The 56,174-nt window shown below is 71.0% G+C and carries 54 protein-coding genes and 1 riboswitch (2 of these 55 only partly in view); of the genes, 30 read left to right on the forward strand and 24 right to left on the reverse strand.

What is annotated here, in order from left to right:
- Positions 1–548, forward strand: the 3' portion of a protein-coding gene (gene pruA / locus ABEA33_RS06160; protein WP_345525819.1) for an L-glutamate gamma-semialdehyde dehydrogenase. It extends 1,096 nt beyond the left edge of the window; the window shows 548 of its 1,644 coding nt (coding positions 1,097–1,644); its start codon lies off the left edge, out of view; its stop codon occupies positions 546–548.
- 78 nt (positions 549–626) lie between these two features.
- On the opposite strand, the gene ABEA33_RS06165 is transcribed toward pruA, so the two are convergent.
- Both ABEA33_RS06165 and ABEA33_RS06170 read right to left on the reverse strand, forming a co-directional pair.
- Positions 627–2,801 carry a PQQ-binding-like beta-propeller repeat protein gene (locus ABEA33_RS06165; RefSeq protein ID WP_345525820.1) on the reverse strand — a complete coding sequence of 725 codons (2,175 nt, stop codon included), beginning with the start codon at positions 2,799–2,801 and terminating at the stop codon, positions 627–629.
- Positions 2,802–2,883: 82 nt separating this feature from the next.
- Complete coding sequence (locus tag ABEA33_RS06170; RefSeq protein ID WP_345525821.1) at positions 2,884–3,360, reverse strand: DUF2505 domain-containing protein; 477 nt, start codon at positions 3,358–3,360, stop codon at positions 2,884–2,886.
- A 19-nt stretch (positions 3,361–3,379) separates the two neighbouring features.
- Here ABEA33_RS06170 and ABEA33_RS06175 point away from each other — a divergent pair, with 19 nt between their 5' ends.
- Positions 3,380–4,198: a tryptophan 2,3-dioxygenase gene (locus ABEA33_RS06175; RefSeq protein WP_345525822.1), complete on the forward strand. Its 819-nt coding sequence runs from the start codon at positions 3,380–3,382 to the stop codon at positions 4,196–4,198.
- Positions 4,199–4,246: 48 nt separating this feature from the next.
- The gene (locus ABEA33_RS06180; protein WP_345525823.1) at positions 4,247–9,112 is read left to right on the forward strand and encodes an NAD-glutamate dehydrogenase; all 4,866 of its coding nucleotides are present in this window, start codon (positions 4,247–4,249) and stop codon (positions 9,110–9,112) included.
- A gap of 18 nt (positions 9,113–9,130) precedes the next feature.
- On the opposite strand, the gene ABEA33_RS06185 is transcribed toward ABEA33_RS06180, so the two are convergent.
- Entirely contained in the window at positions 9,131–9,943 is an 813-nt protein-coding gene (locus ABEA33_RS06185) for a sigma-70 family RNA polymerase sigma factor (protein ID WP_345525824.1), read from the reverse strand.
- A 242-nt stretch (positions 9,944–10,185) separates the two neighbouring features.
- On the opposite strand from ABEA33_RS06185, the gene ABEA33_RS06190 reads away from it, so the two are divergent.
- Positions 10,186–10,761, forward strand: a complete 576-nt coding sequence (locus tag ABEA33_RS06190) for a hypothetical protein (RefSeq protein ID WP_345525825.1) — start codon at positions 10,186–10,188, stop codon at positions 10,759–10,761.
- Positions 10,762–10,764: 3 nt separating this feature from the next.
- Entirely contained in the window at positions 10,765–11,403 is a 639-nt protein-coding gene (locus tag ABEA33_RS06195; RefSeq protein ID WP_345525826.1) for a hypothetical protein, read from the forward strand.
- Between the two features lie 227 nt (positions 11,404–11,630).
- On the opposite strand, the gene ABEA33_RS06200 is transcribed toward ABEA33_RS06195, so the two are convergent.
- A complete protein-coding gene (locus ABEA33_RS06200) occupies positions 11,631–12,974 on the reverse strand; it encodes a hypothetical protein (RefSeq protein ID WP_345525827.1) in 1,344 nt (447 codons plus the stop codon).
- Between the two features lie 96 nt (positions 12,975–13,070).
- On the opposite strand from ABEA33_RS06200, the gene ABEA33_RS06205 reads away from it, so the two are divergent.
- Genes ABEA33_RS06205 through ABEA33_RS06215 form a run of 3 tightly spaced genes read left to right on the forward strand, consistent with a single transcriptional unit; the run spans position 13,071 to position 16,924 of the window.
- On the forward strand, positions 13,071–14,486 hold the full coding sequence (locus ABEA33_RS06205) for an amidase (protein WP_345525828.1): 1,416 nt from the start codon (positions 13,071–13,073) through the stop codon (positions 14,484–14,486).
- A 6-nt stretch (positions 14,487–14,492) separates the two neighbouring features.
- Positions 14,493–16,523, forward strand: a complete 2,031-nt coding sequence (locus ABEA33_RS06210; protein ID WP_345525829.1) for a DUF7507 domain-containing protein — start codon at positions 14,493–14,495, stop codon at positions 16,521–16,523.
- Positions 16,520–16,924 (forward strand): VOC family protein, encoded by a 405-nt coding sequence (locus ABEA33_RS06215; RefSeq protein ID WP_345525830.1) that lies wholly within the window; start codon positions 16,520–16,522, stop codon positions 16,922–16,924. The genes ABEA33_RS06210 and ABEA33_RS06215 overlap by 4 nt, the downstream gene beginning before the upstream one ends.
- On the opposite strand, the gene ABEA33_RS06220 is transcribed toward ABEA33_RS06215, so the two are convergent.
- Positions 16,896–17,657 carry a sulfite exporter TauE/SafE family protein gene (locus ABEA33_RS06220; RefSeq protein WP_345525831.1) on the reverse strand — a complete coding sequence of 254 codons (762 nt, stop codon included), beginning with the start codon at positions 17,655–17,657 and terminating at the stop codon, positions 16,896–16,898. The genes ABEA33_RS06215 and ABEA33_RS06220 overlap by 29 nt on opposite strands.
- Before the next feature lie 79 nt (positions 17,658–17,736).
- On the opposite strand from ABEA33_RS06220, the gene ABEA33_RS06225 reads away from it, so the two are divergent.
- Entirely contained in the window at positions 17,737–19,017 is a 1,281-nt protein-coding gene (locus ABEA33_RS06225; RefSeq protein WP_345525832.1) for an SLC13 family permease, read from the forward strand.
- On the opposite strand, the gene ABEA33_RS06230 is transcribed toward ABEA33_RS06225, so the two are convergent.
- The 8 genes from ABEA33_RS06230 to ABEA33_RS06265 all read right to left on the reverse strand — a co-directional run bounded on the left by ABEA33_RS06230 (position 19,018) and on the right by ABEA33_RS06265 (position 26,093).
- Positions 19,018–19,761: a VOC family protein gene (locus ABEA33_RS06230; protein WP_345525833.1), complete on the reverse strand. Its 744-nt coding sequence runs from the start codon at positions 19,759–19,761 to the stop codon at positions 19,018–19,020.
- Positions 19,762–19,781: 20 nt separating this feature from the next.
- Positions 19,782–21,068: an RNA polymerase sigma factor gene (locus tag ABEA33_RS06235; protein WP_345525834.1), complete on the reverse strand. Its 1,287-nt coding sequence runs from the start codon at positions 21,066–21,068 to the stop codon at positions 19,782–19,784.
- A 3-nt stretch (positions 21,069–21,071) separates the two neighbouring features.
- Positions 21,072–21,431, reverse strand: a complete 360-nt coding sequence (locus tag ABEA33_RS06240; RefSeq protein ID WP_345525835.1) for a YciI family protein — start codon at positions 21,429–21,431, stop codon at positions 21,072–21,074.
- 105 nt (positions 21,432–21,536) lie between these two features.
- Positions 21,537–21,887, reverse strand: coding sequence for a hypothetical protein (locus ABEA33_RS06245; RefSeq protein WP_345525836.1), 351 nt, complete (start codon positions 21,885–21,887; stop codon positions 21,537–21,539).
- A 5-nt stretch (positions 21,888–21,892) separates the two neighbouring features.
- Entirely contained in the window at positions 21,893–22,831 is a 939-nt protein-coding gene (gene ku, locus ABEA33_RS06250; RefSeq protein ID WP_345525837.1) for a non-homologous end joining protein Ku, read from the reverse strand.
- A gap of 4 nt (positions 22,832–22,835) precedes the next feature.
- Positions 22,836–23,753, reverse strand: a complete 918-nt coding sequence (locus ABEA33_RS06255; protein ID WP_345525838.1) for an SDR family oxidoreductase — start codon at positions 23,751–23,753, stop codon at positions 22,836–22,838.
- Positions 23,754–23,829: 76 nt separating this feature from the next.
- Positions 23,830–24,777, reverse strand: a complete 948-nt coding sequence (locus ABEA33_RS06260) for a bile acid:sodium symporter family protein (protein WP_345525839.1) — start codon at positions 24,775–24,777, stop codon at positions 23,830–23,832.
- Positions 24,777–26,093, reverse strand: coding sequence for a flavin-containing monooxygenase (locus tag ABEA33_RS06265; protein WP_345525840.1), 1,317 nt, complete (start codon positions 26,091–26,093; stop codon positions 24,777–24,779). The genes ABEA33_RS06260 and ABEA33_RS06265 overlap by 1 nt, the downstream gene beginning before the upstream one ends.
- Before the next feature lie 18 nt (positions 26,094–26,111).
- On the opposite strand from ABEA33_RS06265, the gene ligD (ABEA33_RS06270) reads away from it, so the two are divergent.
- The 12 genes from ligD (ABEA33_RS06270) (at position 26,112) to ABEA33_RS06325 (ending at position 38,200) form a co-directional block, all read left to right on the forward strand.
- Positions 26,112–27,029 carry a non-homologous end-joining DNA ligase gene (gene ligD, locus ABEA33_RS06270; protein WP_345525841.1) on the forward strand — a complete coding sequence of 306 codons (918 nt, stop codon included), beginning with the start codon at positions 26,112–26,114 and terminating at the stop codon, positions 27,027–27,029.
- Positions 27,026–27,739 (forward strand): L,D-transpeptidase family protein, encoded by a 714-nt coding sequence (locus ABEA33_RS06275; RefSeq protein ID WP_345525842.1) that lies wholly within the window; start codon positions 27,026–27,028, stop codon positions 27,737–27,739. The genes ligD (ABEA33_RS06270) and ABEA33_RS06275 overlap by 4 nt, the downstream gene beginning before the upstream one ends.
- Positions 27,739–28,659 carry a non-homologous end-joining DNA ligase gene (gene ligD, locus ABEA33_RS06280; RefSeq protein WP_345525843.1) on the forward strand — a complete coding sequence of 307 codons (921 nt, stop codon included), beginning with the start codon at positions 27,739–27,741 and terminating at the stop codon, positions 28,657–28,659. Before ABEA33_RS06275 ends, ligD (ABEA33_RS06280) begins: the two co-directional genes overlap by 1 nt.
- Positions 28,660–28,745: 86 nt before the next feature.
- Positions 28,746–29,276, forward strand: a complete 531-nt coding sequence (locus ABEA33_RS06285) for a hypothetical protein (RefSeq protein ID WP_345525844.1) — start codon at positions 28,746–28,748, stop codon at positions 29,274–29,276.
- Between the two features lie 251 nt (positions 29,277–29,527).
- Complete coding sequence (locus ABEA33_RS06290) at positions 29,528–30,151, forward strand: signal peptidase I (protein WP_345525845.1); 624 nt, start codon at positions 29,528–29,530, stop codon at positions 30,149–30,151.
- Between the two features lie 44 nt (positions 30,152–30,195).
- Positions 30,196–30,894, forward strand: coding sequence for a response regulator transcription factor (locus tag ABEA33_RS06295; protein WP_345525847.1), 699 nt, complete (start codon positions 30,196–30,198; stop codon positions 30,892–30,894).
- Complete coding sequence (locus ABEA33_RS06300; RefSeq protein ID WP_345525848.1) at positions 30,887–32,104, forward strand: histidine kinase dimerization/phospho-acceptor domain-containing protein; 1,218 nt, start codon at positions 30,887–30,889, stop codon at positions 32,102–32,104. The genes ABEA33_RS06295 and ABEA33_RS06300 overlap by 8 nt, the downstream gene beginning before the upstream one ends.
- Positions 32,105–32,130: 26 nt before the next feature.
- Positions 32,131–32,955 (forward strand): HAD-IIA family hydrolase, encoded by an 825-nt coding sequence (locus ABEA33_RS06305; RefSeq protein ID WP_345525850.1) that lies wholly within the window; start codon positions 32,131–32,133, stop codon positions 32,953–32,955.
- A gap of 69 nt (positions 32,956–33,024) precedes the next feature.
- Positions 33,025–35,793 carry a hypothetical protein gene (locus ABEA33_RS06310; RefSeq protein ID WP_345525852.1) on the forward strand — a complete coding sequence of 923 codons (2,769 nt, stop codon included), beginning with the start codon at positions 33,025–33,027 and terminating at the stop codon, positions 35,791–35,793.
- A 4-nt stretch (positions 35,794–35,797) separates the two neighbouring features.
- Positions 35,798–36,616 (forward strand): ABC transporter ATP-binding protein, encoded by an 819-nt coding sequence (locus ABEA33_RS06315; RefSeq protein ID WP_345525854.1) that lies wholly within the window; start codon positions 35,798–35,800, stop codon positions 36,614–36,616.
- On the forward strand, positions 36,613–37,251 hold the full coding sequence (locus tag ABEA33_RS06320; RefSeq protein ID WP_345525856.1) for an ABC transporter ATP-binding protein: 639 nt from the start codon (positions 36,613–36,615) through the stop codon (positions 37,249–37,251). Before ABEA33_RS06315 ends, ABEA33_RS06320 begins: the two co-directional genes overlap by 4 nt.
- A 215-nt stretch (positions 37,252–37,466) precedes the next feature.
- A riboswitch (cyclic di-AMP (ydaO/yuaA leader) is annotated at positions 37,467–37,624 on the forward strand.
- 3 nt (positions 37,625–37,627) lie between these two features.
- The gene (locus tag ABEA33_RS06325; RefSeq protein ID WP_345525857.1) at positions 37,628–38,200 is read left to right on the forward strand and encodes a C40 family peptidase; all 573 of its coding nucleotides are present in this window, start codon (positions 37,628–37,630) and stop codon (positions 38,198–38,200) included.
- Between the two features lie 15 nt (positions 38,201–38,215).
- Here ABEA33_RS06325 and ABEA33_RS06330 read toward each other — a convergent pair whose 3' ends face one another.
- Complete coding sequence (locus ABEA33_RS06330; protein ID WP_345525858.1) at positions 38,216–38,830, reverse strand: hypothetical protein; 615 nt, start codon at positions 38,828–38,830, stop codon at positions 38,216–38,218.
- Between the two features lie 178 nt (positions 38,831–39,008).
- Between ABEA33_RS06330 and ABEA33_RS06335 the strand changes: the two genes are divergently transcribed.
- The 3 genes from ABEA33_RS06335 to ABEA33_RS06345 are packed head-to-tail and all read left to right on the forward strand — an operon-like array spanning position 39,009 to position 41,894.
- Positions 39,009–39,410, forward strand: coding sequence for a hypothetical protein (locus ABEA33_RS06335; protein ID WP_345525859.1), 402 nt, complete (start codon positions 39,009–39,011; stop codon positions 39,408–39,410).
- The gene (locus ABEA33_RS06340) at positions 39,410–40,729 is read left to right on the forward strand and encodes a hypothetical protein (RefSeq protein WP_345525860.1); all 1,320 of its coding nucleotides are present in this window, start codon (positions 39,410–39,412) and stop codon (positions 40,727–40,729) included. Before ABEA33_RS06335 ends, ABEA33_RS06340 begins: the two co-directional genes overlap by 1 nt.
- Before the next feature lie 46 nt (positions 40,730–40,775).
- Positions 40,776–41,894, forward strand: coding sequence for a matrixin family metalloprotease (locus ABEA33_RS06345; protein WP_345525862.1), 1,119 nt, complete (start codon positions 40,776–40,778; stop codon positions 41,892–41,894).
- Positions 41,895–41,930: 36 nt separating this feature from the next.
- Here ABEA33_RS06345 and ABEA33_RS06350 read toward each other — a convergent pair whose 3' ends face one another.
- Positions 41,931–42,728: a collagen-like triple helix repeat-containing protein gene (locus ABEA33_RS06350; RefSeq protein ID WP_345525863.1), complete on the reverse strand. Its 798-nt coding sequence runs from the start codon at positions 42,726–42,728 to the stop codon at positions 41,931–41,933.
- A gap of 58 nt (positions 42,729–42,786) precedes the next feature.
- Between ABEA33_RS06350 and ABEA33_RS06355 the strand changes: the two genes are divergently transcribed.
- From ABEA33_RS06355 to ABEA33_RS06380, 6 genes are all read left to right on the forward strand, one after another.
- On the forward strand, positions 42,787–43,914 hold the full coding sequence (locus tag ABEA33_RS06355; protein ID WP_345525864.1) for an MFS transporter: 1,128 nt from the start codon (positions 42,787–42,789) through the stop codon (positions 43,912–43,914).
- The gene (locus ABEA33_RS06360; RefSeq protein WP_345525865.1) at positions 43,914–44,864 is read left to right on the forward strand and encodes a PDR/VanB family oxidoreductase; all 951 of its coding nucleotides are present in this window, start codon (positions 43,914–43,916) and stop codon (positions 44,862–44,864) included. The genes ABEA33_RS06355 and ABEA33_RS06360 overlap by 1 nt, the downstream gene beginning before the upstream one ends.
- Positions 44,865–44,878: 14 nt before the next feature.
- Positions 44,879–46,075, forward strand: a complete 1,197-nt coding sequence (locus tag ABEA33_RS06365) for a Rieske 2Fe-2S domain-containing protein (RefSeq protein WP_345525866.1) — start codon at positions 44,879–44,881, stop codon at positions 46,073–46,075.
- Between the two features lie 67 nt (positions 46,076–46,142).
- On the forward strand, positions 46,143–46,895 hold the full coding sequence (locus ABEA33_RS06370) for an alpha/beta fold hydrolase (protein WP_345525867.1): 753 nt from the start codon (positions 46,143–46,145) through the stop codon (positions 46,893–46,895).
- Positions 46,892–47,020 (forward strand): hypothetical protein, encoded by a 129-nt coding sequence (locus tag ABEA33_RS06375; protein WP_345525868.1) that lies wholly within the window; start codon positions 46,892–46,894, stop codon positions 47,018–47,020. Before ABEA33_RS06370 ends, ABEA33_RS06375 begins: the two co-directional genes overlap by 4 nt.
- Positions 47,017–48,315 carry a M20 family metallopeptidase gene (locus ABEA33_RS06380; RefSeq protein ID WP_345525869.1) on the forward strand — a complete coding sequence of 433 codons (1,299 nt, stop codon included), beginning with the start codon at positions 47,017–47,019 and terminating at the stop codon, positions 48,313–48,315. Before ABEA33_RS06375 ends, ABEA33_RS06380 begins: the two co-directional genes overlap by 4 nt.
- Before the next feature lie 49 nt (positions 48,316–48,364).
- Here the strand turns inward: ABEA33_RS06380 and ABEA33_RS06385 are convergent, their stop codons facing one another.
- The 9 genes in view from ABEA33_RS06385 to ABEA33_RS06425 are tightly spaced (at most 32 nt apart) and all read right to left on the reverse strand, a layout consistent with a single transcriptional unit that may run on beyond the window.
- Positions 48,365–49,135 (reverse strand): TetR/AcrR family transcriptional regulator, encoded by a 771-nt coding sequence (locus tag ABEA33_RS06385; RefSeq protein WP_345525870.1) that lies wholly within the window; start codon positions 49,133–49,135, stop codon positions 48,365–48,367.
- Complete coding sequence (locus ABEA33_RS06390; protein WP_345525871.1) at positions 49,128–50,444, reverse strand: MmgE/PrpD family protein; 1,317 nt, start codon at positions 50,442–50,444, stop codon at positions 49,128–49,130. Before ABEA33_RS06390 ends, ABEA33_RS06385 begins: the two co-directional genes overlap by 8 nt.
- On the reverse strand, positions 50,434–51,465 hold the full coding sequence (locus ABEA33_RS06395; RefSeq protein WP_345525872.1) for an LLM class flavin-dependent oxidoreductase: 1,032 nt from the start codon (positions 51,463–51,465) through the stop codon (positions 50,434–50,436). The genes ABEA33_RS06390 and ABEA33_RS06395 overlap by 11 nt, the downstream gene beginning before the upstream one ends.
- Positions 51,462–52,310 carry an alpha/beta fold hydrolase gene (locus ABEA33_RS06400; protein ID WP_345525873.1) on the reverse strand — a complete coding sequence of 283 codons (849 nt, stop codon included), beginning with the start codon at positions 52,308–52,310 and terminating at the stop codon, positions 51,462–51,464. Before ABEA33_RS06400 ends, ABEA33_RS06395 begins: the two co-directional genes overlap by 4 nt.
- 32 nt (positions 52,311–52,342) lie before the next feature.
- On the reverse strand, positions 52,343–53,272 hold the full coding sequence (locus ABEA33_RS06405; RefSeq protein ID WP_345525875.1) for a DODA-type extradiol aromatic ring-opening family dioxygenase: 930 nt from the start codon (positions 53,270–53,272) through the stop codon (positions 52,343–52,345).
- Positions 53,269–54,324 (reverse strand): 4-hydroxy-2-oxovalerate aldolase, encoded by a 1,056-nt coding sequence (gene dmpG, locus ABEA33_RS06410; RefSeq protein WP_345525877.1) that lies wholly within the window; start codon positions 54,322–54,324, stop codon positions 53,269–53,271. The genes ABEA33_RS06405 and dmpG overlap by 4 nt, the downstream gene beginning before the upstream one ends.
- A complete protein-coding gene (locus ABEA33_RS06415) occupies positions 54,321–55,265 on the reverse strand; it encodes an acetaldehyde dehydrogenase (acetylating) (protein ID WP_345525879.1) in 945 nt (314 codons plus the stop codon). The genes dmpG and ABEA33_RS06415 overlap by 4 nt, the downstream gene beginning before the upstream one ends.
- Positions 55,262–56,074 (reverse strand): 2-keto-4-pentenoate hydratase, encoded by an 813-nt coding sequence (locus ABEA33_RS06420; protein WP_345525881.1) that lies wholly within the window; start codon positions 56,072–56,074, stop codon positions 55,262–55,264. Before ABEA33_RS06420 ends, ABEA33_RS06415 begins: the two co-directional genes overlap by 4 nt.
- Positions 56,071–56,174 carry the 3' portion of an IclR family transcriptional regulator gene (locus ABEA33_RS06425; protein WP_345525882.1) on the reverse strand. It continues 739 nt past the right edge of the window, so only the last 104 of its 843 coding nucleotides appear in the window; its start codon lies beyond the right edge, outside the window; it ends in the stop codon at positions 56,071–56,073. Before ABEA33_RS06425 ends, ABEA33_RS06420 begins: the two co-directional genes overlap by 4 nt.

The raw sequence follows: 56,174 nt of genomic DNA on the forward strand, positions 1-56,174 counted from the left end.
AATCTGGTGCGGTCTTCATGGGCGCCGTCATCGACGACCGGGCGTTCGCCAAGCACAAGGCCGCGATCGCCCGGGCGAAGCGTCAGAACAAGCTCGACGTCATCGTCGGCGGCAAGCTGGACGACTCGGTCGGCTACTTCGTGAACCCGACCGTGGTGGAGTCCGCCGACCCGACCGACGCGATGTTCACGACCGAGTACTTCGGCCCGATCCTGGCCGTCCACGTCTACGAGGACGCCGACTTCGAGAAGGTCGTGCGCGGCATGGAGTCGATCGCGCCGTACGCCCTGACCGGCTCGATCATCGCCCAGGACCGGCGCGCGATCGCCTGGGCGCAGGCCGAGCTGCGCTTCGCGGCCGGCAACTTCTACATCAACGACAAGCCCACCGGCGCGGTCGTCGGACAGCAGCCCTTCGGTGGCGGCCGGGCCAGCGGCACCAACGACAAGGCCGGCGCCGCGGTCAACCTGCTCAGGTGGACCAGCCCGCGGTCGATCAAGGAGACGTTCGTCCCGCCGACCGACTACCGCTACCCCTACCTGGGCTGACCGTTGATCCCGATGCACATGGGTGCCCTGCACCCCTTCGAGCAGGCGCTGACGCTGATCCTGGCGTTCGGCCCGTTCCTAGTCCTCGGCGCGGTCATCGTGCACCGCCGTCGCCAGGATTCCGGTCGGGGGGTAGGTGCTGCCGCCGATGTTGGGGCTCCGACTGGTGACGTAGGTGTAGCCGCCACCGGGCGCGGTGACGACGCTGGTGAGGTACGCCGACCCGGACGGTGACGGCACCTTCTTGCCGGTGGTGATGTCGAGGAAGCGGGCCGACGACCCGTCGACGTACAGGACGTCGTCCAACGCCGTGAGCCTGAGCTCGGAGCGGTTGCCCCGAAAGCGCGCGGGGCGGAAGCGGGCGTCGAACCCCGACGTCGCCGAGAGCTTCACCAGTCCGGGGCGCGCGCCCTGGCCCCTCTGGAAGACCTGCTTGAAGATGCCCGAGGCATAGAGCGAGCCGTGATGTGCGACGACGTCGTAGACCGGCCCGTTGATCTTGGGATCGAAGCCGGGGCGCCGGTGGCCGGTGCGGGCGTCGATCCGGATCATGGCGGTGTCGGCCGGTCCGCCGTTGCTCGTGGTCCGCTTGAAGCTGCCGGCGACGACCAGGTCGCCGCGGACGCTGGTCATGGCCGTGACGTAGCCGCGCAGCGGGATCGGGTACGACGCGACCTTGCCGCCCTTCGGTCCGTAGACGTCGACCTGGTTGCGCGGGAAGTTCACGTCGCTATCGAGTCGCCGCGCGAGGTAGAGCCGGTTGCCGATCGTCGTGACCGCGCTGAGATTGCGGACGCGTCGGGTCAGGCGGGGGAGCAGGTCGCCGCGCCTCGGGTCGAAGGCGTGGATCCGTGTGGTGTCGGTCCAGTACGGCGGTCGCTCGCGGTCGTAGCCGGACCCGTGCGTCGTGGTGACGTAGAGCGCGGCCCGGGTGGGCAGCAGGTCGGCGTAGGTCTCGACGCTGTTGCGGAACCCCGGGTCGGGCTCGAGGGAGGATGCGTCGACGGCGGCGATGCCGTTGCTGCGGACCCAGTCGGTCATGAAGAACTTGCCGCCGACGAAGACGTCACCGCCGGAGAGCTCGACCGCGTTGACCGCACGGTTGTACCTCGGCAGTCCGGTGTCCTCGCGGGCGCCGGATGCCGCGTCGACGAACGCGAGCCCGTGGGCGGCCGTGCCTCCCACCGAGGTGAAGCTGCCGCCGATCCAGAGGCGATCGCCGTCCAGGGCGAGGTCGTAGACGCCGCGGGGCGTGGCGAACCGGTCGGTCTTGCCGCCCACGACAGGCGCGAAGCCGGGCACTGCCGCTCCGGTGGTGCTGTCGAGCGCCTGCAAGCGGGTGGTGCGGTCGGAGCCGGCGTACAGGACCGAGCCGGCTCGAAGGAGCGAGTGGTAGGACCGCTCCTTCTGCGCGCCGCCCGCCGGCGCGAAGGCGGGGACGCGGGCGCCGGTCGTGGGGTTGAGGGCAACCAGGGTGTCGGAGCCGACGTACAGCAGGCCGCCGCCGAGGGTCAGTGCGTGCACCGGGCTGCGGACCGGGGCGTTGAACCCGCCCAGAGTCGCGCCGGTGACGGGGTCGACGGCGGTGACCCGGTCGGTGCCGATGTACACGGCCGTGGCGGAGGCAGCGAGCTCGGTCACCCAGGTGCTCTGGGACGTCGCGAACGGGAGGACGCCACCGTTGGTGGTCGAGATCGCGGCCACGCGCTTGCGGCTCGTGCCGTTCACGCGGCGGAAGTCGCCACCGACGTAGAGGGTCGTGCCCTGCAGGGCGAACGCACTCACGAGTCCGTCGGCCACCGGGAGGAACGACGGGTCGAGTGACCCGTCGGCGAGCACGTGCGCCAGGCCGCCGGCGGCATGGCCGCCGATCCGGGTGAAGTCGCCGCCGAGGTACCAGCCGCCCGCGCCGTCGGAGACGACGACCGAGACCTGACCGTCACTGATCTCGGGGATCGGCTCGGACCGACCGGTGCTGCCGAGGCGATCGCCCGGCCCGGCGTACCGGCCGATCTGCTTGAAGCTGCCCTGGACGAAGAGTCGGTCGCCCTCGCGGGCCAGGTCATAGATGCTGCCGTCGGTGATGACGGCGCCGGCCGGCAGGCCGGCCAGCGTGTCCGGTGCGGCCGCCCGCGCCGTCTCGGGCGCTGCCCGCTGGGCGGCGGCGCCGTTGGTGCCCAGGGTGCCGGCCGCGAGGGCGAGCACGATCGAGGCACCGACGAGGCCGAGGACGGGAGCACTACCGGTACGCATGGTCGGACCTTAGGGGTGGCTGGACGACGGCGAGCCGATACCGCAGGACCGTGCGAGACGGTCCAGACCATGCGGTCAGCTGTCAGCCGGCAAGGTAGGCGCGGGCGACCTGCTCCTCGGCGCACAGCGCCTTGCGCAGCATCTCGGCGATCAGCTTCTCGATCTTGCCGCCGACCAGGGGGATGTTGACGGTGATCTCGACCGCGACGGTCTCGGTCGTGGTGCCGCCGTCCTCGGCGAGGCTGATCGAGCCGACCATCCTGCCGGGCTTGCCGGGGATGGTGACGTGGAGGTCGGCGTACTCCGCGGACGACCACTCCTCCCGCTGCACGATGTTGATCTCGGAGCCCACGAACTTGGTCGCGTACGACGGCAGGCCCGCCGCGGGCCGCACCTGGTCGACGACCGCCGTGGTGATGTCACCCTCGGTCCCGATCTCGAAGGTGCCCCGCACACCGCCCTGAGCGTGCATCACCCGGTCGCGGTACGCCGGGTCGTCGAGCATCGTGCTCACGTCGGCAAGGGCGGCGTCGTACGTCATCTCGTGTCGGAACTCCATCCGGTCATAGTGTCAGCCCATGACCGACGAGACCTTCGTGTCCTTTGGCGAGCAGGGCGCTCAGCTGACCTACGGCAGCTACCTCCGCCTGCCGCAGCTGCTCGACTCGCAGCACCTCGAGTCGGACCCGCCGGCGCACGACGAGCTGCTGTTCATCACGATCCACCAGGTCTACGAGCTGTGGTTCAAGCAGCTGCTGCACGAGGTGACCGCGGTGCGCGACGCGATGCTCGGTGGTGGCCCGGGATCAGCGCAGCGCGCCCGGCTGTGGTGGGCGCAGCACCTGCTCGCCCGGGTGCACGTGATCGAGCGGGTCCTGATCCAGCAGGTCGACGTGCTCGAGACGATGACGCCGCAGGACTTCCTGGAGTTCCGGCAGCAGCTGGCGCCGGCGAGCGGGTTCCAGTCCGTGCAGTTCCGGGAGCTGGAGTTCCTCTCGGGGGCGAAGGACGCGTCGTACGTCAAGCGGTTCAAGGGCCTGACCGCCGTCGAGCAGCAGCACCTCGACGCCCGGCTCGCCGAGCCGACGCTCTGGGACGCCTTCCTGGCGGTGGTCGGCTCCCTCGGGCTGGCAGTCGGCACCGATGAGGAGATCACGGCGTCGCTGCGCACGGTCGCCCACGACCGCGACCAGTACGCCGTCGCCTGGGCTCTGGCCGAAGCGCTGCTGCAGCACGACGAGCTGGCCGCGAGCTGGCGCGCCCGCCACGTCGTGATGGTCGAGCGGATGATCGGCGCCAAGTCCGGCACCGGCGGGTCGAGCGGCGCGACGTACCTCCGCTCGCGGCTGCCGGTGCAGTACTACCCGCTGCTGTGGGAGCTGCGCAGCGAGCTGTAACGGTGGGCCGTGTTGGCTCCGCGTGCACCGGCGTCCTAGTGTCGGATCGTGTCAACGACGACGCATGAGTCAGACAAGTCCGCCTTGCTCTCCCAAGCCATCGAGGTCGCCCACGGGGGAAGGGGGAGCGGGGGGCCACCCCACGACCTCGTCGACGCCCTCCTGCGGGCCTACTACCGCCGGATCGCGGTCGAGGACATCGACGGCAGGTCCGACGTCGACGTGTACGGCGCCTTCGCGTCGCACTACAAGCTCGCCGGCACCCGGCCGCAGGGCACCGCCCGGGTGCGGGTGTTCACGCCGGGCCCGAGCGACCAGGGGTGGTCGGCCGCCGGGCACTCGGTCGTCGAGGTCGTCGTGGACGACATGCCCTTCCTCGTCGACTCGCTGACGATGGAGCTCTCCCGTCAGCTGCACGACGTGCACCTGGTCATCCACCCGCTCTTCGACGTCGTCCGCGACATCACCGGCACCCTCCACGAGGTGCGGCCGGTCGAGCTCGGTGACGCCGAGGTCGACGAGGGTGAGGGCGTCCGCGAGTCGTGGATGCACGTCGAGATCGACCGCATCCCCGAGGGCGAGGACGTCAGTGCGCTCGAGGAGTCGATCCAGCGCGTGCTCCGCGACGTCCGGGAGGCCGTCGAGGACTGGGGCAAGATGCACGCCCAGGTCGCCGAGATCGTCCGGGAGCTCGGCTCGGAGCCGCCCGCCGGAGTCGGCTCCGACGAGGTCCGACAGACCGCCGACCTGCTGCAGTGGCTCGCCGACGAGCACTTCACGTTCCTCGGCTACCGCGAGTACCGCCTCGAGCATCACGGCGACGACGAGTACCTCCGCGGCGTCGCCGGCACCGGCCTCGGCATCCTGCGCGCCGACCAGGACATGACTGCCACCTCCGGGCGACTGCCCGCCGAGGCCGCCGCGAAGGCGCGCGAGAAGACGCTGCTCGTGCTCACCAAGGCCAACTCGCGCTCGACGGTGCACCGCCCGGCGTACCTCGACTACGTCGGCGTCAAGAAGTTCGAGAACGGCGAGGTGGTCGGCGAGCGCCGGTTCCTCGGGCTCTACTCGAGCGCGGCGTACACCGAGTCGCTCACCCGGATCCCGCTGCTGCGTGAGCGCGCCGACGCGGTGCTGAAGCGCATCGGGTTCGAGCCGATGAGCCACGACGGCAAGGCGTTGATGGACACGCTCGAGACCTACCCGCGCGACGAGCTCTTCCACACGACCGTCGACGAGCTCGCGCCGATGGCCGAGCAGGCCATGCACGCCCGCGAGCGTCGCCAGCTGCGGCTCTTCATCCGGCGCGACACCTACGGGCGCTACGTGTCGGTCCTCGTCTACCTGCCCCGGGACCGCTACAACACCACCGTCCGTGAGAGGTTCTCCGAGATCCTGCGCGACCGACTCGGCGGCGACTCCGTGGAGTTCACGGTCCGGTTGACCGAGTCGACGACCGCGCGGGTCCACTTCGTGGTGCACCCGCCGAAGGGCGCGGCCATCCTCGAGGTCGACACCGCCGACCTCGAGCGCCGGATGGCCGACGCCTCCCGCTCGTGGCGTGACGACTTCATCTCCGCGGTGATCTCCGGGTACGGCGAGGAGGTCGGAGCGGTGCTGGCCCGGCGCTACCACGACTCGTTCCCGGAGGCCTACAAGGAGGACTTCGCTCCTCGGATCGCCGCCGCCGACCTCGGTCGCCTCGAGGCCATCCAGGTCGGCGACGACGGCGCCGGCATCGACCTGTCGCTCTACGAGGACCTCGACGCCGGTCGCGGTGAGGCCCGGCTCAAGGTCTTCCGGATCGGGTCGCCGCTCTCGCTGTCCCAGATCCTGCCGATGCTCTCGTCGATGGGCGTCGAGGTGGTGGACGAGCGGCCCTACGAGCTCGATGAGCTGGACCGCCCGACCTACCTCTACGAGTTCGGGCTGCGCTACGGCGCCGGCATCCCCGACAACGCCCGCGAGCTCTTCCAGGACGCGATCCGCGCGGTGTGGGAGGGCTTCAACGAGATCGACGGCTTCAACGCGCTGGTGCTGGCCGCCGGGCTGAGCTGGCGACAGGCGACCCTGCTGCGCGCGTACGCGAAGTACATGCGGCAGGGCGGCTCGCCGTTCGCCCTCGACTACATCGAGGGGGCGCTGCGCAGCAACGTCGACATCACCCGGCTGCTGGTCCGTCTCTTCGAGGCGCGGTTCGACCCGGGCGTCGACCACTCGACGGCGGATGCCGAGACGGCCGTCGAGGAGCGCATCGTCCGGGCGCTGGACGACGTCGCGAGCCTCGACCACGACCGCATCCTGCGTTCGTACCTGACCCACATCCGGGCGACGCTGCGCACCAACTACTTCCAGCCCGCCCCCGGGGGCGACGGGCCGCGGCGCTACATCTCGCTCAAGCTCGAGCCGGATGCGATCCCGGACCTGCCGGCGCCGCGGCCGAAGTACGAGATCTTCGTGTACTCGCCGCGGGTCGAGGGGTCCCACCTGCGCTTCGGCGCCGTCGCGCGCGGCGGCCTGCGCTGGTCCGATCGCCGCGACGACTTCCGCACCGAGGTGCTGGGTCTGGTGAAGGCGCAGATGGTGAAGAACACCGTGATCGTGCCGGTCGGCGCGAAGGGCGCGTTCTTCTGCAAGCAGCTGCCCGACCCGTCGGACCGGGACGCCTGGCTGGCCGAGGGTGTCGCTTGCTACACGACCTTCATCTCCGGTCTGCTCGACATCACCGACAACCTGGTCGACGGCAGCGTCGCACCGCCGGCCGACGTGGTCCGGCACGACGGCGACGACACCTACCTGGTCGTCGCGGCCGACAAGGGCACGGCGACGTTCTCCGACATCGCCAACGGGGTCGCCAAGGACTACGGGTTCTGGCTGGGCGACGCGTTCGCCAGCGGCGGCTCGGTCGGCTACGACCACAAGGCGATGGGCATCACCGCTCGCGGCGCCTGGGTCTCGGTGCAGCGGCACTTCCGTGAGCGCGGCATCGACTGCCAGACCGAGGAGTTCACCTGCGTCGGCATCGGCGACATGTCCGGTGACGTCTTCGGCAACGGGCTGCTCTGCTCCGAGCGCACGCTGCTGGTCGCGGCCTTCGACCACCGCGACATCTTCCTGGACCCGGCGCCGGATGCTGCGACGTCGTACGCCGAGCGCAAGCGGCTCTTCGAGCTGCCGCGATCGAGCTGGCAGGACTACGACAAGTCTCTGATCTCCGAGGGCGGCGGCGTCTTCCCGCGCTCGCTCAAGCGGATCCCGCTCAACGACGCGGTCCGTACGGCGCTCGGCATCGACGGTGGCGTCGAGGCGATGACGCCTGCTCAGCTGATGAGCGCGATCCTGAAGGCGCCGGTGGACCTGCTGTGGAACGGCGGCATCGGCACCTACGTGAAGGGCTCGTCCGAGACCCACGCCGACGCGGGCGACAAGGCCAACGACGGGATCCGGGTCGATGGCGGCGACGTGCGTGCGAAGTCGATAGGTGAGGGCGGCAACCTCGGCCTCACCCAGCTCGGCCGGATCGAGTACGCCATCACCGGTGGCCGGATGAACACCGACTTCATCGACAACTCCGCCGGTGTCGACACCTCCGACCACGAGGTCAACCTCAAGATCCTGCTCGACCGGGTGGTCAAGGACGGCGACCTCACCGAGAAGCAGCGCAACCACCTGCTCGTGGAGATGACCGACGAGGTCGCAGAGCTGGTGCTGCGCGACAACTACGAGCAGAACATCGCGCTGGCCAACGCTCTCGACCATGCGTCGTCGATGCTGCACGTCCACGAGGAGTGGATCCGGCGGCTCGAGCGCGACGGGTTCCTGGACCGTGAGCTCGAGGGCCTGCCCCCGGCGAAGGAGGTCAAGCGCCGCGCCGACAACGGCGACGGACTGACCGCTCCTGAGCTGTCGGTGCTGCTCGCCTGGACCAAGATCGTGCTCGAGCAGGAGCTGCTCGAGTCCGACCTGCCCGACGACCCCTACCTCGACCTCGACCTGCGGGCGTACTTCCCGACCCAGGTCCGCGAGGGCTTCGGACAACAGGTGGAGCAGCACCCGCTGCGCCGCGAGATCATCGTGACGCAGGTCGTCAACGACCTGGTCAACGGTGCGGGCATGACGTACTGGCCGCGGCTGGCGGGGGAGACCGGGGCGACCGCCGCAGAGCTGACCCGGGCCAACTTCGTGGCGCGCGAGATCTTCGGCTCGCTCGACCTGCGCCGTGAGCTGGAGACCTTCGACAACCAGCTCGACGCGGCGGTCCAGACCCGGATGCGCCTGGAGATGCGCACCCTCGTGGAGCGCGCTTCGCGCTGGCTGATCAACAACCGCCGCCCACCGCTGGACAGCTCGGGGACCGTCGAGCTGTTCTCGGGCCCCGTCCAGCGCACCATGGCCGAGCTGCCCGACCTGATGAGCGGACGCGAGCTCACGGCGTACGACGAGCGCAAGGCGGCGCTCGAGGCCTCCGGCGTGCCGCAGGCGCTGGCATCTCGGATCGCCGGGCTCCCGCCGGCGTACATGCTGCTGGGCGTCATCGAGATCGCGCACCGTGAGGACCTGGACCCCGGCGTGGTGGCCCGGCTGCACTTCGCCCTCGGCGAGCGGCTCGGACTGCCGGCTCTGGTGCAGCGGATCCTGGCGCTCCCGCGCGCGGACCGCTGGCAGACGATGGCCCGGGCGGCGCTGCGCGACGACCTGCACGCCGTGCACGCCCAGCTGACCGCTCAGGTGCTGGCGCAGACGTCGGACGACGACAGTGCGGACGACCGCATCGCCGCTTGGGAGGAGGCCGAGACGGTCGTCGTGTCCCGGGCCACGGCGACGCTGGAGGAGATCTGCGCCGAGGAGCAGGCGGACCTGGCCCGGCTCTCGGTCGGGCTCCGGGTGGTGAGGGGCTTGCTCGCGTCCGGCTGACAGGGCTCCTGTGTCGGGTCAGACCGTGGTGAATTCGCGGTCTCGTACGGCGCGCAGCTCCACGACGGCGTCACTGCACGGCGTGCAGCCGCGGAGGTGGTCTTCCACTGCGGCGCTCCGACCCGCAGTCAGCCGAGACCGCAGCAGGGCCGGGAGGCTCAGTCGCAGCTCGGTGCACTGTTCATCTGGGCTGGTCGGCAGGTGGAGCGCGAGGTAGGCGTCTCGCAGCCCACCACGGGCTCGAAAGGCGAGCGCGGCGGCGGCGTTGGCGTTGATGCCGAGAGCATCGCCCACCTCGGCCAGTGAGCGTCGCTCCACGACCGTCCACCAGATCACCAGCTGCCACCGCGACGGCAGGCTGGACACTGCTTGGACCAGTACCGTCGACTCGGCGAGGATGTCGCCTCCCGGCGGCTCCTGGGGACTGGACCGGTCGCCGGAGGTGGCCTGCTCGATGTCGATCGACCAGTCGAGTCGCGCGCTGCGGCGTCCGACGTCGGCGGCTGCGCTGCGCACTGCGGTGATCAGGTATGCACGGAAGGAGACCTGGGGTCCGGCGCCGCGGTCGATCTGGTCGAGCACCTTCGTGAATGCCTCGGCCACGACGTCCTCGACGTCAGCGGGGCGGCACAGCCCGTGCGCGATCCGCATCGCCAGTGGCCGGTGCTCCCGGTATAGGGTGGCAACCGCGTCGTGGTCACCGGAGCGAGCTCGCGCGATCAGCTCCTGTTCGGCTGTCAGACCGTGGTCACCGGCGGCAGCGGTGATGTCTGCCCGAGACGGCGCCCCACCGGTGTTGCGGCTCTTCGCTCGTGTGTCGAACAGCTTCACGCGAATAGCATACGCATGTGCCTGCGGCACTGGTTCAATGGATGGCAGCGTTGTAGTAGTCGATCGTCACGCCTGAGCGCAGTCGTCAAGGCGCGGAACTGAGGCGGTGACCTGTGAGTATCAAGTGGCACTGGAGGCGCGGATCGCGGGCGTCACCTGCCTCGTCGGCCGTCAGTGTGTCCCCCGAGCTGCGGACCCATCTCCCGTTGTTGTGGCCCGACGGTCCCAGCGGCCGCGTCGACGTGACTGCGTTGCAGGCGCTCTCTCAGGAGTACGCACGGTCAGGTCGCGACATCGAGGATCTCCTCGCCGATCTCGACGATCTGTGCGCCGTCATCGGGATCGGCACTCCGAGCAGTGTCATCGAGGCCTCGTCGAGCGCATGGGCCGACGCTTTCCTCGGGACCGTCGCCGTCTCTGACGGGACCCGCGACGAGGTCGCTGCCATGGCAGAGGTCGAGCGGCGGATCGTACGACGGGACGCGCCGTCACACTGGGGAGACCTGGCACTGGACGACCGCTTGCTGATCGTCGCCTGGGACCCTCCGACGACCGCTCCGGACGACGTGCTCACCCGGGACCTCGACCAGGTCGTCGGGCTGGTCCGGTCCTTCTTCCGCGGGGCAGCCGTGGCGGCCCAGCCGTCGCTGGGTCGGGTGGTCGCGGCAGTGAGCGACGCACCGGATCTGGTGAAGCGGACCGCTGCCCTGGAAGCTGCCTGCTCGGAGTTCGCCTTCTCGATCCAGCCGGCTGTCACGCTGAGGGCCGCACCGCCGGACGCGGCGGCCGCGGCAGATCTCCTGAGACGGGCGAGTTGAGCGATGGCGGCCTCCAGAGACCCGTTCGTGGACGACATCGTCGCGATGACCCGACAAGCGGCACGAGATGGACTCCCGCTGACGACGGTGTTCGCCGACCTGCGCCTCGTCCTGGATCTGGCGCCGTCCGACGACATCCCAGCGCCGTTGCTGCGCGCCTGCGCGAGCAGCTGGGCGCGGACGCAGCAGGAGCTGTCGGCTGGCCCGCGCAGCGGCCTGGGCGGCGTACGCACGTGCTCTCGTGGCGACCTGGAGAGCCTTCTGTGGGGAGCCCCCGGAAGCCCTGCCGACGAGCTGCCGAGCTCGCTCGTCGTCGTGGAGCTGAGGAGCTCTCGGCTGGCCGCATCGACGGCACTGCTCGGCCCCGAGGATCTCCTCCACGCGACCGCACAGCTGCTGTCAGCGCTTCTCGACTGTTCGAGCGAGCGCGTCATGCTCGTTCGTGAGGACGGCGAGCCAGAGCGCCCGTGGTGGGTGGCGGGACTGGTGACCGGCGACGACGAGCGGGTCGATCGGGCCGTCACCCGGGTCACCGCCCTGGCCTCGGTCAACGAGGACCTCGTCGTCTCGGTCCACCGGCTCAGCGGCCATCCCGACGGAGTGCTCTCCAGCCTCAGGTGCTTTCTCGACGCCAGGGATTGATCTGCCACCAGCCAGTGCGGTCCCCGACAGAGCGTGAGGTGGGGCGCTCCCGGCATGGGGTCCGGGAGCGCCCCGTGTCCGCGACCATGGAAAGACGCGGACGGCGTCGGACGAACGGCTTCCAGACCTGTCCGACAGGTGTAAGACGGTGCCGGTGCCGAGAACTTACGGGCGTCGGAGCGAACAATCGAAGAAATTCCCCAAGCGTCTCGAGCAGATGCCTGGAATCACTCGGCGAGCTGGGCAGCTGCCTCGTAGATCAAGTCGTGCACGTGAGCCAGCGTTCCGACGCCGGTGGCTGTGCGGCCCACGACGGACCGTCCTCCCACCGTCTGCGCCACGACCACGGACTCCGGCAGGTCCCGTACGACGAGCCCCAGGCGCAGCTCGCCCGACCGGCCGATCGCCACGGTCTCCATCCGGCCCTCCCAGGACCGGGCGAGTGAGGCGGCAGCGGTCGCGAGCGACGTCTCATCTGAGGCTTCCAGCTGGAGTACGACGATCGGGACCCGCTCGGCTCCCGGGAACTCGGCGGCGCTCGAGATCGCCTGGACGAACGCTCTGTCGGTCAACAACCCAGTGACGGGGTCGTGGGTGGGCACGCGGTTCATCAGTGCTCTCCGCGTCGTACGTTCGTCGTCCGCTGAGAGGACGGCGGTCACCCGGCGCAGCAGGCAGATCCAGCCCTTGGCGGGCGTGCCGCCGGTAGGGAGGCGCTGGACGTAACCGCTGAAGCGCACGATGTCGGCTCCCGCCGACAGGTTGATGGTGATCACGTCCAGACCCGGCAGCTCGGCGCCCAGGATGGCCGACGCGCTGCTCCCCAGCGCTGGTGGATCGGTGCGGCGCAACGTGTAGAACAGCCGGGCCGGGGCGTTGAGATCGACAAGCTGTTGCTCTTCGTCGAAGACCAGGACCAGGGCGCCGAGGTCGTCAATGAGGGCGTCGGCATCAGGGCGGACCTGCATGGTGTCACCGGCGCGCACCGCGGTGGTCGCGACGATGACGAGTACCACGGCCGCCGCGAGGTCGGTCACGTTGAGCCGAAATGCCTCGGCGACCAGCACCGCTGCGGCGATCAGGAGCATCTGGCGAACTGACGCGCGGACGATCGGGTTCGGGTCATCGATACGACGCGCGATCCATGCTGTGACGACCAGGAGCAGGGCGAAGCAGTAGATCGTGTTGAAGACGAACAAGGCGAACAACACGTAGTCGCCGCCGGCGACCCGGATCGCAAGCATCAGAGTGGGGACGCCCACCCAGGTTGCCATCAGCCGGCGATCGGGCGTCCATTCGTAGTGCGTGAAGTTTCCGGCCCACAGGACCATGGCCCCGGCCGTGAAGGCGAGCGACGGAAGCCACAGGGCGGTCCACGGGTGGCTGCCCCCTGACGCCAGGTACAGAGCGACGGACAACGACCACACGACGGTGGACCACGCAGTCCACTTCAGATAGCGCAGCACCCGACGCTGCCCTAGAGGAGTGACGTGGAGGAACACCGCCGTCGCCGCAGCCACAGCCCCAGCTGCCACGTGCAGGCCTACCTCCACGGTCGACCATGTGCTCATGCCGGCACCCCTCCTGGCCCGCAGAGATCCGATCGAACGTCGTCAATCACGGACTACCGGACCCCAGTATGTCGTCAACTGTCCTAGGGTCTGCGCATGACCGTGCCCGACCCAGCTGGAGTGGCCGAGACCGCACGGCTCGTCGCTGGCGGCGAGGCGTCCGCCCGCGCCGTCGTCGAAGCCGCGCTGGCCCGGATCGGCGACCGTGACGGTGGCCTCAACGCGTTCTCGGTGGTGCTCGCCGACGAGGCGCTCGCCGAGGCGGACGCCCGTGACGCGAAGCTGGCAGCCGGTGGGCCGGTCGGGCCGCTGCACGGCGTGCCGGTCGCTATCAAGGAGGAGATCGACGTCGCCGGCGCGGTCACCACCTTCGGCGGCGACGCGAACTCGACGCCCGCGGCCCACGACGCCGAGGTCGTCGTCCGACTCCGTGCCGCCGGCGCGGTCGTGATCGGCAAGACGACGATGCCGGAGTTCGGGGCGTTCCCGTTCACCGAGTCGGACTCGCGCGGAGTCACCCGCAACCCGTGGGACCGGACCCGCACGCCAGGCGGCTCCAGCGGAGGTACGGCGGCCGCGGTGGCGTCTGGCATGGTCCCGGTCGGCATGGGCGGCGACGGTGGCGGCTCGATCCGGATCCCGAGCGCGAGCTGCGGTCTCTTCGGACTGAAGCCGCAGCGTGGCCGGGTCACCACCGCCCCGCACCCGCACCTGTGGTGGTCGCTGGGCACCGCCGGGCCGCTGACCCGCTCGGTGCGCGACAGTGCGCTCGTCTACGACGTCATCCGCGGCAACGTCGACGGCGACCTCTACACCGCCGGTGGTGACGATTCCTTCGTCGGGGCCGCCGAACGCGCGCCGGGACGTCTCCGGATCGGCTGGTCGGTCAAGCCGGTCTCCCTCGGCGTCAAGCCGGACCCGGTCCACGTGCAGGCCGTCGAGGACACCGCTCGGCTGCTGGCCGCGCTCGGGCACGACGTACGCCCGATCGACCCGAAGTACCCCGACCCGACGGCGGCGTTCGTGCCGCAGTTCTTCGCCGGCATCCGCACCGAGGCGGCGGCGGTCGAGCACTATGACCGGCTCGAGCGGCGTACCCGCCAGACCTGCCGGCTCGGCTCCTGGGTCACCCCGAAGGTCCGCGACTGGGCGATCGGCCAGGGCGAGAAGGTGTCGGCGAAGGCCAACCGGGTCTTCCAGGACGTCGACGTGCTGCTCACGCCGGCCATCGCGCACCGGCCGCCGGCGATCGGCCGGCTCGAGGGCGTCGGCACCGTCCGTGCCTCGCTGCGGTCGATGCCCTCGATCGCGTACGCCGCGATCTGGAACGTCGCCGGCAACCCGGCCGCGTCGGTGCCCTGCGGCATCGCCGCCGACGGGCTCCCGGTCGCCGTCCAGCTGGTCGGGCGCACCGACGACGAGGCGACGCTGTTCTCGCTCTCCGCCCAGCTCGAGGAGGCCCGGCCCTGGCCGATGCTCGCGCCCCGAAGGTGCGGACCGGCGCTACATTGAACTGTCATGGTCCGGGTCCGTGCCCTGCTCACCGTCGCGATGTTCGCGGTGGCTGGGACGGCCGCGCTGCCGACTCCGCAGACTGCCGCCGCCGACCGCGGCGGTGTCTTCGTGACGGAGACCTTCAAGAACAGCACCGCTCAGGATGAGTTCGAGGCGTTCGGGTCGGCTTGCTTGAGCGGCGCTCCTGCGGTCGCCGCTCCACTCCCGGGGGGCGCACACGACCTGGCCGGCTGCTCGACCGTGACCAGCGTCGGTCCCGTGCCACCGCCGAACGCCGACGGCCGCGGCTTCCTCCAGCTCACCGACGCCAGCATCAACCAGTCCGGGGCGGTGCTGTTCAACCACCGGATCCCGGCCGAGCAGGGCCTGAGCGTCACGTTCGAGCAATGGCAGTACGGCAGCACGACCACCGCGAGCGGTCAGCGGCCCGCGGACGGCATCGCGTTCTTCCTGACCCGTGGGAGTTCGTCGCTGACCGCTCCGGGAGCCTTCGGTGGCAGCCTCGGCTACGCGCAGAAGCAGCCGGACAGCGACTCGGCCCAGCCGTTCATCCCTGGGGTCGACCAGGGCTACCTCGGCATCGGGCTGGACTACCTGGGCAACTACTTCGGGGACTGGGAGCGGCGCGGCACCGGGTGCTCGGCGGCCGAGGGTCGCTCGCCAGCGGGCACCGGGTTCCGGGTCCCGGAGGCCAACAAGATCACCGTCCGCGGTCCGGGCGACGGTACGGACGGCTACTGCTTCCTCGACTCCACGGCCACCCGCCTCGGTCAGACGACGCCACCGTGGGAGAGCACGCTGCCATTCTCCCTTCGCAGCGAAGTCGATGCCGTGCCCGCGGATCCGGCAGCGGCCGAGGAGGTACTCGTGCCGGTGCGCCGTACGGTCACGGTCACCATCAGCCCGGCCCCCGATCCCATGGTCACCATCGAGCTCTCCCGCGGTGACAACGCTGTGCATCGAGTGCTCACCTTCGACGCTCCTCGGCCGGTACCGGAGTACTACAAGTTCGGGTTCTCCGGCTCCACCGGCTCGTTCACCGACGTCCACCTCATCCGCAACGTCGTCCTCGAGTCCGTCGACCCGGTGCCGCTGCTCGACCTGGAGAAGGAGTCCACCGACCCCGGTCCGTTCCGGGTGGGCGACGTCATCCGCTACGTCTACCGGGTCACCAACACCGGTTTCGCCCCGGCAACCCGTCTCGGCATCACCGACGACCACATCGACGACGTCACCTGCGACGTCACGACGCTGCCACCCGTCGGCAGCGCGCCGGCCAACACGACCGAGTGCCACGGTCGCTACCGAGTGCGACAGCGGGACCTGGACGCGGGTGCTGTCGAGAACGTCGCCCGGGCGCACGCCGACGGCGGTGGCGCGATCTCACCACCTGCCGACGAGATCGTCGAAGTCGTCGAAGACCTGCCTCCGCCGACACGCGCGGCCATTGACATCGACAAGGAGGCCCGCGATCCCGGTCCCTTCCGGTTGGGCGAGATCGTGCGGTACCACTACACCGTGACCAACGTCGGCGAGGTCGCCGTCAGCAGCATCCGGGTCGCCGACGATCACGTCGAGGACGTGGCCTGCGACGACTCCCGGGTCACGGTCGAGCCTCCCGGCAACGTCACCCACTGCACCGGGCGCTACCGCGTCACTGCCGACGACGTACGAGCGAAGCAGGTCCAGAACGTCGCGAGGGCCACCGGTGAAGGGCCGGGCGGAGGAAGGGTCACGTCCCCGCCGGCAGACGAGATCGTCGATGTCATCGGCAAGGTCGGACCTGCCCCTCAGCCGTCGCCGTCCCCGACCGTGCCGCCGACCCCGGCCGCCAGCCCGCGCCCGGACGTGGCCCCTCACGCGGGCCAGCCGCCGCCTGTGGACAGCGGGGCCGACGGGCTGCCGGGCACCGGTGCGCCTGCGAACATCGGCTGGCTCGCACCACTCGGTGTCGCGGCCGTCCTCCTCGGCGCCGGTCTCGTGCTCGTCGGCCGACGCCGCGGCAACCGACTCGACCAAGGAGCGCCCACATGACCGTCACCGTCGCCTCCGTGACCCTCGACTGCGTCGACGCGCTCGTGGTCGGCACCTTCTGGTCGGCGGCCCTCGGGAGACCACTGGATGCCGGCGCCTCGAGCGACTTCGCCGCCATCGACTTCGCCGGACGCCGCGACACTGCGGGCTGGGCGCCACTCGGGCCGGGCGACGAGCCGACCTGGCTCTTCGTGAAGGTGCCCGAGCCGAAGACGGCCAAGAATCGGCTCCACCTGGACCTGGCGGCTCCTGACGTCGAGGCCGAGGTCCAGCGGCTCGTCGAGCTCGGTGCGACTCGGGTCGCGGACAAGGACGAGTACGGGTACACGTGGACCGTGATGGCGGACCCCGAGGGCAACGAGTTCTGCATCGCTACAGCAACATCGACACCGCAGCGCTGACACCGACGACGACGATCAGGCCGCGTAGCAGGGTCGGGTTGAGCCGGCGGCCGATCCGGGCGCCGGCGTACCCGCCCACGATCGAGCCCGCTGCGAGGAGCAGGACGGCGGTCCAGTCGAGCTCGGCGACCGCGATGAAGATGACGCTGGCGACCAGGTTGCTCGCCAGGATCGCCAAGGTCTTGAGGGCGTTGAGGATCCGGAACTCCAGGTTGGACCCGAACCCGAGGACGGCCATCATCATCACGCCGGACCCGGCCCCGAAGTAGCCGCCGTACACGCCGACGAGGGTGGAGAAGAAGGTGGTGACGGGAGCGAGGCGGGTGCGCTCGTCCGGGGGTGCGGCATCGGCGGTCTTGAGCCAGCGGCTGATCCGGGGTTGGGCGCCGACCAGCAGGCAGGTGCCGAGGATCAACCACGGGACGACAGCCTCGAAGACCCCTGGCGGCAGGGCGAGCAGCAGGACGGCGCCCCCGACGGCGCCCACCGCGCAGGTGCCGACGATCGTGCCCGTGACAACGGGGTGCTCGCGCAGCTCGGACCGGTAGCCGAAGGATCCGGTGACCGCCCCGGGCGTGAGGCCGACCGTGTTGGACGCGTTGGCGACGACCGGTGGGATGCCGAGCGCGACGAGGATCGGGAAGCTGAGCAGCGACGCGACGCCGACCGTCGAGGTCATCACTCCGGCCCCGAGGCCGGCCCCGAGGACTGCGAGGTGTTCCCAGCCGGTCACCGGGTAACCCTAGATGAGGCGCTCAGGTGATCGGGGTCACTCCAGATCCCGGGGGAGACGCCTGCGGAGGGATGTCCACATGGGACCGGAATGGGTGGCGATCCTCGCCCTCGTCGCACTGTTCGTCGTCGGCACGGTGCTGCCGATCAACATGGGAGCGCTGGCGTACGTCGCCGCGTGGCTGGTCGGGATGTACTCGCTCGACCTGGAGGAGAAGGAGATCCTGGCCGGCGTCAGCGGCGACCTGATCCTGACGTTGATCGGCGTCACCTACCTCTTCGCGATCGCCCGCAACAACGGCACGGTCGACCTGATCGTCAGAGCCGCGGTGAAGGGGGTCGGGGGCCGGGTCGCGCTGATCCCGTGGGTGATGTTCGCGGTCACCGCGGTGCTCACCGGCATCGGAGCGGTCAGCCCCGCGGCCTGCGCGATCATCGGCCCGATCGCCCTGGGCTTCGCGGGTCGCTACGGGATCAGCCCGTTGATGATGGGCATGTTCGTCGTGCACGGTGCGCAGGCCGGCGGATTCTCGCCGATCAGCATCTACGGCGTGATCACCAACTCGGTGATGGAGCAGAACGACCTGCCCAACAGCGAGATCACGATCTTCCTGTCCAGCCTGGTCATCAACACGATCCTCGCCGCGATCCTGTTCGTCGTGCTCGGCGGTCGGGAGCTGATGTCGCGGCGGATCGACCGCGAGGAGGAAGGGGAGGAGCCGACCGGCACCGGCGGCGGGACCGACGTGGCCGTGGAGACCGGCGTACGCCGCGACCAGGTCCTCACCCTGCTCGCCTTCGTCGGCGTCGCACTGGTCTCGCTGATCCTGGACAAGAACATCGGCTTCGTCGCGATCACGGCGGCGGTGATCCTCTCGATCCTGGCGCCGGAGCAGAACAAGGACACGGCCAAGCAGATCGCCTGGCCGACCGTGCTCCTCGTGGCCGGGGTCAGCACCTACGCGACCATCCTGACCACCGCCGGCTCCCCGGAGTTCGTCGGCAACTGGGCGGCCGGCTTGGGCACGGCCGTCATCGGTGCGCTGATCCTCTGCTACGTCGGCGGTGTGGTCTCCGCGTTCGCGTCGTCGACGGCGCTGCTGCCGGTGATCATCCCGATCGCGATCCCGCTGATCGCCGACGGCGGTGTGAGTGCCGGGCTCTTCGTCGCGGCGCTCGCTGTCTCATCGACGATCGTGGACGTCAGCCCGTTCTCGACCAACGGCGCGCTGATGCTCGCCAACCGGCCGGACACGATCGAGGAGCAGGTCTACTACAAGCAGATCCTCACCTACAGCGTGATCGTGGTGCTGGTCGGGCCGCTGCTGGTGTGGGCGGCGCTGGTGCTGCCGGGCTGGTAGTCAGCCTCGGTTCGGTCCCATCACCTTGAACGGCACCCCACCCGGGTCGGCGATCGTCGCGAGCCGGCCGTACGGCGTCTCCACGGGCGCCTCGACCGCACTGCCGCCGAGCCCGACGGCGCGAGCGACGGCGTCGTCGGTGTCGGCGACCATCAGGTAGGCGCTCCAGCGCGACGGGCCGTCGACGGCCATGATCCCGGCGAGCGCGTGCTCGTCCTTGCCGAGTGTCGTGTAGCGGAAGTCGGGCGAGTCGCTCATGGTGTGGGTGTCCCAGCCGAAGACGTTCTCGTAGAACGCGACCGCCGCGTCGTAGTCGCTGCTCAGCACCTCGAACCAGCCGGGGGCATTGACCTCGCCGCGAGCCGCGAAGCCCTGGTGCTCACCCGGCTGCCAGATGCCGACGGCGGCGCCGCCCGGGTCGGTCACCACGGCCATGTGCCCGAGGTCGCCCACCGCCATCGCGTCGAGCAGCACCTGTCCGCCATTTGCGGCCGCCATCGCCGCGGTGTCCTCCGCGTTGTTGCTCTCGAGGTAGACCGACCAGGCGTTGGGCGCCTCCTCGGTGTTCTGCATCAGGCCCGCGACCGGTGCCCCGTCGCGCAGGAAGAGTGCGTAGTTGCCGAACTCCGGCCCGGTCTCCTGCAGCGTCCAGCCGAAGAGCTCGCCGTAGAAGGCCTTCGCGGCGTCGGTGTCGGCGGTGTAGAGCTCGACCCAGATCGGTCGGCCGGGGAACTCGTCGGTCATGCCCACCACCTTCGGCCTGATCAGGCGCGTCTGTCCAGGGTGTTCTCGTCGGCGCGGCGGGAGAGGAGCGCTCGCTCGTCGTCGTTGCGGGTGAGCGCGGCTGCCTCGCGGAACGCCGCGGCCGCCTCGTCGCGCCGTCCGGCACGCTCCATCAGGTCACCGCGTACGGCGAGCAGGAGGTGCGACCCGGAGAGCGCCGGGTCGTCGTCGACCGCTGCCAGCACGTCGAGTCCGGCGTCGGCGCCGTGTGCGCGGCCGTGAGCGACCGCCCGGTTGACCTCGACGACCGGGCCGGGCGCCGCGGCCGCGAGCACGTCGTACAACCGGGCGATCTCGGGCCAGTCGGTGTCCTCGGGGCGGCGGGCGCGGGCGTGGCAGGCGGCGATCGACGCCTGCAGCACGTAGGTGCCGACGGGTCGTCCGGCCCGGCCGAGGCGTTGGGCCTCGGCCAGAGCGGTGAGCCCGCGGCGGATGAGCAGCTGGTCCCACTGGCGTCGGTCCTGCGCCTCGAGGAGCACCGCTCGGCCGTCGGCGTCCCGACGGGCGGGCAGCCGTGAGCCCTGGATCTCGAGCAGCGCCTGCAGGCCGTGGACCTCGGGGTCGTCCACCACCAGCCAGCTGAGGATGCGGGCCAGCCGCATCGCCTCGAGGCACAGCTCGGGCCGGGTCCACTCGGGTCCGCTGCTCGCGGCGTACCCCTCGTTGAAGATCAGGTAGACCACGGCCAGCACGTCCCCGAGCCGCGCCTGGCGCTCGGCGCCGGTGGGCATCTCGAGGGACGCCCCGGACTCGGCGAGCAGGCGCTTGGCGCGGGAGATCCGCTGGCCCATGGTCGCGTCCTTGACCAGGTAGGCCCGGGCGATCTCCTGGGTGGTCAGTCCGCCGACCAACCGCAGGGTCAGCGCAGGGCGAGACTCAGGCGGCAGCGCCGGGTGACAGCTCAGGAACGCCAGCCGGAGCACATCGTCCTCGATGTGGTCGACCGCGGCGTCGAACTCGGGCATCTCCGCCTCCTCGAGGCCGCGGGCGAGCTCCGCCGTACGCCGACGCAGGGCGTCATTGCGGCGGAACTGATCGATCGCCCGGCGCTTGGCCACCGCCATCAGCCAGGCGCCGGGGTTGGCAGGGACGCCCCCGCCGGGCCTGCCAGAATCGGGCCACTGTTCGAGAGCCGCGACGAGGGCGTCCTGGGCGAGGTCCTCCGCGAGGTCGAGGTCGCGGGTCATCCGGGTCAGGGCGCCGACGAGCCGGACCGACTCGTGCCGCCAGACCGCGGTGATGGCCTCCTGCGTGGGCTGGTCGGACACCGACTAGTTGTCCGGGCCCCAGATCGGGCGGATCTCGACGGCGCCGTTCCAACCCGGCCAGTACTGCTGGTGCAGCTCGAGCACTCGGCGGGCGCCCTCGACGGCCTCCTCCTGGGAGCGGGCCTCGACGATCGAGAACCCGCCGACCAGCTCCTTCGCCTCGGCGTACGGTCCGTCCGTGGTGGTGATCGCGCCGTCGGTCAGCCGGAGCTCGACGATCTGCTCGCCACCGCCCAGCCCGCCCGCGGCGATCATCGAGCCGTCGGCGAACGCCTGGCCCATCTCCGTGTCCATCGCTTCGAACAGCGCCGGCGGGGCGTCGCCCGCGTCGGGGGCCATCTTCACGAAAACCATGTAGCGCATCTGTGTCTCCTGGGGTGTCGACTCGGTCGGTCATCGGCCGGTCATCGGTCGGTCACCAGTGCGTCGGACGAAGTCTCCCGCCTTCGACACACCCCGGCCAGGAACTCAGTCGCAGGTGGCGGTCACGTCCTGCGGGTCGTCGCTCGGGGCGTGGACCGTGCACGACACGATCTGCCCGTGGAGGCCGAAGGCGACGCCCTCCGTGGTGGCACCGGACTCCAGGCTGAACTGCGACACGGTCGCGTCGCCGGAGCCTTCCGGGAGAGGGTTGCCGTGCTCGTCGACGAAGACCAGGTCGTAGCGGTCGTAGAGCGCGTCCTGGGCGATGGTGAACGGCGTGCGCGCGTCGAGGTCGAAGAAGTTGATGGCCGCGATCGGCGCCGCCACGAGCGCGACGACGAGGCCGGTGAGGGTGAGGCGGAAGCGCAGCGGGCTGCCACCGGGCTGGACGTTCACGAGGTTCAGCTCGCCTTCTTAGCGGGGGTCTTCTTCGCTGCGCTCTTCGTGGCAGCGGTCTTCTTCGCGGCCTTCTTGGCCGGCGCCTTCTTCGCAGCAGGCTTCTTGGCTGCGGTCTTCGTGGTGCTGGACTTCTTGGAGGGCCTGGTGTCGGCCTCGGACGACGACTCGCCGCGGGCGGTCTTGGCCGCATCGACCGAGCGCTGCAGCGCGGCGAGCAGGTCGACGACCTCGCCGGACGACTTGGTGGAGGTCTCGGTGCGCTTGACCTCACCGCCCTCGATCTTCGTCTTGACGAGCGCCTCGACGGCGCCCGCGTAGTCGTCCTCGAACTCGGAGGCGTCGAAGTCGCCGGCGAGGGTCTCGACCAGCATGTTGGCCATCTTGACCTCGGCCGGCTTGATCTCGCCGGTCTCGACCGAGAAGTCGGGGGTGCGCACCTCGTCGGGCCACATCATCGTCTGGAGCACGATCACGTCGTCGCGTACGCGGAGCACGGCGACGGTCGTGCGCTGCCGCAGAGCGACGGTCACGACGGCCATCCGGTCGGCGTCGAGCAGGGCCTGGCGCAGCAGGGAGTAGGGCTTCGCGCCGCTCGACTCAGGCTCGAGGTAGTAGGACTTCTCGAAGAGCAGCGGGTCGATCTGGTCGGACGGCACGAACTTCTCGACCGAGATCTCCCTCGACGACGTCGACGGCAGCTCGGCCATGTCGTCGTCGGTGAGGATGACCATCTCGCCGTCCTCGGTCTCGTAGCCCTTCGCGATGTCGGCGTACGCGACCTCCTCGCCGTCGAGGGAGCAGACCCGCTGGTACTTGATCCGGCCACCGTCCTTGGCATGCACCTGGCGGAACGAGACGTCGTGCGACTCGGTCGCGGCGTACAGCTTGACGGGCACGCTCACCAGCCCGAACGACACGGCGCCCTTCCAGATTGCTCGCATGGTCTCAGTATGACCGGCGAGACCGCCGCCATTCATCGAAGGCTTCGCGAGATGTTCGAGTCGGGGTGAAGCCGAAGACGGTCTTGAGCCGGTCGTTGGCGAGCACCGGGCGGTACTGCAGGAACATCGTCTGCTCCGGCCCGTACGGCGTGAGCCGCAGCCGTCGCCCGACCGCGAGCGCGGCCCGGAGGGCCGGCTCGGGGATGGTGAGCACCGGCTTCTCGAGCAGCGCCGCGATCTCGGTGATCGTCAGAGCCCCATCGCCGGCGATGTTGAAGACGCCGGTGACCGGGCCGGTGACAGCCTGTTGGATGACCGCGACGACGTCGGTGTCCCAGACGAAGACGAAGGGCGACTCCGAGCCCTTGATCCGCAGCAGCCGCTTGCGCTCGAAGAGTGCGGTGATCTGATTGTCGACCGACGCCCCGAGGATCGTGCCGATCCGCAGCACGACCTGCTCCAGCGACGGTTGCCTCTGCCGGAACTCCGCCAGCATCTCCTCCACCAGCCGCTTGTGCTGGCTGTAGGCGAACTCGTCGTTGCCTCGCAGCGGCTGGTCCTCGGTGATCCAGGCCGGGTTGTCCGGGTGGTAGCCGTAGGCCGCCCCGCTCGACGACACCACGACCCGGCGTACGCCGTGGGTCACGCACGCGTCCAGGACGTGACGGGTGCCGGTGACGTCCACGGCGTACTCCAGCTCGCGGGTCGAGCCTGGTCCTGGCGTCACGATCGAGGCGAGGTGGACGACGACCTCCGGCTTCGCCGCCCCGATCACCGCGTCGACCTGGGACTGCGAGGTCACGTCCATCTCCACCGCAGGTGGGCGCAGGTCGGCGCTGACCACCTCGTGCCCCGCCGCGATCAGGCCGGCGACCACCGAGCTGCCGAGGAAGCCGCTGCCTCCGGTGACGAGCACTCTCATGCGCTTACTCGCTTCGCTCCGTGCGCGCATGAGGCACAGTCCCCACTGTGTTGAACGGTTCGCTCGCTGCGCTCGCTCATACGGTCACCGCGGCCTCGGGCGCGACCGGCGTACGACGGCGCCAGACCTCGGCGACGACCAGGCCGGTGATGATGTCGTAGAGACCCCACCAGGCGGCGACCAGCGCCATCCCGCCGAGGCCGTCGAAGTACGTGAAGACGAGCAGCAGCCCGAGACCGGTGTTGCGGACGCCGACCTCGAACGTCATCGCCTTCTGCTGCCGGACGGGCAGCCGGGTGGCGCGGGCGATCGCGTAGCCCAGCGCGAGGGCGAGCGCGTTCTGGAGGAAGACCGCCAGCAGGACGATGGTGATGTAGTCCTGGAAGATGTCGAAGTTGCCGACGAAGCCGAGCACGATGATGGCGGCCAGCAGGATGAACGACACCGGCCCGACGATCTTGTGGGCGCGCGCGCCGACCCGCGGCCAGATCCGTGAGATGCCGATGCCGGCGACGAACGGCAGGCCGATCACCAGCGCGATCTCGCCGAACGTCTCCCAGATGCTCATGTCGACTGACTGCAGCAGGTCGTCACCGGCGGGGGAGAGGCCGCCCCAGAAGGCCAGGTTGATCGGCAGCAGGAAGATCGACAGCACGTTGCTGACCGCGGTCATCGAGACCGACAGCGCCACGTCGCCGCCCGAGCGGTGCGTGAGGATGTTGGAGACGTTGCCCGGTGGGCAGCACGCCACCAGGATCATGCCGAGCGCGACCGAGCCCCGGACATCGAGCAGGATCGTCAGCAGGAAGGTCAGCGCCGGCAGCAGCACGAACTGCGCCACGACGCCGATCGCGATCGGGACGGGCCGCCGGATCGCGGCGGCGAAGTCCTCGAGCTTGGTGTCCAGCGCGACCCCGAAGAGGATCAGCGCGATCACGACCTTGAGGAACGTCAGCGACCCCGAGTCGAAGTCGATCTTGATGTCGTCGAGGTCGGTGGCCAGGATGGTCAACTGGGCGAGCATCAGCGCAGCCTCTCGATCTCGGACCGCACCGCAGAGCGGTAGGCGTCCTTGTTGACGTAGTAGGACATCCGTTCCAGCCCGAGGTAGTGGTATCCGCCGGACAGGTCCGGCCGCGGCCCGGCGATCCGCTCCTCCAGGGCGTGCGCGGCCGTCGGCGCCGTCGAGCGGGCCCGGAGGTACGACGCGACCAGCTCGGCCTGCTCGTAGCGCCCCTGCCAGCCGATGCCGGAGGCCTCGATCATCCCGAGCACGAAGAGGTTGGGGTCCTCCTGCGTGAAGATGTTGAGGTAGAGGTCCGGCGCGCTCCCATGGCCCGCCCACCGCAGCAGCTCGGGGCTCAGGAACGGGTAGTGCAGGTGGTAGCCGGTGGCCAGCACGATCACGTCGTACGCCGTCCGTGAGCCGTCCGCGAAGACGACCGCGTCCCCGTCGAGGCGGCGGATGTCCGGCTTCACGCTCAGGTCGCCGTGGCCGAGGTGGTGCAGGATCAGGGAGTTCACGATCGGGTGCGACTCGTAGATCTTGTAGTCGGGCTTCGGGAAGCCGAACCGCACCGGGTCGCCCGTGAACATCCTGAGCACCCGCGAGTCGATCGCCTGCTTGATCCGGGGCGGCAGCGGCTTGCCCTGGTTGAGGGTGTCCGAGGGCTTGCCGAAGAGGTACTTCGGCACGAAGTAGTAGCCGCGGCGGACGGCGATGTCGACCGACGCCGAGTGGTGCACCGCGTCCACGGCGATGTCGCAGCCCGAGTTGCCCGCACCGATGATCAGCACCCGCTTGCCCGCGAAGACCGTGGGCGACTTGTAGGCGCTGGTGTGGAACATCTCCCCGTCGAAGCGGCCCTCGAACGTCGGGACCGACGGCTCGCTCAGCGTCCCGTTCGCAGCGATCACCCCCGCGTGGCGGCGCTCGACCCGCCCGTCCGGGCCCTCGCTGACCACGACCCAGCCCTCTCCCTCCGGCCGAGCCGAGATGACTTCGGTCCCGAACGCGAATCCGGAAGCGAGGTCGTGGGTCGACGCGAAGTCGCGGAAGTACGCCAGCAGGTCGCGGTGCGAGGGGTAGTCGGCCACCTCGTCGCGCATCGGGTGCTCGGTGAACTCCGTGGTCCGCTTCGACGAGATCAGGTGCGCGGACTCGTAGACCGTGCTCCGCGGTCCGTCGATGTCCCAGAGCCCGCCGACCCCCGCGGCCAGCTCGTAGCCCGACCAGGGGATGTCGAAGCGCTGCAGGTTGCGCGCGGCGGCCAGGCCGGACGGGCCGGCGCCGATGACGGCGTACGAGGCCGGATTGTCGAGCGGGCCGGTCGAGTTCACGAGAGGCATGATGGCCGCATGCGTCCGATGCTGGCTACCCGTGGCACCCATGTGCCAAGTGGCGACACCTGGACCCACGAGGTGAAGTGGGACGGCGTCCGCGCGCTCACCGAGGTCCGCGACGGCACCCTGCGGATGACCAGCCGCAACGAGAACGCCATCACGATCGCCTGGCCGGAGCTGTCGGCCAGCCCTCTCGGCGACCGTGACCTGCTGGTGGACGGCGAGATCATCGCGCTCAACGCGCGGGGCCTGCCTGACTTCCGTACCCTCCAGGACCGGATGCACGTCCGCAAGGCGACCACCGCCGCGCGCCTCTCCGTCGAGGTCCCCGCGATCTACATGGTCTTCGACCTGCTCCGCCTCGACGGCCGCAACCTCCTCGGGGAGTCGCTGCAGGTCCGGCGGGATCTCCTGGCCGGACTCGAGATCAACGGGTCGTGGCAGGTCCCGGCGCCGTACGACGACGGAGCGATGCTCCACGACGCCACGCTCCAGCAGGGACTCGAAGGCATCGTCAGCAAGCGGCTGACCTCGACGTACCGCCCGGGGGAGCGCAGCCCGCACTGGCTCAAGTTCGCGCACCGGCACCGGCTGTCGTACGTCGTCGGCGGCTGGCGCCCGCAGGAGGGCTCGTCCGACCGGCTCGCCGCCCTGCTCGTGGGGGAGCCGACGTCCCAGGGGCTGCTCTACCGTGGCCGGGTGGGCAGCGGGATCGGTCCGAAGCAGAGCGCGGTGCTGGCTGAGCTGGTCGCCACGCTCGGACGAGCCGACAGCCCGTTCGACGACGAGGTGCCCAGGGTGGACGCTCGGGGCACCCACTGGCTGGAACCGGCGCTCGTGATCGACATCGACACGCACGGTCGTGGGTACGACCGGTTGCGGCAGCCCTCGTTCCAGGGGGTCCGCCCCGATCTGAACCCGGAGGACCTGTGACCACCCGTCAGACTTCTTGCCGGATCGCCGTAGCCCTGCTGGTCGGAGTCGCCGGCTTCCTGGTGCCGGCGCCTGCCGGTGCCGAGAGGAGCCACGTCCGCCTCGACGGCGTCGACGTACGCCTCCACGCGGGCACCACCCAGGTCGTCACCGTCAACCGCACCACCGGCCACCGTGCCCGGGTGACCCTCTGGGCGTACGCCGACGGTCGCTGGCAGCAGCGGATCCGGGCCTTCGACGGCCGGATCGGGTACGGCGGCCTGGTGCCCGGCTCGCGACGGGTGCAGAACACCGGCACCACGCCGCTCGGGACCTACGACCTGCCCTGGGCCTTCGGCATGCACGGCCGTGACGCCGCCTGGGACCTGCCGTACCGCAAGGTCCGCAGTGGCGACTTCTGGGTGCAGGACAACCGGTCGCCTCATTACAACCGCTTCCGCAACCGGAGCCAGGGCGGCTTCCGTTGGTGGCTTCCGCCGAGCGACCCCAACTCCTCCGAGCGGCTCACCGACTACCGATCCCAGTACGAGTGGTCGATCGTCGTCGACTTCAACCGCGACCAGGTGCGACACCGCGGCTCCGGGATCTTCCTGCACGTCAACGGATCGGGCGCCACGGCGGGCTGCGTGAGCGCACCACGCTGGTTCATCCAGAGGTTGATGGCCCGGCTCGATCCCGACCGCAAGCCGCTGATCGCGATCGGCCGCTGATGGCGAAGCCGGCGCCCGAGAAGGAGGAGGTCCGCGTCCAGGTCGACGGCCGCACGCTGACCATCAGCAACCTGCACAAGGTGCTCTACCCGCGCACCGGCTTCACCAAGGGCGAGGTGCTCAACTACTACGCGCAGGTCTCGCCGGTGCTGCTGCCGCTGCTGAAGGACCGGTGCGTGACCCGGATCCGCTGGCCGCACGGGGTGCAGGAGTCGAGCTTCTTCGAGAAGAACACCCCTCCGGGGACGCCGTCGTGGGTGCGCACCGCGAAGGTCCCCACGACCGGCTCGCGGGCTCAGTCCAGCGGCGACACCCTCGTCTTCCCGATCGTCGACGACCTGGCCACGCTCACCTGGCTGGCCAACCTCGCCGCACTCGAGCTGCACGTCCACCAGTGGACGGTCGGCCGCAACGGCCGGCCGCGCAACGCCGACCGCCTGGTCATCGATCTCGACCCGGGGGAGCCGGCGGGCCTGCACGAGTGCTGCCAGGTCGCGCTCCTGGTGCGCGACAAGCTGGCCGACCGCGGCCTTGCCACCCGGCCCGTCACCAGCGGGAGCAAGGGCGTGCACCTGTACGCCGACCTGCCGAAGCGGCTGCCCTCCGACGAGTCCACCGCGCTGGCGAAGGAGGTCGCCGAGGAGCTCCAGGGTGAGCACTCCAAGCTCGTGACGGCGACCATGACGAAGGCCCGCCGCGGCGGGAAGGTCTTCCTCGACTGGTCGCAGAACGCCGGGTCCAAGACCACGATCTCGCCGTACTCCCTGCGCGGCCGCGAGCGGCCCGCGGTCGCGACCCCGGTGACCTGGGCGGAGGTCGAGGAGGGCGCGGACGACCCGCTCGGACTGGAGCAGTTCACTCCGGAGCAGGTGCTGGCTCGCGTCGCCGAGCACGGCGATCTCTTCGCTGCCACCGAGTAGAGCCACAGGCACCCCCCGGATTCTGTTACCAAACGGTGGGTCCGGTGTTGACCGGTCGTGGAGGCCCACCTCCTAGCGTTCTGGACATGACCATCGCGACGACCACCGCACCGACCCGTACGTCGGTCGGGCAGTTGAGGCGGTTCGTCATCCCGGGCGCGGTCATCGCCGCACTCGCGGTGCTCGCGTCGGTCACCGGGATCCCGTGGACGGGTGCCAGCGAGGCGGCGACGGGGGTCCGCCTGCAGGCCGAGCCCGGCCAGGGGGCCACGCTCACCATCAGCAAGCTCGAGCCGGGTGACTCCGCGACCAAGACCGTGACCATCCGCAACTCGGGCGCCGGGGAGTCGCGGCTCTCGTTCGAGGAGAACGCCACGCCCGCCGCCTTCGCCGGCGGCACGCTGAACCTGGAGATCCAGCAGGACGGGCGCACCATCTACACCGGCCTGTTCGGCGAGATGAACGACGTGACGCAGGACGTCGGCCAGCTCGCTCCGGGCAGCGCCAGCACGTTCACCTTCACGGTGTCGTTGCCGGACGGCGCGCCGTTCGCCAACCAGGGGGAGCCGGCGGTCGCGACCTACACGTGGGTCAACACCGAAGTCACGGACGACTAACAACTGAAGAGCTGGGACCGATAAGGCCGTAGGGCTTGACGGTCCCGGGTATGAGGTGGCCGCCCGCGCATCTGGGGGGAGCGCGGACGGTCGCCGTCAGACCACACGGGCGTGAGTGCGGGTGCACCGGGAGGATGCACCACACGATCGCTCTGAGAACGGGCCTGTCGGGCCGGCGCTGTCGGGGGGAGCGCTGGACCGGCGGGTCCACCCCCCCCGTTGCTCTCGGACAATCTCGGAAAGCAAGCACCATGGAGATCGAAACAGCCCCTCGCCCCCCGGCGCCGACGCCGTGGGGGCGCTTGCTGCTGTTCGTGGTGCTGTTCGGGCCGGTCACGCTCCTGGTCCTGCTCCCGATCGGTCTCGGCCTCGAGCGCTACGTGATGACGGGCAGCTCGATGGACGGCGGCATCGACCGCGGCTCGATCGTCTTCGAGCGGGTCGTCCCGGTCAGCGACCTCCGGGTGGGCGACGTGATCACCTACGCGCATCCCGGTGCCGACGCTGACCAGGACGCGATGGTCACCCACCGGATCGTGTCCATCCGACCGGAGGGGATCCGGACCCAGGGTGACGCGGAGGCGACCGCCGACCCGTGGGTGCTGCGCCCGGGCTCTCCGACGATGTCCCGGGTCGAGTTCACGATCCCCTGGATCGGGTGGGCCTACCTGCTGCTCTACCGGGCGCAGGGGTGGATGCTCATCCTGGCGTCGGCAGCAGCGCTGGTGGTCCTGATGTCCCGACGGATGCGTCACCGCCCAGCGAGGCTGCGTCGACCAGACGTGGTCGAGCCGGACGAGAGCGAGCCCGCTCCTGAGGCTCCTGAGACACGTGTGGACGGACGTGACGCCGCAACGCGGGTGGCGAAACCGTGAACAGTGCGCTCGACTACGACCCCCGTGGCCCTATGCTCGCTCCCATGGCGCAACGGGTCCTGGTGGTGGAGGACGAGGAGGACATCGCGTTTCCCCTTGTTCGCACCCTAGAGCGCGAGGGCTATGACGTCGAGTGGGTCGAGAGTGGCCAGAAGGCACTCGACGCGCTGGCCACGATGCCTGAGCTCGTGATCCTCGACCTGGGTCTCCCGGACATCGACGGCCTCGAGGTCTGTCGACGAGCCCGGGAAGCCGGCTACACGGGGGCGATCATGATCGTCACCGCCCGTGCGGGCGAGCTGGACCGGGTGGTCGGCCTCGACTACGGGGCCGACGACTACTTGGCCAAGCCCTTCGGCCTGGCCGAGCTGCAGGCGCGTGTGCGCGCCCTGTTGCGCCGTACGTCCTCACCACTTCCGGGCAGCGCCGATGAGCCGGCCTCCCCCGACGAGGTGCGCATCGACGTCGAGGCCCGACGGGTCTACGCCGGGACCGACGAGGTCCCGCTCACCGGCAAGGAGTTCGAGGTCCTCTCGATCCTGGCCGCCAACCGGGACAAGGTCGTCTCCCGTGGTCGGCTGATGGCCGACGTGTGGGACGAGAACTGGTACGGCTCGACCAAGACGCTCGACGTCACCATCGGTCGGCTCCGCCAGAAGCTCGAGTCCGTAGGCGTGACCGATCGCGTGGTAGCCGTTCGAGGTGTGGGATTCCGCCTCGAAGGCGGACCCGTCGATGCGTGAGCGGCTCACCGCAGCTTTCATAGTCCTGAGCGTCGTCCTCCTCCTGGGGGCCGGCCTGGTGCGCACCTACGTGCTGCAGGACCTGATCCGGGAACAGGTCGCCGGCCAGCTGAGCCAGCAGGCCGACCTCGTGGCCGCCATCATCGGCGACCGGGAGGCCGCCGGTGGAGCCGTCGACGAGGACTTCCTGCAGCCCCTGGTCGGCCCGCAGGACCGGCTCCAGTACGACGCCGGCGGCGCGGAGGTCGTCGTCACCGGCAAGGACTACCAGGGCGAGGACGACGACGGCGACGGAGACATCGCCGCCACCGCCACCGTCGACGGCGCCGGACGAGTCACCGTCAGCCAGTCGTCGTCGGTGATCCGCGACGTGATCGGTCGCGACATCGGCTCGATCACCGCGCTCTTCGTGCTGATCGCGGTCGCGGCCGGCATGGCGGGCTTCCTGATCGCCACGGCCCTGTCCGCGCCGTTCCAGAAGCTTGCCGTCGCCGCGGCGGCGCTCGGCCGTGGTCGCTTCGACCTCGACCTGCCGAAGACCCGCATCCCCGAGGCCAGCTCGATCGCCAACGCGCTGCGCTCGAGCGCGCTCGCGCTGGAGGACCGGGTCCACCGCGAGCGCGCGTTCGCCGAGCACACGTCGCACGTGCTCCGCACGCCGCTCACCGGAATCCGGCTCGAGCTCGAGGACCTCAGCTTGCGCGACGACCTGCCCGAGGACGCTCAGGAGACCGTCAAGCGGTGCCTGGCCAAGGTCGAGGAGGTCTCCGCCGTCGCGGCCGAGCTCGTCGAGATCACCCGCCGCGGCAGCCTGGTCGTCGGTGCCGAGGTCCCGCTCTCCGATCTCTCGACGCAGCTGGCCCAGCGCTGGGCGGACCGCCTCGCCGCCCGCAACCGGGCGCTCACGGCGGCCGCCGAGGGCGACCTGACCCTGACCTACACCCCAGGCCCGGTCGAGCACGCCACAGACCTGCTGCTCGCCGACGTCGTACGCCGCGGCACCGGTGCCGTGCGGATCGTCTTCAACGCCGAGACGGAGGGCCACCTGCGCGTCACCGTGCTGTGCGCGGGCCGGACCCCGGAGAGCGAGCTCGGCGGCGAGACCGTCGACCGGATGAGCCAGGTGCGGGCCGTCGTCGAGGCGCTGGGTGGCCGGGTCACCGGCGAGCACCCCGCCGACGGCATCGAGGTCCTGCTGCCGCGCCGCTGACCCGACCGGTGGCTCGACCCGACAGAATGGGCGCCATGACACGCCCCGTGGAGACCTGGCTGACCGACATGGACGGCGTCCTCGTCCACGAGGAGGTGCCGATCCCGGGCGCCCAGGAGTTCATCGAGGCGCTCAAGTCGTCGGGCCGGCAGTTCCTGGTGCTCACCAACAACTCGATCTTCACCCCGCGTGACCTGCGCGCTCGGCTGCTCGGCAGCGGCATCGACGTGCCTGAGGACGCGATCTGGACCTCGGCGCTGGCTACGGCCCAGTTCCTCGAGGAGCAGCGCCCGCACGGCACGGCGTACGTCGTGGGTGAAGCTGGCCTGACGACCGCTCTGCACGACGTCGGCTACGTGATGACCGACCGCAACCCCGACTACGTGGTGCTGGGCGAGACCCGCACCTACTCGTTCGAGGCGATCACCCGGGCGATCCGGCTGGTGGCGGCCGGCGCCCGGTTCATCGCGACCAACCCCGACCCCAGCGGCCCGAGCCAGCACGGCCTGCTGCCGGCGACCGGCTCGGTCGCGGCCCTGATCAGCACGGCGACCGGGCGCACGCCGTACTTCATCGGCAAGCCCAACCCGCTGATGATGCGCAGCGCGCTCAACCGGCTGCAGGCGCACTCCGAGACCACCGTGATGATCGGCGACCGGATGGACACCGACATCATCAGCGGGCTCGAGGCGGGGCTGCGCACGATCCTCGTCACCACCGGGTCGACGCGCCCGGAGCAGATCGAGACGTTCCCCTACCGGCCGACGCGGGTCGTCGACTCGATCGCGGACCTGGTGGCCGAAGTTGCCGGCCGAGCTTCTGGCGGGAGCGCTCCCACCGCCGTACCCTGACCGCGTGACCCACGCCACCCGCGCCCCGAGGTCGGGCGCGTGAGATCGGGGCGCCCACGATCTGGGGCAGTGTGGCAGGCCGCGCCGCTCCGGCTGGTCCGGACTCCGGGCTGGCTGGCGCTGATGCTGGTAGCGGTCACGCTGCTCGTCGCGTCGTTCGTCGCCCCACCGCTCTTCGCCGCGACCGCCCGGTCCACCGCGCTGGCGGAGGGCCTCGAGGATGCGGCCGGGGTCCCGTACGGCGCGGACTCGGGCGACCTTCGGGTCACCTGGGACGCCGTCGTACCGACCCAGGGCGAAGCGCTGTTGGTCGGGCGGATGGACGCGCTGACGGGCTACAGGCCCCCGAGCATCGGCGCCTCGTCGGTCGGTCAGAACCGGACCCGCAAGGCCGTCGTCACCGCCGGCAAGGGAGCCGAGGCCTCCACTGTGGAGCCCTCCACTGTTGAGCCCTCCACTGTCGAGCCCTCCACTGTTGAGACCTCGGCGCTCTGGTACCACGCCGGCGCGATCGCCGCGCTCGGCGGCGACGAGGATGCCCCCGGGGTGTGGCTCACATCGGACGTCGCCCAGCGACTCGGCCTCGAGGTCGGCGACCAACTCCGGATCGGCCTGCAGCAGACGTTCCTGACGGAGGGCGGCCGGCTCGCTCGGACGGTCCTGGCCGGCACCTACGACCCGGCGCCCGACTCGACCTTGCCGGTCCAGCTCCGCGACCAGCCGGACGCCGAGCGCTGGTACCTGCCGACCGACCCCGACAACCCGTCCGAGGGGACGCCGCTCGCCATCGCGAGCCGTCCGGTCTTCGACAGGTTGGTCCTGGCGTCCGGCGACACCCCGCTCTACTTCGCCGACCTCGCCCTGGACACCGAGATCACCCCCGACCAGGCGACGACCACGGTCCAGCAGGTCCAGCGGCTCGCCGACGACGCCTACGACCAGTCCCAGCTGCTGGCGCGCTACCTCCTCGACGCCGAGCCGATGGGCGCCGAGCTCCAGGTCGCGTCCGGCCTTCCGGACATCGTCTCCGACGCCGACCACACGGCCACCAGCGCGCGCGACCAGGTCCGGCCGTACGCCGTGGCGGGGCAGGTGCTCGCCGCTGCGCTGCTCGTCGCCGGCTGGGTGCTGCTCGGCCGCAGCCGCCGCCGAGAGCAGTTACTGGCCTCGGGCCTCGGCCTTCGACCGGACGAGGTGGCCGGTCTGGCCGCGCTCGAGATGCTGCTCGTCTGCCTGCTCGCCGTCCCGGCAGGCCTCGGGCTGGCCTGCCTCGGCGTACTCGTCGCCGGCCCGCCGACCGACAGCGGACTCACCGTAGGGCGGTCGGACCTGGTGACCGGGGTGCTCGCCGCGGGTGGGGCGCTGCTCCTGATCACCGCGACGGCGGGTCTGGCCGCGGCCGGCACCGACCGGGTCGACCGACTGTCCCGGCTGGGGCGCGGACGCCGCGGCCTGCCGTGGACGGCGGCCCTCCTCGCGGCCACCGCGGTGGTCGCCGCGGCCGTCTTCACCGTCGACGTCGTCGACCGCAGCGCGACCGTGCTGACCATGGCGTTCCCGGTGTTGACCGCCGCGTCCGTGGCGGTGCTGGTCGCCCGCGGGCTCGCGTGGCTGCGGGCCCGGCGTCCCGGCGGTGCTCGCCCCGGCAGCGCACGCTGGCTCGCGACCCGGCGTAGCGGCCCGATCATGCGGGAGGTCACCGCGCTCACCGCGGTGGTCGCGATCGCGCTCGGCCTGTTCGCCTATGCCCTGACCGTCCAGCGCGGGATCGACGAGGGCGTCGCCGACAAGACCGCCTCCCTGGCCGGCGCAGCGACGTCCATCGAGGTGGCGGACGACTTCCGTGGCCAGCGCATGCGGGGAGTGCTCACGCCACCCGCCGACGACACCACGATCGTGTGGCGGCGCACCGTCACCCTGCCGCCCGACTTCGGCGACCAGCCCCTCCTGGCGATCGAGCCGGAGTCGTTCGACGGCGTCGCCGACTGGGGTGCCTCGGGTGAGCTGGACGCCGGGCGGGAGCTCCTGAAGAAGCTCGACCGCAAGGGCCACGGGCTCCAGGTGATCCTCGCCGGCCGCACCCACTTCGAGGCCGGTGACCAGGGCACGCTCGACTTCAACGGTGAGTTCCAGATCCCGTTCGAGGTGGTGGGCGTCGTGGCGGCGTTCCCGGGCTCGGAGAGCGAGACCGGCGATGTCACGGTGATCGCCGCGAGCCGGCGGCTCTTCCGCCTGGTGCTGCCGACGGTCGACCCGCGCAAGCCCGGGGCGACCAGCGACACCGCCGGAGTGTTCACGTCCTGGGTGTGGTCGAGCGACTCGCCGGCGCAGCTGCGGGCCTCGCTCACCGGCGCCGACGTGTCCACCGACGGCGACGTCGTCAGCGCGACCGATGAGGCGATCACCAACGGCCTGGTCGCCTCGACCTGGGCGGCTGGCTACGTGCTCGTGCTCGGGGCGGTGATGCTCGTGCTGGCCCTCGCCGGCGCGCTCGTGCTCGCGCTGCGCCTGGCCGACCGCGACACGGTCTCCGACGTACTGCTCGCACGGATGGGCTGGTCGTCTCGCGAGCTGGCGCGGGCCCGTGCCTGGGAGGTGGCGTACGCCGTCGCGACGGCCGTCCTCGCCGCCGTGATCGCCGGCGCCGTGCTGGTGCTCGCGCCGACGATCATCGACGCGGTCGCGACCATCCCGCCTCTCACCCGGCCCCGGCCGGCCGTCGCCGACGTCGTCGCCCTGCTGGTCGTCCTGGCCGTCACCGTGCTGCTCGCCTGGCTGCTGGGCGCCCGGCGCGCTCGCCGGCGGATCCCCGCGGAGGTGCTTCGTGCCGGAGGCTGAGAGCGTGACCGACCCGGCCGCGAGCTGCGAGGACCTGGTGAAGGTCTTCCGCTCCGCGACCGGCGAGACCCATGCCCTGCGCGGCATCGGGCTCGAGGTGCACCCCGGCGCCCTGACCGTCGTCGCCGGGCCGTCCGGCTCGGGCAAGAGCAGCCTGCTCACCATGCTCGGTGCCCGCGACCGCCCGAGCGCCGGGACCCTGACCGTGCTCGGCGGGGACATCGGGGCCGCCTCCACCCGTGACCTGCGCCAGCTGCGGCGCCGGCGGATCGGGTTCGTGCCGCAGCGTTCGGCGCTCGGGGTCTTCCCGCACCTGCGCGCCGTCGACCAGCTCCGGCAGGTCGCCGGTTGGCGAGGCGCCCGCACCGACGACCCCGCGGACGCGCTCGCCGCCGTCGGGCTCGGGCACCGTGCCGACCACCTGCCGCTCGCGCTCTCCGGCGGCGAGCAGCAGCGGCTCGCCGTCGCGCTCGCGCTCGCCGGCAGCCCCGCTCTCATCGTCGCCGACGAGCCGACCGCCGAGCTCGACCACGCCAACGCCGACGTCGTCGTCGATGCGCTCCTGGCGGCGGCAGCCGCCGGCGCGGCGGTCGTGATCAGTAGCCACGACGAGCGGATCATGCACCGCGCGGACCGACTGCTGCGGCTGCGCCACGGCGTCCTCTCCAGCGAGACCACCCGCCGCGACACCACTGGGGTCATCGACGCGACCGGCCGCCTGCAGCTGCCGCCGGCGGTGCTCGACCTCTTCCCATCACGGCGGGTCGTCGTCGAGATCGGGGCCGACGGCGTACGCCTGCGAGCTCCGGAGGAGGAGTCGTGATCGGGCTCGAGCTGGTGGAGATCGCGCACGGGTACGGCGTGGGGGAGCGCCGCGTCGAGGTCCTCCACGACGTCTCCCTGCGCGTCGAGCCGGGCGAGCTGGTCGCGCTCGCCGGGCCGTCGGGGTCCGGCAAGTCCACGGTCTGCCACCTGGCCGCCGGGATCGAGCGGCCGGACTGCGGCACGGCGTCTCTCGACGGTCGCCCGACCGTCGAGACGGCCGACTGGTCGCTGGTGGCCGTGGTGCCCCAGCAGCACGGCCTGCTCGCGGGCCTCACGGTCGAGGACAACATCGCGCTGCCGGCGCACCGGACCGGCGTCGACCCGGCGGAGGCCCTCGTCCGGCTGGCCTCCGCGCTCGACCTGACGGCGTTCGGGCGGCGCAGCGTCACGGAGACCTCGTTGGGCGAGCAGCAGCGGGTCGCGATCGCCCGAGCCCTGATCCTCGACCCGCGTCTCGCGGTGCTCGACGAGCCCACCGGGCACCAGGACGACGACCACGTCAGCCAGGTGATCGGGGCGCTCGCGGACGCCGCGCGGGCCGGGTCGGCGGTGCTCGTCGCGACCCACGACCAGCGGGTCTGGGAGGTCGCGCACCGCGTCGTACGCCTCGAGGACGGGCGCGTCCTGGCGTGAGAACCCGCTGAGTCACACCGCTCGAACTGTGTGATCTGCGTCCAATCGAACCCCGGATTCACGCGGGGGATGTGGCGTGCGCCACGGCAACCGCCGCTGGTGGAATCGCGATCGGCACTTCTGGTGGCTACCTTCGTTGACGATTGCACCAAGCACTACCGGTTCCCGAGCACGCCGAGTCCTGCCCGCTCATGGCACCGGTCCGCAAGGTCGGACAGTCCGTCCGGCCGACGATCACAAGTTGCACGGGCAGGAGTGGGGGAACCACCTTCGCGGTCTTCGGGCCGCTCGGGGTGAAGCCGCCGACTGGCGGCCGGGCACCTTCCTCGCCCGAACCCGACAGCTCACCTCGCAGGCGTGGGAAGGAAACCACGCTATGTCTCTCGCCCTGCCCACTCTTGCCCGCGCCTGCGGTCGCACCGGTGTCCGTGCCGCCCTCAGTGGCGCGCTCGCCGTCGGCCTGCTCACCTCCGCGCCGGTCTCCGACGTCCACGCCGCCACGGTCGGCACGCACGCCGTCTCCCAGGCGAAGGCCACGCCCAAGCACCACAAGCCGAAGCACCACAGGCCCAAGCCGAGCCGGGTGGAGCTGGCGATGCGGACCGCGGTTGCGCAGAAGGGCGACCCCTACGCGTACGGCGCGTCCGGGCCGCGCAGCTTCGACTGCTCCGGGCTGACCTTCTACAGCTTCCGTCGCGCGGGCTTCTCGCGGATCCCGCGGACCTCGTCGGCACAGGCGCACTTCGCGCGGCACATCTCCCGCGGGGCGATGAAGCGCGGCGACCTGATGTTCTTCACCGGCAGGGGCGGCGTCTACCACGTCGGCGTGTTCGCCGGGTGGGGCCACGGTCGCCGGCTGGTGCTGCACGCGCCGTACTCCGGCACCCGCGTCCGCACCGACCGGGTCTGGACGAACTCGTGGTTCCCGGGGACGCTGCGCGGTCGCTGACCGCTCGCCCGGGGCTCAGCGCCAGGTGAACGTCGCGAGGCTCTCGTCGATGATCTTCTGGCGCTCGGCCTCGGGCACCTTGTTCTCGAACTCGAAGTCGATGCCCGTCTGGAAGCCGTCGTTGAGCACTCCGAAGGTGTCCAGGTGGCTGTCCTTGTTGGGCGTGCCGCTGAGGTGGTAGAAGGTCAGCCCCGCGATCTCGACGTCCGGCTCGCGCTTCATGTCACCGAGCCGGCCCTGCAGCGCGGCCTTGGCCTGCAGGTCGACGGAGATCTCCGGGCCGGGGAACTCCAGCTGCGTGAGCCGTACGGCGCCGGTCCCGGTGGGCGGATTCGCCTCCGTGCCGAAGTCCAGGAAGTCCTCCAGCTGCTTCCACCCCTTCGGAGCGTTGATCGTGGCGTGCGGCATGTCCAGCAGCACGCCGGTCGCCGGGGTCACGCTGGCCGATGCCTCCTCGGTCGGGCTCGGCTCCGACGAGTCCGCGGTGGGCGACGCGGTTGCCGACGGTGTCTCCTCGGCCCCGGCCTTCGGGTCGTCGTCGCTGCAGCCGACGAGCGCCAGGACGAGGCCGGCAGCCGCCACGGCGGCGTACGCGCGAGAGCGCGCTGGGTGCGACACCGAGCCAGACACGGGAGCCTCCTGGTGGTCCGAGAACGTCGTCCTCAACCTTAACCAGCGCGGTCAGCGCCGAAACGCGGCCCGAGTCCGTGCCGGTCCGGAGGTTTTGCCCGCTCGCCAACGGGGGAAGTGGCCGTACGACGACGTGATCGACCAGCTGGACGCTTCATCGGGGGAAGGTGACGAACAGATGCAGGTGTTGGATGTTCTGACCACACTGGGGCTTCCGGAGGAGCTCATCAATCAGTGCCGCGACATCCTCCAGGAGCATGCGGGAGCTGTGGGGAAGGCGGCGCCACCGGAGTTGACCGGTCTCTACGGGGGGTCCGCGAAGGGCGCGATGTTCGACCACCACACCGCCGTCGCGCACAAGCACGTGATCGAGGCACTGGACCAGATGGTGCTCGGCCTGCAGGGCTTCGCCGACAACCTCGACGGCTTCGCCAAGGACCTGCACGAGAACGACCAGCAGGCCGCGGCGGACCTGACGCCGACCCGCAAGAGCCAGCTCGCCGACATCGGCAACTGCTTGGACAGTCCCGACCTGCGCACCAACACGACGTGCCAACCGCCCGCGGGAGGTGAGGGCTGATGGTGCGCGGACCTCAGGTCGAGCGGCTCACCACCGCCGTCACCGGCACCGAGCCGACCGTCGTCAGCACCGGAGCCAACGACTGGCGTCGATGCGGCACGTTGCTCGAGACGATCGCCGTCTACCTCCGGACCTCTTCCCAGGGAGTGCGGCACGCGATCGGCGGGCAGACCGGGCCCGCGGTGGACGCCGCGTTCCAGAAGTCGGCGGAGGCGATGACCCGCAAGGCCGCGGTGCTCGGCAATGGGGCCGGCGCCCTGGTCGCGGTGAGCGACGCGATGCAGGCGGCGGCCGACGTCCACACGACGATGACCGACATGGCCGCGCCCACGGCGTACCGCGCCCCGGTCGGCAACCCGACCGACGAGGAGCTCCAGCAGCAGGCGCAGAGCAAGGCGAAGGAGCAGGCCTTCGCCCAGGCGTACGCCGCGCAGGAGGAGAAGGCACGGGCCGCCGCCGATGCGCTCGACGAGGCCTTCGAGAAGCAGATCTTGACGATGAAGGAGATCCACGGCGAGCCCGACCCGCCGCTCCCGCCGCCTCCGCCGAAGCAGCAGCCAGGCAGTGCCGGCGGCTCCTCGGGTAGTGCTGGCAGTGGTGGTGCCGCGGCGGTGCCGCACCTCCAGGGGCGGCCGGGCGGCGGCCACGTCGAGGTCGGCTTCGTCCCCTCCAACAACGGACACCACGTCGACTACGCCCCGACGGGCGGGGGCCACGACTCCCACGGCAACGTCCCCGGTGGCGGGTCGACCGGATTCCCGGCGACCCCCGTCGATGGGACCGTGTCCGGTGGGTCCGGGACGCCTGGCTCACCCGGACTCGGCGGCATCGGCACTGCCGGAGCGACGGCTGGCGGCATGGCCGCCGGCCTGCTCGGTGCCAAGCTCACCGGTGCGCTCAAGGGCGGGCTGTTCCCGACCTCCGGCGGTGCGGCCGGCACTGCCGGTACGGCGGGCCGCGGCACGGCCGCGAGCGCCGTACGCGGCATCGGCAGCTCGGCGCGCGCGGGCGGGGCCGGCACCATCGGGCGCTCGGGTGCGGCGGCAGGATCCGGTGGCACTGCCGGCCGTGCGGGTGCCGGCGGCACCGGCGGCGCGGGTCGTTCCGGATCGGGCGCCGGGGCAGGACGCTCCGGCTCTGGCGGTCGCGCGGGAGCGAATGCCGGCGGCCGCGCAGGTGCGGGTGCCCGCGGTAGCGCTGGCGCCGGCGGTCGGTCCGGCCGCGGCAAGGACGACGAGAAGGGCAAGAAGAAGGAGCTCTTCGACGTGGGTGAGGACTGGGTCGACGACGAAGGTGCGGCGCCTGGCGTACTCGACTGACCAGCACCTTGCCAGAGCGCACCACCTTCTCGAAAGCGAAAGATCGATGACCTCACCCCTGCTGCGTCGTTTCTCCTACCTCGTCACGGGCGTTGTCGCCGCGGGGCTTCTCGCGGGGCCGGGCACCGGCCCGGCACCCGATGCCACGGCGGCCGCGTCGGCGACCTCCGTCGACAGCACCCGACTGGGCTCCGATTCGGACCCCGTCCGGGTGCGGAAGAGCTATCCGGTGGTCGCGAGCGCGCGCATCGGCACCGTCCAGGTCGGCAAGAAGATCCGGATCGTCGGGTCCGTCACGACCCGGCACCGGAAGCGCCCGGTGACCCTCACCGAGCGCAAGGGCCGCAAGTGGAAGGTGATCGCGCGCAAGAAGTCGAACCGCGTGGGCGCCTACGCGTTCAAGATCCCCGCCGGCCGCAAGGCCAAGGTCCGCGTGTTCCGGGTCGAGACCAAGCGGTTCCACGGACTGCGCGGCGGCACGACGCGGGCCCTGAAGATCAAGGTCGTCAAGGCGCCGCCGACCGCCCCCACCAACTTCGACGCGCCCGAGTACCTGCCGGCCGGGTACGTCGGCGCGGGCAGCACGACGTACGGGCCGGGCTGGGCGCTCTTCGCCGGTGGCTCGCGCTGGAACCCCTGCCGCACCATCCGCTGGGCCTACAACCCGACGGGGGAGAAGTACGCCGCGCTGCCGGACATGCAGCGCGCGTTCGCTCGCCTGGCCGGTATCTCGGGCCTGCGGTTCCGCTACGTCGGTGCCACCTCGTGGCGCTACCTCGGCAACCTCCAGGACCCGGCCTTCCCCGCGAGCACCGCGGACATCGCCGTCGGGTGGGCCAACGACAGCGAGCTGCCCACCCTCGCCGGCAACACCGTCGGCTACGGCGGCTGGTCCGGCCCCGAGGTTCGCGGCGCCGACGTGCAGTACCGGATCAGCAGGGGCTACCTCATCCTCGACAACGGCGCGACCCTCCAGCCTGGCTTCGACCAGGTCGGCTGGGGCTCGGTGTCGATGCACGAGATCATGCACGCTCTCGGCCTCGACCACGCCGGCGAGCCGGTCCAGATGATGTACCCCGAGCTCACCGCCAACAACGTCAACCCGGGCGCCGGCGACATCACCGGTCTCGGGAAGGTCGGGTCCGCGTCCGGCTGCCTGAACTGACAGCCGGCCCGCCTCGACTCCCCGGAGGCGTTGCGGTCAGCCGACCTTCGTGATGACGGCCTGCGCGCCGGCGACGACGTCCTGGGTCGTGTCGTCGGTGCGCAAGGACCCGCGGACGTAGATGGTCGTGGGCGTGGTGAGCTCGACGATCTGGCTGCCAGTGGTCTGCCCGGCGTTCGCGGGGTCCAGGGGGTCGTTACCGTCGGGCAGGTCTGCGGTGAAGAGCGTGCCGGGGATGTTGGTCGCCGATCCCGCGTCGGGTCCGCGGTAGAGGGTGACGACGCCGTAGTTCTCGGTGCTGGCCGGAGTCAGACTGTAGAACTGCGCCGTGACGTCGACGAGGTACCGCCCGGCCGCCAGGTCGAAGGTCAGCAGGTCGACCTCGGAGTCGCTACCCCCGTTGAGCTGGTCGGCCGGCAGTGGCACGATCCAGTACCCACCGCTCGGGACGGCGCCGGGAGTGGTCTCATCGGTGATCGACAGCGACACGTCGTTGACCCCAGGTGCGCCGTCGGTGCCGTTCGTGCCGGCGGCGCCGGTGTCGCCCTTCTCGCCCTTGTCCCCCTTCTCACCCTTCGCGCCCGGGGATCCCGGGGTGCCCTGACCGCCCCCGGCGATGGCCGCGCGCACGCCCGGCTTCAGCTTGTGGATGCCGACGCTCTCGGGAGCGATGTTGCGCGTCGTGATGGTGTGCTTCGCGATCTCATCGCCCGTGACGAGCTTGCCGGCGACGGCGCCGGTGGCGCTCCCGGCGATGAAGAGGCCGGCAGCGGCGACGACGGACAGACTGACCCAGCGCGCGCCCCGGTCGTCGACTGCTGGGTTCTGCCACATGGACCGTTCCCTTCCCGCCAGCCGCCTGCTTGCCGTACCGTACTAAGTACGAGAGGTGGTGGAGGGCTTGGACGCGGTGTCGGTCGTTGGGACACGTCCGGACGTCAGGGGCGGGAGTGGCCGCGCGATCTCGGGCGTCGCCGTGGCCGGCTACTACCTGGTCTCGGCGGTCGTGTCGCCGCTCGGCGGGCGCCTCGTGGGTCGCCTGGGTCCCGGGCTCGCCATGCGGCTCGCGTGCGGCGGCGCGAGCCTGGGCCTCGTGGGCATCGCCGTGGCCTCCGACGCGCACACCATCGTCATCGCCCTCACCCTGCTCGGTCTTCCCAACGCCCTGGTCCAACCGGCTGCCAACCAGGTCCTCTCCGACACGGTTCCCGTGCGTCGTCAGGGGGTGGCGTTCGGTCTCGTCCAGTCGGCGATCCCGTCGGCGACGCTGCTCAGTGGTGTCCTGCTCGCCGTCTTCGGGAGCCAGGACAGCTGGCGCGCGGCGGTCTGGTCGGTGGTGGCGCTCACGCTCGCGGCCCAACTCCTCATCCGCCTGCCGGCCAAGTCCGCGCGGATGGCTTCCGACCCTTCGGCACCCCTGCCCTCGCTGCCGGCACCGGTCGGTGGGGCACCCCTCATGGTGGGGCTGGTGGTCGGGGCCGTGCTGGCCTCGGTCGCCGCGACCAGCCTGCCCTCGTTCGTCGCGTCGACCGGGGCGGCGCGTGGGCTCACGCCCGCGCAGGTCGCTGTCGTGCAGGTGGTCGGCAGCCTCGCCTGCATCGGCCTGCGGGTGCTCGCCGCGTGGCGCGGCTCGCTGCTCCCTGGTGCGCGGATGTTGGGCGGCGTGGCGGGGATGCTCCTCGTGGGCACCGCGGGATACGCCCTGTTGGCGACCTCGTCGGCGGTCGTGTTCGGGGTAGGGGTCGTGGTCGCCTACGCCTTCGGGTGGGGCTGGAACGGGCTGTTCAACCTGAGTGTCTCCCGCGCCCGGGCGGGTCGCGTCTCCGGGGCGACCGGGCTGACCCAGGGTGGCGTCTTCCTCGGTGGGGTCGTCGGCCCCCTGCTGTTCGCCTGGGTGCTCGACACCCACGGGCTCGGTGCGGCCTGGTTGGTCGTTGCCGGCGGCGCCATCGCGGCGTCCCTGTCGATCGTGTACGCCGTCCGGCGCTGGGCCGGTGCGGGAGAAGTGGAGGTTCGGTGATGGTGACGGACGAAGAGGGGGTGCTCGACCTGATGGTCGAGTCGCTGACCCTGCTCGCGGACGGGGTGATGCAGGTGACGCTGGTCGACCCCGACGGCGGCTGGCTGCCCGTGTGGTCGCCCGGATCGCACGTCGACGTCGACACGCCGGGAGGGCTGCGGCAGTACTCGCTGTGCGGCGATCCGGCGGACCGCCGCCGCTACACGGTGGGAGTGCTCCACGAGCCGGCCTCGCGGGGAGGTTCGTCGTACGTCCACGAGGTGCTGCGGCCCGGCGACCTAATCGAGGTCGACGGCCCGCGCAACCACTTCGAGCTGCTCCCCGCCAAGCAGTACCTGTTCATCGCCGGCGGAATCGGCATCACGCCGCTGCTGCCGATGCTGCGCGAGGTCGCTGCTCGCGGCGAGGAGTGGCGCCTGGTCTACGGCGGCCGCTCCCGCTCGTCCATGGGCTTCCTCGACCAGCTGGCCGGCTACGGAGACCGGGTCGAGCTCTGGCCCGCCGACGAGCGCGGACTGCTCCCGCTCGACCGGCTGCTGGAGGACGCCCCCGAGGGTCTCGGGGTCTACTGCTGCGGGCCGTCCGCGCTGCTCGACGTGGTCGAGCGACGCTGCGACGCCCTGCCGCAGGTCAGCGTCCACCTCGAGCGATTCACCGCCAAGGACCTGTCGGGCTTCGAGGACCGGCCCGTGACCGTGGTCTGCTCCCGCAGCGGCATCGAGCGGGAGGTGCCGGCCGGCATCAGCATCCTCGACGTCCTCGAGATCGAGGGCATCTCGGTGCCCAACGCCTGTCGCGAGGGGGTCTGCGGCTCGTGCGAGGTCGCCGTCCTCGACGGCGTCCCCGAGCATCGCGACTCGATCCGCACCGGTGCGGAGCTCGACGACACTGCCAGCCTCGCCGTCTGCGTCTCACGCGCGACGACGTCCCGACTCGTGCTCGACATCTGATCCCAGGAGGAACCGTGACCGCCACCGCCGACGAGCCGCGCGTCGCCAAGCGCCGCGCCCGCACCGTGAAGAAGACCGAGCCCACGCCCGAGTCGCCCGGCAACGACTGGTCGTCTTGGCCGACGTACGACGCCGCCTCCCGCGGCTTCCGCAACTACTGGTACCCGATCATGTGGGCTGAGCAGATCGGCCAGAAGCCGGTCCCGATCACGCTGTTGGGCGAGAAGATCGTGCTGGTCCGCGAAGGGGACCAGATCCACGCGCTGCACGACCGTTGCCCGCACCGCGGCGTACCACTCTCGCTCGGCCGCCGTCAGTACGAAGGCACGATCAGCTGCCCGTACCACGGCTGGACCTACCGCCTGGACACCGGGAAGATGTGCGCAGCTCTCACCGACGGTCCGTCGTCGCCGATCAACGGCAAGGTCGGGGTCCGGACCTACGCCGTCGAGCAGCGCCTCGGCCTGGTCTGGATCTACGTCGGAGACGACGACCCGGCCCCCGTGGAGCGTGACATCCCGGCGGAGCTCGTCGAGAACGACTTCGTGCTCGGCGGGCGGTGGGACATCCGGCCGGGCAACTGGCGCTTCGCCGCCGAGAACGGCTTCGACGAGGGGCACGCCAAGTACCTCCACAACACCGCGCTCTGGCGACTGTTCAAGGTGATGCCGGCATGGAACGAGACGCGCATCGTGGAGAAGGACGGCTGGTTGATCCGCGTCCAGGACGCCGTTCACTGGGAGGCCGAGTTCCCGGGCCTGGGGACCTGGACCAACAAGCGCTGGTGGAAGCGGATGCCGTTGCCGGACGCGCCGGGCAAGGCCGCGGACGTCAACCCGGTCATCCAGGGTCTCGACATCCCTGGCTTCGTCTCCATCCGGATGCCCGGTCTCCTGCGGGTCGCCTACCCGCACTTCATCCACTACGAGTGGTACGTGCCGGTTGACGAGGACACCGTGCGCTACGTCCAGATCATGGTGCGCTTCGAGAAGGGGACGAAGGCAACGGCGTTCAAAGCGAAGTACCTGGGGGCGATCCGCTGGCTCTTCCACGGGCAGTTCACCGCTCAGGACGCCTGGATGGTCGACGTCATGGACGCACCGCCTGAGAAGCTCTACCGCCCGGACCTGTCGTTGACTGCCTGGCGGCGTCACATCGAGCAGGTCGCGCCCACCGTCCAGCAGGACCCGACGGTCCGTGTCAGCAAGTGAGCGAGGGGCCGGCGGAGAGCCAACGCTGGCCCATCGTTGGACCTGTCGCACGGGGCACGGCGACCCGGTGCTCTTCCTCCACGGCGGCGGACCCGGGTGTGCGAGCCACACGGACTTCCGTTCCGCAGCCCCGGTCCTGGCCCCCGAGCGCCCGCACCTCTTCATCGACCTCCCGCAGTACGGCGGATCGGCGGCGCCCCCGCACGACGAGCCCGCCCTCGCCCGGCACGTGCGCGCCCTGCGAGCCACCTTGGACCATCTCGGGGTCGGTCGGGTCGACGTGGTGGCCCAGTCCCTAGGCGGCGCTGTGGCACTGCTGCTCGCCGCCGTCGAGCCCGACCGGGTGGCGCGGATTGTCGCCACCGGCAGCCAGCCGGTGCCCGACGAACGGTCCGACACGGCGCTCGCGGTCGCTGCCCGCCGTCGCTACTACGCCGAGCAGGGTCCCAGTCCCCGCGCGATGCGGGAGCTGATGGCCCGGCTGGAGTGGTGTGAGCCGCGCAGGATCCCGGAGGTCACAGTCCGGGAGCGGTTCGCCGCCAGCATCACGCCCTGGGCGCTCGCGGTGGCGGACGGCACTGGCCGCGGCACCCAGCAGAGCCTGGCCGAGGAGCTGCCGACCGTGTCCGCACCCACGCTGTGGGTATGGGGCGCGCACGACCCGTTCTCGCCCCCGTCGTACGCCGCCGACCTGGCGGACCTGATGCCTCGGGCCGAGCTCGTCGTCGTGGACGGCACCGCCCACCATCCCCAAGCCGAACGGCCGGACGAGTACGCCCGGTTGGTGAACCCATTCCTCGATCGGAAGGACCTTCCATGACCATGACCCGCGCACTGCGCTCCCTGGGCGTTCTCGCCACCCTGCTCGCGTCGGCCTGGGTGGCACGCGCGGCGCTGGCGCGGCTGAACGGGACCGTGGTCCGCGACGTCCGGGGCGCACGGTGATCTCGATCGAGGAGCGGGTCGCCCAGGTCATGGGCCACGTGGACGCCGATCTGCTCCGCGACATCGTCGTGGGCCTGGTCGACATCGCGAGCCCCACGGGCGAGGAGCGGCCGCTGGCCGCTTGGGCGGTCGACCACCTGCTCGGTGCCGGGGTCGATGCGCACCTCCAGCCCCTGGACGATCTTCAGGCCAACGCCGTCGGCCGGATCCGCGGCACGGGCGCGGGCCCGTCGCTGCTGCTCTACGCCCCGATCGACACCCTCACCACCGGCAACCCTGAGGAGGACGAGCCGTGGGCCGCCGACCAGCTGCGTCCGGACATGCGGCCGCAGGCGCAGGTCGACGGTCACCACGTGATCGGTCTGGGGGCCAGCAATCCCAAGGGTCATGCCGCCTGTGTCATGGCCGCGGCCGAGGCGATCAGCCGCAGTGGCGTCCCGCTCCGCGGTGACCTGTGGCTCGGCCTCGGCGCCGGCGGCATGCCGACCAACCGCCGATCCCGGCGCGACCTGACTCGGGAGAACATCGGCCAGGGAGTGGGCTGCTCCTTCCTGCTGGAGCAGGGCGTCTACCCGGATGCGGCGGTGATCGCGAAGCCGGGTGGAGCGGTTGCGTGGGAGGAGGTTGGCCTGTGCTGGTTCGACCTGACCGTGCGAGGCACGTTCAGCTACGTCGGCAGTCGGCACCGGATGCCCTACGTCAATCCGATCGTCGAGGCCGGGAAGGTCGTGGCAGCGCTCGAGGAGTGGTTCCCGGAGTACGCCGCCCGACACACCGGCGGCCTGGTGGCGCCGCAGGGGAACATCGGGTCGATCCGCGGTGGCTTCCACCACATGCCCGCGGTCTCGCCGGCGTCCTGCGTCCTGCGCATCGACCTGCGCACCAGCCCGGACACGTCGCCGAACGAGGTTCGACGTGAGTTCGGCGAGCTGGTCGAGCGGATCCGCGCCCGGCACCCCGAGCTGGACCTCGACTGGGACCTGGTGCTGGCGATCCCGGGCACCAGGACGGCTCAGGACGCCCCCGTGATCGCCGCCGCGGTCGCCGCCTGGGAGGCCGAGCGCGGCCGTCCGCACGAGCCGATCCTTGCCAACAGCGGGGCGACCGACGCCAACATCCTGCGCGGACGCGGCGTGCCGACCGCCCGGATCGGGATGGACCGGATCGGACCTGACGCCCCGCTGGCGCTGGACTTCCCGTCCGGGATGAACGTCGTCGACGTGCGCGAGATGGAACGACTCACCCGCTGGCTGGTCCGCACGGCGCTGGCCGTCGACGACGATCCGGAGGCGTGAGGACGCCTCCGGATCGCCCCGACGGTCGACAGCGCCGTGGTCTCGACGCCTACGGCGCTTCCTGGTCGGCTCGGCCGTCCGGGAGACCGGCGGCCACCAGGTCCTCCACGGTCCGGCACAGGCACTCGACGCCGAACCGGAACTGCTCCTCGCCGGGCAGCTCGATGAGCTCGTCGCGCAGCTCCACCAGCCGGGGGAACTCCGGGAGGGGGAGCGAGGCGTAGAAGTGCCATTGCTGGCGGCGCAGCTCGGACTCGTCGGTGCCTCCGTCGGTCTCTCCGCGGCCCCAGGGTCGGGGGGTCTGGTAGCTGGCGAATCCGAGGGCGTGGACCATCAAGAAGCCGTAGCTCTTCACAGCCAAGGGCCCCGGGATGCCGCTGCGGATCAGGCGGTCGATGACGACCTCCATGGCTCCTCGGCGTGCCTGGGGGCTGTCAGTGACCCGTGACGAGAGGATCTGCGCGATCGAAGGGTGCTCGATCATCAGCTCTCGGAACGCCGTCGCGACGTTCTCGATCGCTTGACGAGGGGACTCGTCCGGCTCGCTGGACGGGAGTGCCAGGGACCCGAGGGCCTGGTCGGCCATCGCGTCGAGGATCTCCTCCTTGGAGCGGTAGTAGCCGTAGAACGTCATCGTCCCGATGCCGAGCTCACTGGCCAGGCTGCGGACGGTCAGCTTCTCGAGACCGCGCTCGTCGGCCAGGACCAGGGCCTGCCGAGCGATGATCTCGGCGCTCAGGGCACGGTCCCGGCCCGACGCGTCAGGTCTGGAGGTCGAGGTGGAGGCGTCGTCGTTCATGTCGCTGCTCACCCTAGTCATCGCCGCTCCCTGACAGACGTTGGCGCAGCCGGAGATCCCGGACTGTGGGACGTGTACTGAGATTCACCAGGTCGTCGAGCACCTCCGTGGCCGCCCGGGTCGAGACACCGGCATCTTCCAGGATGCGTGCGGCCTTGGCACGCACCTCGTCCGGGGCCACCACGGGCGGCTCGGCGACGAGGATCCGCTCCGCGCCCGTGACCTCGCGGATCCGGACCCGGCAGCCCCAGGAACCTGCGGGCGCGTCCGACCACGGCCGCAGCTCGATCGGTGGGACAGGTGCGAGTCCGGACAGCGAAGCGGCTCGGAAGAAGCGGGCATCCGCGGCCCGGCCGGCCCGGACGGCGGCGAGCACGTGGGCCGCGCTCGCCGCGGCGCGGGTCGCGTCCGGGACCATCACGTCGGAGTTCACGAACCTCAGCAGTGATCCGGGCAGCTCCAGGACCACGGAGGAGATCCGGTCGAGTGTGACGTCGTCTGTCAGGAGCGCGGCGGCGAAGCCCTGCAGGGGGCGGGCGCACGGGAACGGCTTGATCAGTGTCGCCCGGACACCGTCGCCCGGCGCGGGCTCCTCGGCCTGAGTCCACGAGGTGATCGCGCGGGATGCCGGGCCTGACAGGTACGTGGCGGAGGCGCGCAATCCGGAGCGTGCCAGCATGGCGGCTCGCAGGCCGGAGACCGTGGCATCCGCCGCCGCCAGGTAGTGCCCGGCGTCCAGCTCGTCGTCCGACAGCAGCCCGCCGGTGCGGGCCGCGGCAAGGCCCAGCGCTGCCGCCAGCTGGTCGTCGTCGAGCCCGAGCAGCATCCCGGCAGCGGTCGCGGCCCCGAGAGCGCCGATCGTGGAGCTCGGCCACCAACCGTGCCCATAGGCCTGCGGGCCTCCGAGAGCGCGGCCGACCAGGGTGAGGACGTCATAGCCGGCCAGCACCGCGTCGACCAGGTCGGCGCCGGACGCGCCGGTGCACCGGGCGACGTGGAGCGCCGCCGGGATGACGAGTGCGGCGGGGACGGTTGCGGAGGCGGGCTCGATGCTGTCGAGCTCGTCCACGTGGCAGGCGAGCGCATCGAAGCGTACGGCGTCCTCGAGCCCGAGTCCGTCCGAGCCGAATGAGGGGTGGGCGCCGGATCCCTGCCACGACGAGGCGTCGGCCACCTGGGCCACCAGCGGGTGCGAGGCCCCCAGTCGCATGCAGGCGACGGCGTCGACCACCTCGAGGGCGGCCCGCCTCCGCGTCTCCGGCCCTGCGCTCGCCGCTCGGCGGGCCACCGTAACCAGATGGGGAGCGGTCAGGCCCTGTTCAGCGGTCATGGCGCAGCAGCGGAAGGACCTCAGCCGAGACCGCGTCCCGCAGCCGGTGTGGCAGATCGTACGAGCCGACGTGCTGCAGGAAGACGGAGGTCGCTCCGAGAGATTCGGCCTCCCGCATCCGGCTCACGATCTCGGCGGCGGTACCGAAGAGTGCGAAGGATCGAGCGAAGGTGACGGCGTCCTCGTCGCTGACCCACTGTGAGCAGTGCTCGACGGCGAGGTCCCAGTCCTCGGCGTGCACCAGGTCGGGGTAGACCTCGGGCACGCGCGCCGGGACCTGGATGTCCAGGCCCGCACTGGCGAGCGCCGCCTGCCCGCCGTGCTGGGCGATGCCTGCGCAGATGGGCTTGAGGATCCGCGCGTCCCGCTGGATGTCATCGGTGACCATCGCGTGGGCGGACACGATGATCTCGATCGAGGCCGGGTCCCGTCCGGCAGCGGCCGCCCCCTCGTGGACCAAGCCGACGGCCCGGGTCAGCAGAGGAGTCGAGACACCGCTGAGCAGCACCGCCCCGTCGGCGATCTCGCCGGCCAGCCGTAGGTTGCGGGGGCCGCTGGCGGCGACGAGGACGGGCACGCCCGGGTGCGGATCGCGCATCCGGACCGACGCCTCGCCGAAGCGCGTCTCGCGACCCTCGAGCAGGTCTCGGATCGCAGAGATCCCGGAGCGCAGCTCCCGGCCCGTGCTGGGGGTGAGGCCGACCGGCTCGACCGAGCTGTTGCCGACGCCCAGCCCGAGCCGCAGTCGACCGTCTGCAGCCTCGGCGACCGTGCGGACCAGAGAGGCGACCACGCTGGGATGACGGGTGACGACGTTCGTGACCGCGGTCCCCAAGCCGATCCGGCTGGTGACCTGGGCCGCCGCGAAGAGCGTCATCCAGGCGTCGCGCCACAGCACCTGGGAGTCCGGCACGTAGACATCGTCGAAGCCGGCCTCCTCGACGTCCGCCACGAACGCCGCCAGCTCCGCGACTGGCCGGCACGGCGGTACTCGGAGCCCGACACGGAGCGAATCGGTCACGGGTGAGCCGCCAGGAACGCGAGAGTCTCCTGGTTGAACCGGTCGGCGTGCTCGTGCTGGGGCCAGTGCCCGCACTCCGGGTAGATGGTGAGCTCCGAGCCGGGGATGGCCTCGCTCATCGCGCGTGCCTCCGGGACGTCGCCGAACGGGTTCTCGGCGCCCCAGACGACCCGGGTCGGCGCGCTGATCCGTGCCATCTGCTCTGGCGTGAGCAGGTCCTGGGTGCGGTTCTCCATCTCTTGGAGGCACAGCAGGTGGTCGATGTTCGCCACGAACCCGGGCCGGTGGTAGATCTCGTGTCGCACGTCGACGAGCTCATCGGTCACGTTCGCCGGATCGTGCATGAGCAGCTCGAGGCGGCGGCGGGTCAGGTCGCGGTCGTCGGTGGTCACGGCGCGCCGGGTGCTGGATTTGATGCGCTCCATCACCTCGGGCTTCGCCACGGTTCCACCGGCTGCGACCAGGGCCAGGGTGCGGACCCGCTCGGGGTGGTCGGCGGCAAGGCGACCTGCCACCCATCCACCCAGCGACTCACCGATGAAGTGGGCCGACTCGATGCCCTGCGCGTCCAGGTAGTCGAGGACGTGCTGGACGTAACCCGGGATTCGGTACGGCACGCCGGGGCTGTCGGTGTAGCCATGCCCCATCATGTCGATGGCGTGGCAGTCGTAGTCGGCCGACAGCACGGCGACGTTGCGCACGAACGCCTCCAGGTGGCCACTGGTGCCGTGCAGCAGCACGATCGGCTCACCGGATCCGGCCCGTAGGCTACGGGTGCGCAGGCCGCCGGCGTCGACGTACTCCACGGCGTAGGGCACGTCGGCGAGGTCGGTCCAGAGGGTCATCGGGTTCTCCTAAGCGTTGGGGATATGGGAGGTCACGCAGGCTCGACGACGGCGACGCCCATGCCGGTGAGCCACTCGTTGACAGGTGCGTAGGCCAGGGTCCGGCCGCGGCCGCCGACGGCGGCCGCCATGGCGATCCACGAGCGGATCTCCTGGGCCCCGTTGCCGGCGACACGCTCGACGTCGTCGCTGCTGAGCGTCAGGGTGCGAGACAGGTCGCCGGCCTCGAGCTGGGCGAGGAAGTCCTCGTCGAACGCAGGATTGATGTCAGCCTTAGCGGAGCGGATGATCTGGCGACGGCGGACCTCGAACTCCTTCCATTGCTCGCGGCCGTTGAGCCATGCCTCGACCAGGAACTGGTCGTCGTCGGAGAGCTCGCCGGCCCAGTCCGGCCACGGCAGTCGGTGGGAGAGACCGCCGGAGGCGATGATCGCGACCCGCTTGTCCGCGCAGTCCGCGTCGATCACCCGGCGCAGTGACTCGCCGATGGCCCGGGCCCGGGTCAGTGGCATCAGCGGCGGAGCGAACATGTTGAGGACCACGGGCACGATGGGTACGTCGAGGGCCGGCACCAGGTGCTGCAGGCTGTGGGTGATGCCGTGGTCGACGGTCAGCCGCAGGGAGAACGCCGGGTCGAAGCCGTCGTCGACGAGGCCGTCCACCAGGGACTTGGCCAGTGCGGTGTCCACCGGGAGCGGACCCGCCGGAGTGTTGGCCTCGCCCGCACCGTTGACCTCGGCCACGCCGACGGTGATCGAGGGCATCAAGTCCAGGAACAGGCCGCGGAAGTGGTTGGACCCGATGACCACCACGGTGTCGGGCTTCCGCTCTGCGAGGAAGTCGCGGGCGGCGTGCAGCCCGTCACGGAAGCGGTGCGCCTCCTCGAGGTGGTCCACCTCGTCCCAGTGGGTGTTCATCAACGTGCTGTGGGAGGCGGCGACGCCGGCGACCACGGTGCTCATGCGCTCAGCTCCTGTTCGGTGGTGGGGGCCACGGTCGGGTTGTTCTTCAGGTGCTCCAGCGCGATGTCGACGATCATGTCCTCCTGGCCGCCGACCAGCTTGCGTCGGCCGACCTCCTTCAGCAGGGTGCGTGCGTCGACGCCGTACCTCTGGGCGGCGGACTCGGCGTGGCGCAGGAAGCTGGAGTACGCACCGGCGTGGCCGAGCGACAACGTCTCCCGGTCGACCCGGACCGGACGGTCCTGCAGTGGACGGACGAGGTCGTCGGCGGCATCCATCAGCGCGTCGAGGTCGCTGCCGTGCTCCCAGCCCATCAGATCGCAGACCGCTACGAACGCCTCGATCGGGCAGTTTCCGGCCCCGGCGCCCTGACCGGCGAGCGAGGCGTCGACACGTACCGCGCCCCGCTCGACGGCGACCACGGTGTTGGCGACGCCGAGGGCGAGGTTGTGGTGGGCATGGATGCCGATCTCGGTCGCCGGCGCCAGCACGTCGCGATAGGCGTCGATCCGGTCCCGGACGCCGTTCATCGTCAGGTGGCCGCCTGAGTCGGTGACGTAGACGCACTGTGCGCCCGCCGCCTCCATCACGCGAGCCTGCTGGGCCAGAGGGCCCGGCTCCGACATGTGCGACATCATCAGGAAGCCGGCGACGTCGAAGCCGATCTCGCGTGCCGCCTCGATGTGCTGTACGGCGATGTCCGCTTCGGTGCAGTGCGTGGCGATCCGTACCGACCGGGCACCGGCCGACCAAGCGTCGCGCAGGTCGTGGACTGTACCGATCCCGGGGAGCAGCAGCACGGTGAGCGTGGCTCGTTCCAGGACTTCCGCGGCCGCTTCGATCCACTCCAGGTCGCTGTGGGCGCCGGCACCGTAGTTGACGCTGCCGCCGGCCAGACCGTCACCGTGGGTGACCTCGACGGCCGCGACGCCGGCGGCGTCGAGCGCCGCGGCGATGGTGCGGACCTGGTCGGTCGTGTACTGGTGCCGGATGGCGTGCATGCCGTCACGGAGCGTGACGTCCTGCAGGTAGATCCGTGGGGAGTCGCTCATGCGGTGGCCTCCAGGAGCCGAGCGCGGACGAGGGTCTCCCCGACGCGCAGCGCGGCCGCGGTCATGATGTCCAGGTTGCCGGCGTACTCCGGCAGGTAGTCGCCGGCGCCCGCGACCTCGAGGAAGATCGTCACGAGGCTGACGTCGGTGCGGCCCGTGGCGTCGGCCAGCCGGAGCAGCGGGTCGTCGGGGGAGAGGGGGCGGTGCTGCACTTCCTGCTTGACCCGGTACCCGCGCACGTAGCCCCGGACCCGCTCGGCCATCGCCGACACCGAGTCGGCGATCGCGGCCGGGTCGCCGCCGGTGGTGAGGCAGTAGACGGTGTCGCGCATGATCATCGGCGGCTCGGCCGGGTTCAGCACGATGACCGCCTTGCCACGGGCTGCTCCGCCCACGTCGACGATGGCCCGGCTGGTGGTCTCGGTGAACTCGTCGATGTTGGCGCGGGTGCCAGGGCCGGCCGACCGCGACGAGATCGAGGCGACGATCTCGGCGTACAGCACCGGAGCCACCTGGCCGACCGCGGCGACCATCGGGATGGTCGCCTGCCCACCGCAGGTGACCATGTTGACGTTGCGGGCGTCGGCGAGGCCCTCCAGGTTGACCGGGGGTACGACGAGGGGCCCGACCGCAGCGGGGGTCAGGTCGACGACCTGGACACCGGTGGGGCCGAGCAGTTCCCAGTTGTGCAGGTGCGCCCGGGCCGAGGTCGCGTCGAAGACGACGGCGATGTCCTCGAACCCCGGCATCCTCAGCAGCCCGTCGATGCCGTCGTCGATGGCGGTGATGCCCAGCCGTCGCGCCCGGGCGAGACCGTCCGAAGCCGGGTCGATCCCGACCAGTGCGGCCATCTCCAACACCTCGGAGCGCCGGAGGACCTTCATCATCAGGTCGGTCCCGATGTTGCCGGAACCGATGATGGCGACCTGGTGCTTGCTCATGGGCGCGCCTCCTCGAACTCAACCGCGACCTCGCTGGTACGGCCGTCGTGATTGAACGAGGCGACGTAGCGCCGCCCGGGCTCGGCGTCGACCATCGGGCCGAGGGCGCCGCTGAGCACGACCTCCCCCGAGCGCAGCGGGGTGCCGAGCCCGATCATGGTGCGCGCCACCCAGGCGAGCGCGGCCAGAGGGCTGCCCAGGCAGGCGGCGCCCCGTCCGGTCGAGACGACCTCGCCGTCCACGCTCATCCGCGCCTCGACCTCCCGGATGACGTCGGCGTCGAGCCGGACCTCGTCGGTGCCGAGGGCGAACAGCCCGCTGGAGGCGTTGTCGGCGATCGTGTCGGTGATCGTGATGTCCCAGCCCGCCACGCGGCTGTCCACGACCTCGATCGCCGGCACCGCTCGCGCGACGTACGGGATCAGGTCGGCGGGATCCTCGGGGACCTCGGTCACGTCCCGGCCGATCACGAACGCGATCTCGGCCTCCACCCTGGGCTGGAGGACGCGGTGGCGCGCGATCGGCCCGTCGACCTCCATCGACGCCAGCAAGGCGCCGAAGTCGGGCTGGTCCACCCCCAGCTGTGCCTGGACGGCGGGAGCGGTCAGCCCGACCTTGCGCCCCACGAGCCTGTCGCCGCCGGCGAGGGCGCGGTCGATGAGCTCGCGCTGGACGGCGTAGGCGGTGGACAGGTCCTCGGTCCCGACGACGGCGCGGACCGGAGTGGTGGCGATGCCGCTGCGCGCGGCCTCCCACAGTCGGTCGGCCGCCTCGGACACTGCTTGTTGGGTGATCGTCTGCTCGTTCATGTCGATCGCATGCTCACGATCCGCGGTGCCGTTCGGTAGTCCGATTCCCGTCGGGCGGAACGTGGGCCGCCGTGGCGCAGCTCCTGCGCGTTGCGCAGGT

The organism is Nocardioides endophyticus (assembly GCF_039543845.1).
GTDB classification, from domain to species: Bacteria; Actinomycetota; Actinomycetes; order Propionibacteriales; family Nocardioidaceae; genus Nocardioides; species Nocardioides endophyticus.

Bases quoted from the DNA above. Each gene is read 5' to 3' on its own strand.
- ligD (WP_345525843.1), top strand. From the start codon at position 27,739: ATGGCGAAGCCGGCGCCCGAGAAGGAGGAGGTCCGCGTCCAGGTCGAC.
- ABEA33_RS06175 (WP_345525822.1), top strand. From the start codon at position 3,380: ATGACCGACGAGACCTTCGTGTCCTTTGGCGAGCAGGGCGCTCAGCTG.
- ABEA33_RS06225 (WP_345525832.1), top strand. From the start codon at position 17,737: ATGGGACCGGAATGGGTGGCGATCCTCGCCCTCGTCGCACTGTTCGTC.
- ABEA33_RS06375 (WP_345525868.1), top strand. From the start codon at position 46,892: ATGACCATGACCCGCGCACTGCGCTCCCTGGGCGTTCTCGCCACCCTG.
- ABEA33_RS06205 (WP_345525828.1), top strand. From the start codon at position 13,071: ATGACCGTGCCCGACCCAGCTGGAGTGGCCGAGACCGCACGGCTCGTC.
- ABEA33_RS06260 (WP_345525839.1), bottom strand. From the start codon at position 24,777: ATGCTCGCCCAGTTGACCATCCTGGCCACCGACCTCGACGACATCAAG.
- ABEA33_RS06300 (WP_345525848.1), top strand. From the start codon at position 30,887: ATGCGTGAGCGGCTCACCGCAGCTTTCATAGTCCTGAGCGTCGTCCTC.
- ABEA33_RS06350 (WP_345525863.1), bottom strand. From the start codon at position 42,728: ATGTGGCAGAACCCAGCAGTCGACGACCGGGGCGCGCGCTGGGTCAGT.
- ABEA33_RS06340 (WP_345525860.1), top strand. From the start codon at position 39,410: ATGGTGCGCGGACCTCAGGTCGAGCGGCTCACCACCGCCGTCACCGGC.
- ABEA33_RS06360 (WP_345525865.1), top strand. From the start codon at position 43,914: ATGGTGACGGACGAAGAGGGGGTGCTCGACCTGATGGTCGAGTCGCTG.
- ABEA33_RS06345 (WP_345525862.1), top strand. From the start codon at position 40,776: ATGACCTCACCCCTGCTGCGTCGTTTCTCCTACCTCGTCACGGGCGTT.
- ABEA33_RS06255 (WP_345525838.1), bottom strand. From the start codon at position 23,753: ATGAGAGTGCTCGTCACCGGAGGCAGCGGCTTCCTCGGCAGCTCGGTG.
- ABEA33_RS06210 (WP_345525829.1), top strand. From the start codon at position 14,493: ATGGTCCGGGTCCGTGCCCTGCTCACCGTCGCGATGTTCGCGGTGGCT.
- ABEA33_RS06305 (WP_345525850.1), top strand. From the start codon at position 32,131: ATGGGCGCCATGACACGCCCCGTGGAGACCTGGCTGACCGACATGGAC.
- ABEA33_RS06240 (WP_345525835.1), bottom strand. From the start codon at position 21,431: ATGCGCTACATGGTTTTCGTGAAGATGGCCCCCGACGCGGGCGACGCC.
- ABEA33_RS06170 (WP_345525821.1), bottom strand. From the start codon at position 3,360: ATGGAGTTCCGACACGAGATGACGTACGACGCCGCCCTTGCCGACGTG.
- ABEA33_RS06405 (WP_345525875.1), bottom strand. From the start codon at position 53,272: ATGAGCACCGTGGTCGCCGGCGTCGCCGCCTCCCACAGCACGTTGATG.
- dmpG (WP_345525877.1), bottom strand. From the start codon at position 54,324: ATGAGCGACTCCCCACGGATCTACCTGCAGGACGTCACGCTCCGTGAC.
- ABEA33_RS06215 (WP_345525830.1), top strand. From the start codon at position 16,520: ATGACCGTCACCGTCGCCTCCGTGACCCTCGACTGCGTCGACGCGCTC.
- ABEA33_RS06415 (WP_345525879.1), bottom strand. From the start codon at position 55,265: ATGAGCAAGCACCAGGTCGCCATCATCGGTTCCGGCAACATCGGGACC.
- ligD (WP_345525841.1), top strand. From the start codon at position 26,112: ATGCGTCCGATGCTGGCTACCCGTGGCACCCATGTGCCAAGTGGCGAC.
- ku (WP_345525837.1), bottom strand. From the start codon at position 22,831: ATGCGAGCAATCTGGAAGGGCGCCGTGTCGTTCGGGCTGGTGAGCGTG.
- ABEA33_RS06295 (WP_345525847.1), top strand. From the start codon at position 30,196: ATGGCGCAACGGGTCCTGGTGGTGGAGGACGAGGAGGACATCGCGTTT.
- ABEA33_RS06390 (WP_345525871.1), bottom strand. From the start codon at position 50,444: ATGACCGCTGAACAGGGCCTGACCGCTCCCCATCTGGTTACGGTGGCC.
- ABEA33_RS06400 (WP_345525873.1), bottom strand. From the start codon at position 52,310: ATGACCCTCTGGACCGACCTCGCCGACGTGCCCTACGCCGTGGAGTAC.
- ABEA33_RS06325 (WP_345525857.1), top strand. From the start codon at position 37,628: ATGTCTCTCGCCCTGCCCACTCTTGCCCGCGCCTGCGGTCGCACCGGT.
- ABEA33_RS06200 (WP_345525827.1), bottom strand. From the start codon at position 12,974: ATGAGCACATGGTCGACCGTGGAGGTAGGCCTGCACGTGGCAGCTGGG.
- ABEA33_RS06285 (WP_345525844.1), top strand. From the start codon at position 28,746: ATGACCATCGCGACGACCACCGCACCGACCCGTACGTCGGTCGGGCAG.
- ABEA33_RS06385 (WP_345525870.1), bottom strand. From the start codon at position 49,135: ATGACTAGGGTGAGCAGCGACATGAACGACGACGCCTCCACCTCGACC.
- ABEA33_RS06165 (WP_345525820.1), bottom strand. From the start codon at position 2,801: ATGCGTACCGGTAGTGCTCCCGTCCTCGGCCTCGTCGGTGCCTCGATC.
- ABEA33_RS06290 (WP_345525845.1), top strand. From the start codon at position 29,528: ATGGAGATCGAAACAGCCCCTCGCCCCCCGGCGCCGACGCCGTGGGGG.
- ABEA33_RS06230 (WP_345525833.1), bottom strand. From the start codon at position 19,761: ATGACCGACGAGTTCCCCGGCCGACCGATCTGGGTCGAGCTCTACACC.
- ABEA33_RS06195 (WP_345525826.1), top strand. From the start codon at position 10,765: ATGGCGGCCTCCAGAGACCCGTTCGTGGACGACATCGTCGCGATGACC.
- ABEA33_RS06335 (WP_345525859.1), top strand. From the start codon at position 39,009: ATGCAGGTGTTGGATGTTCTGACCACACTGGGGCTTCCGGAGGAGCTC.
- ABEA33_RS06420 (WP_345525881.1), bottom strand. From the start codon at position 56,074: ATGAACGAGCAGACGATCACCCAACAAGCAGTGTCCGAGGCGGCCGAC.